This window comes from Bacillus sp. OK048 (assembly GCF_900103525.1).
GTDB lineage: Bacteria > Bacillota > Bacilli > Bacillales > Cytobacillaceae > Neobacillus.
The window spans coordinates 1-57,671 of sequence record NZ_FNHN01000005.1; the positions used below are offsets into that span (position 1 = coordinate 1).

Here is a 57,671-nt window from a genome sequence, read left to right on the forward strand (position 1 = left end):
GTGAATATGAAACGAATTATCACGTTAATGGGTAAGTAATAGCCCATTATTTTACCTTTAAAAATCCAAAACACGAAAAAAGATTAGGGAATGTTCAAAAACATCCCTAATCTTTTTAATTTTTATTGCGGTAAATTTAGATTGCCTATATTTTCAGCAGTCTCCAGCATTGCTGGCTTTTTTTATTTGCTATAGGTTAGATGAATAGTAGAAGGCTGAGTGCCATTACCGCCATACCAGCAATAAGTCCATAGATGGATAGGTGGGTTTCATCATATCTTTTTGCTGCAGGCAATAATTCATCAAGGGATATAAACACCATAATCCCTGCAACTGCCGCAAAGATAACTCCGAACATAATATCATTCAAAAAAGGCATTAGGAAAAGATAGGCGACAAGGGCACCAACCGGTTCAGCTAAGCCTGATAAGAATGATAGTTTAAAAGCCTTTTTCTTATCGCCGGTTGCAAAATAGACGGGTACGGAAACGGCAATACCTTCTGGGATGTTATGAATGGCAACCGCAACAGCGATGGCAATCCCTAGTGCAGGGTCTTGTAATGCAGAAGTAAAGGTTGCAATTCCCTCTGGAAAGTTATGGATACCAATAGCTAGTGCCGTAAATGTCCCCATTTTTAAAAGGTCGGGCTTTTTCCCATCGATCGTAGTTGGCTGCTGTTTCATATCCTCAACTGTTTTCAATTCATGCGGGTTTGATTGCTTCGGGATAAATTTGTCGATCGCAGCAATTAGGAGCATACCACCGAAAAAACCACCAACCGTTAACCAATTTCCAGGAACCACACCCATGGCATCCACAAGCGCTACCTTTGCTTTTACAAAAATCTCGACCATCGAAACATATATCATTACTCCAGCTGAAAAACCGAGGGTAACAGATAAAAATTTTGTATTCGTATGTGATGTGAAAAATGCGAGCAGACTTCCTATGCCCGTCGCAAGGCCAGCAAATAAAGTCAGACCAAATGCTAGTAGCAGATTCTCCGTCATGTTCTCTTCTCCCTTTGTTAACATAGTTGAAAGTTTAGAATAGTATTATATATGTGTGAACACAGAAATGTTTCCTTTGAGAAACATTTTACACCTACTGAAACAAAAAAACAGTAAAAATATTTGGTAAGTAAGAAAAAGCGTGAACACTCTTGAATGTTATTCAAGGACGTTCACGCTTAACCGATTTATTTAAGGCTGTTTTCTGCTAAAACACAGCACAATCATTAATTTTTGTTATAAAAAGCAACAAAGTCTAAGAAACGAGCCTAATATAATTAGTACCTAGGGCCGAAGCCGCCACCATACCCGCCTCCGTAACCACCCATTCCAGGACCATATCCTGGTCCGGCCATGCCGTATCCAGGTCCATATCCGGAATAACCACTAGGGTATCCATAACCATAACCATGCCCATACCCGCCATACCCAGGATTGTAGCCGCCAAGACTTGAGCCTAAATAGCCTAATCCGAGACCAAGCAGCCCTGCTCCAACATTTCCTAAATTAAAGCCACTGTGTTGCCCACCTCCGGGATGCCCACCACCATGATGTCCACCACCATGATGCCCGCCGCCGTGTTGCCCGCCGCCGTGTTGCCCGCCGCCATGATGCCCACCGCCATGATGCCCACCGCCATGATGTCCACCGCCGTGTTGCCCACCGCCGTGTTGCCCACCACCGTGTTGTCCACCACCATACTGTCCACCAAATCTAAAATCACCGGGCATTCCAAATGGTTGATACATTTGGCATCTCGCTCCTCTATCTATAAATTTTTATCATATTACCCTCATATCCTATGTACATCTGGGTATTCCTCTTGGACTAAAGCCCAGCTTACTAAATCAGATTACTTTTGGCGGACTACTGTCCACCTGGGGTGGAAAGTGTCCACGAGCGGTGCCTGTCACCATTAATTGTCACCATCAAAAATACGTCTTAAGTCTTAGTTTTCTTTACTCTTGTGGTCTATGGAAAGCAGGAGTTTTATGGTGTATTGTTGAAGTAATGAGAGATGTTAACTATGAACTTAAGAATAGTGTCTTGGTGAAACATTTCCATTGTTCATTCGTATGAATATAAAGGATTTTTAGTCAGGAGTCGATTAGGATGAACCGATTTTTATCGTTTCTTGTTCAAAGTTTTGTGACTGTTCCATCCGCAACAGTGGCCTTGTTCGTAAGCTATTTTGGTTTCCATCAAACGCTTTGGCTTTCGTCCGCTATTGCTTTAGGTGGCGGGGTCATCGTCTACAATATTACCGCCGCCATTATGACTTCTCGTTTTTTGAAGAAACATCAGCTTACGAGAAAAGAATACAGATATATAAAGAAGAATTTAAATGAGTCCAAGCAAAAAATTAAACGTTTAAACAAATCGTTATTTACGGTTCGTGATCTTCCGACATTGAAGCAGAGACTGGACGTGCTCCGTATTACAAGGAAAATTCAAAACATGACACAAACTGAACCAAGGCGCTTTTATAAAGCAGAAAAGTTTTATTTTTCTCATTTAGATTCAGTAGTAGAGTTAACAGATAAATACCGATTTTTATCGCAACAACCTAAAAAAAGTCACGAGATTGATGTTTCATTATATGAGACCCGTCAAACGTTAACAGACCTAACAAAGGCATTAGAAGAGGATCTCTATGATGTCATTTCTGACGATGTCGATTCCTTGAACTTTGAAATTGATGTGGCGAAACATTCCATTAAAAAACTAAATGATACTAAATATATAGACGAACGCAGGAGGCCAAAATGAGCGAAAACAACTTACCACAGTTGAATAAATCGGGGAATTTATTAGACGATATTCTAGCCAACCCTTTTGGTGATAACGCGGTTGCTCAACAAGCACAGCCATCACCACAGCTTCAAGAAGCAAAACCGACTAAGCTGATTGATGTCATTCCAGAAGAAAACCGGGCAAAGGCATATCAGCTTGCAGAACAAATTGATCCGAGGAACCACCAAGCGATGATTACGTACGGTACCCAAGCACAAGGGAAGCTTTTGAGCTTTTCTCATACCATGCTCGAGCATGTTCAGAAAAATGATATTGGTGAGGTTGGAGAAATAATCAGTGATTTAATGAAGAGACTTGATGAGGTTAATCCTGAAGAGTTAAAGGATGGGAAGCCATCCTTTTTCGGACGTATTTTTGGAAAAATCTCTAACTCACTGCAAGAAGTACTATCAAAGTATCAAAAGACCGGTGCACAGATTGACCGTATCAGTGTGAAACTCGATCGCAGCAAGAACGTGCTTTTATCCGACATTAAATTATTGGAACAACTTTATGAAACAAATAAAGAATACTTCCATGCATTAAATGTTTATATCGCAGCGGGCGAAATTAAGCTGGAAGAGCTTCATCAAAAAACGATACCAGAAATGAAAAGGGCAGCAGAGACAACAAATGATCAAATGAAATTCCAAGAAGTAAACGATATGATCCAGTTTGCCGATCGCCTGGATAAACGTCTATATGATTTGAAATTGAGTCGTGAAATTACCATTCAAAGTGCACCACAAATCCGATTGATTCAAAATACGAACCAAGCACTTGTGGAAAAAATACAATCGTCGATCATGACAGCTATTCCACTTTGGAAAAATCAAGTTGCAATTGCCTTAACCTTAATTCGTCAGCGCCATGCGGTAGAAGCGCAGAAAAAAGTTTCGCAGACTACAAATGAGCTGTTATTGAAAAATGCTGAAATGCTAAAAACGAATACGATTGAGACGGCAAAAGAAAATGAACGTGGTCTTGTTGACATTGAGACACTCAAGAAAACACAGGAAAATTTAATCACGACTCTTGAAGAAACAATGCGGATTCAAGAAGAAGGGCGCCACAAACGCCGCATAGCGGAACAAGAACTAGCAAATATGGAAAATGATTTGCGAATAAAACTATTAGAAATAAAGGGAAAATAGAAAAGAGTCAAGTTCCATTGCCAACGGAACTTGACTCTTTTTTAGTTATTAACCGGCACTGCATTATAGTATTCTTCTAGAGTAATACCATTACTCATGATTTCAAGCGCAATCTCTTTCCCTACATAACGAAGGTGCCAAGGCTCGTATTGATAACCGGTTATGATTTCTTTACCGCGTGGATATCGAATGATAAACCCATATTCAGCTGCATGAGTTTCAAGCCAAATCGCTTCTGGTGTACCTCCAAAGCAGTCTTCAGCAGCACACTTTCCATTTCCACCGGTAACATCAATAGAAAGACCTGTTTCATGCTCACTCGTACCAGGCAATGCACTATATGTTCTTGCCTTTTCATAACCATCTTTGTTGACATAATAGTTAAATAATGTTGTTTGGGTTGCATGTGACCGATAAGCAGACACACCTAAAAGAGAAATCTCTTGTTCTTTGGCACCTGCAAACAATTGATTAATTGCTGTTGCGGCTTCTGCACGCATTTTACGCTTTTCATTTGTAGCATGTGAAACAAATGGAATATCGGCAAAAACAAGATCTTGTGGATTATAACTTTCCGGCAATTTATTTTGTTTATTAACCAGTACAGGAATACTTTCTGGATTGGTAATAACATGGATACTATCATCATTATTTTTTGCTGGAGGTGCCTCTGGTGAATGGTTTGCTGGAGGTGTTTCCGCATTTTGTTGTACAGGTTTCGAGTTGTTTATAGGTTTATTCACATCAGCTGGTTCTCGCTTTTGGACAGATAGATTGGGTTCACTTGAATTATTATTTGTATCTGATAGTTCCCCAGAAGCACCCAGAGAAGGTTCCGTATTGGTTTTGGCAAACAATATTTTTTCGGAGCAACCTGAAAGTAGTAGAGCCATCACGGTTATACCACCGATTAGAAAAAGACTTTTTTTCACAACATAACACCCTTGCTTTTTAAAATAGTATAAAGGATAAACTTTTGAAAAATGAGTTCTACTAAAAGTAAAAGTCAATATAATACATTATGTAACATCATTCGAGATTCAACAACGTATTTTTTTAGAAATAGGCAAGCCAGTCTACTTAAAAACAAGGGGAGGTTAACAAAATTAGGACCTAAGACTCTTTATTATCAGAAAGTTGTATCATATAGTTAATTTAACTCATAAATCGTACGAAACGGCAAAGCTATTGAAAAATGGTGACGCAAAACTAAAGGGGCTAATGTTTTTTTAACGATGCCAGCCAGTTACCGAACACGATCCTCGGCGATTTATGTAAATCATTTGAGGGGGTTTTCTGTGATGTTAAAAAGTGTGTTATTAAAAGGAAAATATTATTATCATCTATTTCAGTATCGTCATATCGAAATGATGCAGCATGATTGTTTATGTGAGGAACTTAAATGTGAATTAAAGGTAAAATCTTTATATCATAACAGTAAAGCAATTGAGCTTGGTGCAAGAATATAAACGAAAAGCTTTGGGTAATCCCAGGCTTTTTTTAGTTGCAAAATTTATCATTTGTGGATAACATTGTGTAAAATGTGAATAACTGAATAACTATTGTGCATAACTATATCCTAATTGGGGATAAGTTTTTCTTTTGTTGTGGAAAACTGGTGCGCAATAAAGAATGTGCTGGATTCTTGTGGATAAGTAATGCGCAAAAAAGCACCTGCCCAACTGGGTGCCTGTCACCGCTCGTGGACACTGTCCACCCCAGGTGGACACTCCTAATGAAAAAAGGTTTCAAACGAATTAATCGTTTGAAACCTTTTTCTTTTTTATTGTTTTTCAAATTGTTGGTTAATGTAGGCGTACTTTTCTGCCTGGCCTTGGTCGCTAAGTAGTTCTAGTGTGTTATCTACTAGTTTAGCAACATTCAGCCCTCTCACTGCCAAGTCTGCCCGGAGACCGACATTTCCATTTTCGGAAATCGGACTGTACACCCAAACGAAAGATTCATATGTTTCATTCATTGCCATAATGACCACTTCGGAGGTGCCATTTTTATCGAAATCGTACTCCGTATGGTAGAGGGAAAAGTTTTCTTTCAAAACACCCTGATCATCAAAGGGTGAAGCTTCTGAATCAATAATCAAATCAAAGGAGGATTCAACATTTTGGTTGTTCGTTAATTTTATGCTTTTTCCACCGGTTGGATTTGCTTGTCCAAACGATAACTGCTGTTGTTGTCCATCAATAGAAAATACATAAGGGTTCTCTGCATCCCATACTTTAAAAGACTCCAAAGAAGGTTCTTGTTTTTTGGCTTCCTTTTTCGCTGTTGCGGAGGCTGCACTAGATTTTGAATCAGCTGCATTTTCCTTTTGACCACCTAAAAAGTCAGACCCTAGATATAATCCGACGCTTCCAGCCACAAGAACAATCAGTACTATAATGGAAAGATGAATCCCATACCTTTTAAAAAACTTAACGATTGGACTTGCTGTTTCATGTTGGACCTCTTTAATTAATTTTCTAAAACTGACCGTTGAGATTTGTTGAAGTTCTTTTTTAGCCGTTTTATTTTTCCAAATCGATCTTGGATGGGATTTCAAATATTTCTTCAAGGCTCGATGGTAGTGATGATCGAGCTGAAGATTTTTGGTCGTCCACTTAATAAATGATAACACCAGGTCATCGTCACCATGTTTACTTATATAAGCAAAAAGTTGCGGATAATGAAAACTGCCATCCTCATTATTAAAGGCTGCCAATAAATGGTGGAAATACTTTTCAGATAAGTTATTGCGTAAAACATTTTTTAACACGTTCCGAAGCTCTTCACGGCTAGCTAGTGACAACGGCTGAAGAAATAATTCTACCGAAACGACTGGACTGTTAAATAGTTCATGAAGGACCCTCATAATCTTGTACTTACGAATCACCAGTTTATCCGGAATCTCTTTCACATTGAGTTTTCCTGTTGATACGTATGCAAATGTATCTATATCCTTAAGCGTCAGATTCTTGAAATCCAATGCTTTCAATAAGGTAATTTCCGTGGATACCATCATCATCTCTTTTATTTTTGAAAAATCAACATCCTGGTTGGCTATCCTAAATTCCTTAACAGCACTTGCTGCTTGAAAAATATCAGAGGAATCACTGATAGCTTGGGAAGTCTTTTTCATGATAAGTGACTGAAAACCTCTATTTTTAACTAAAAATGGCACTTTAAGTAGAAGTTGATTAATCTCGCCTAAAATATCCTCGACACGAGTAAGGTTGAATTTTTTAGTAAGATAAAGATCTAAAATTTGTGTGTAATCTGGACGCAGTGTAATAAACTCCATTAATGGATCGTACGTATCAATACTTCCTTCTACTAACTCCATTAACGTATGAAAGATAGGTTCACTTTTATAATAGTCTAATGTATTGAGAATAAATTCCAGCCCTTTATCATGAAGGGAAATCTGGTTGAATTCCAACACCGCTTTAACAAAATCAATCGCAGTTTCAAGCTCTACCGCTGCTTTTTCTTCTTTTAAAATTTGCAGAAATAGCTGTTCTAAATTATCCTTTACCGCATTTTCCACTTTTAAAAAGGTCAAAAGGCTATAAAGGAAACTAAGTTTATGTTGCTGATAAAAATTTGCAGACCCGTTCAGCGTCTGGTAAATGGCTGTTAACTGATAATAATTCGTTACTTGCAGCTGATATTCTTCCGATAAGCCGAATAACGCCTTTTCAGCAAACTCAAAGAATTCATCCAGTTTGTTGCCAACTAACAGCTGCTCCCAGGCAAAGTTCAAGTATTCATGCTGACCTACCAGGTCAACACCTGAAAATTTCTGATTTGCAAAATCGAATATGTATTGTTTTTCCATAGAGCGGTCATGGTAATTCAAGGTTCCAGGTTCAAAAAACATGACATGTACGTATTTTTTTCCTTCAGGCTCACTTGTAAAAGTCATCGCCCCTAATTTCCTGCGATAGCTAAACGGTAAATAATGAAAAATCAATTCTAGTAATGTACTAGCCATTTTCTTGTAGCGATGCAGCTCTGCATTAAGAGAAATATAGACCTTTTTCTTCCCGGCAATCGAGGACATGACCGCAAAAAGCAGCTGCTTAAAGAGAGATTCTGTTATACCTAACTCTAAAAGAAGCTCATTCTTGTTTGCCAAAATGTCGATTCCATCCCAGCCTAGTTCAGTCACTTCTGGCAGGACATGACCCATGCTGACATCATAGGAGGTTTTAAAGCTGTTTATCTGAAACAGTCTTGCCGGGGTCTTTATCCACTCGTCTTTCCAGCTTTCAGGAATAATATAGTTGTCCATAAAAAATGTACTCCGCTGACCGGTGAAGTCAGCGGGGACATATACAGCCTGACCAATAATTAAATCTCCCGTTTCCGGCTGGATCAAGGTTAGCGCTTCCGGATAAAGGGCGGGATCCTTTTCACCACGCTCTGTCATCATTTTCGGTGATTGATACGAACAAATTGGATGTAAATATTTTTTTACAAAGGCTTGATCCAGATCTTCGGATATGGCAATGGTGTCATAGCCATCACCTGAATGAAAAATACCGCCGCGTTCCCGGGTATAAACCTGCTGTCCAATCTTCATTCCACTCACTGCTCATGTCTCCCTTCAATAAAACCAAGCTTGTATAGCAGCCAAATGAACGGTTCATCGACGCGGACCGGACTAATGATTCCATTTACCTGTCGATCAACCGGATTGCTTCCCAGTGCAGAAACAGCAAAAAAGGCAGTGTCTTTAAAATAAACATCTAATGCATTAATAAACGCAATATCGACCTTCTCAAGAAAGCGTCGAATTTCACCATTAATATTTTCAAATTCATTTAGGTTCAGATGAGCGCGATGGGTCACGTTATGAAAGACATTGCTATTGCTGCGAATGTAATCACCATTTTCTTGTGCCAATGACCCCAATAGATCACTTTTGGTTAACACAACGGCTGTTGGAATTTTTGTTTTACTATTCTCCTGGTGAGCAATAAAGTCACCAAACAAAGAAATAACAACCTCACGAGGTTCATCAGCTTGGCCGACAATTTCGCCCGGTTTTTCACCCATAAGATGGATTAATTTTTCTCGAATGGTCCGGATTTGCATCGGGTCAACCAAAAAGAGGATCCCCGATGAGTTCTTGATGTGGGAGGCATGGAGCTTAATATAATCCTTATCTGTCATTCCTTCACCTGCCACATCGAAAAACACAAGTGTTAAGGGTGCTTGGTCTTCGTCTTTAAAAACAAATTGAAAAATAAATGGCTCCTGCCGTCTCGTCTTTTGGGTCGAGTCAAGGAGATTGCCATTTTCAAACAGCGGAATTTCATACTCTTGGCGAAAACGTCTGCTAATTCCATTATCGAGAGGAATACAGGCGGCATCAAAGTTGTTGGCTGTTTTACGCTGCAGGGTATGGATTAACGATGTCATATAAACAGACTTACCTACAGAAGTGGCACCAACAATCGAAACAATATTGCTTGGATGCTTTCCAGCTGTCACCGGCAGGTCGTTATGGCATTCTGGGCATAGTCGATTCCTGGTCACGACGGAATACTTATCGGAAACACCCATTAACACGCGGTCAGAGTAAAGCTTATTTTCATCGGGTATCATCGAAGGATGGATAATGGCTTCGAGCTCATCGATGGGTGCCAGGCCAAACTTTTCCCGATAGTGATTCAAAGCTTCATCTTCCTGAAGCGCTAAGGCTTCGTCATCATCGCGGTGATGGGCGGCGCGGAACACAACATCCTCATGATGAAATTTTGAGAAGCAGTAAGGACAAACGATATCATAAAATGGTAATCTTTCAGGCTTTGATTCTTTTTTTTCGAACATACGCTTAAGTAATCCAAACATGTGATGACCCCCTTAATCGGGAATAAGCTCGTATATTTCAGCTGACTTTTTCCCGTGGCTAAAAAAGATTCGAATAAATTCGTTTTGAGCAATTTCCATTTCTACTAACTGTGTCTTTCCAGCGGGAAAGTCCTGAATAAACGGAAAATAGGTTCCGTCTTCCTTTGAGATTGGCACAGATTCTCTTTTCCGTACATAGCACAATAGCTCTTTATCGAGCGGAAGCTCGGTCATAATCGACATCTTTACCTTTTTCTTGTTTTGGAAAAGCTTCTTTTTATAAGAAATAGAATAATAGATTTTTGCTTTTTCTCCCGTTATAAATATCAGGTTTTCATCGTTCTCCTGCTTGAAAAGATGCAGTTTGCCTTCGAGCTTTTGACAAGGAAAAATTCGAAAACAGATTTTGCCGATCGAGTCCAATTTGGACAAATAACCTTGATTTGCTTTATATTCCTCGCGGGTGTACAGCTTTATATGATGCTCATCAAGCTCCTCGATCGAACCAAGACGATCGGCAGCAGCTTTATAAATGTAGACAAAGTCAATTTCATTTGGCCAAAACCATGTCAAATGAAGCTCAGAATCTCTTATCGTGCTTTTGAGATTTTTTATTTCAAGGTCAGGGGAAGGAATAGGTTCCCAATTCACCAGTTATCACCCCTTCATCTAAGGATGTTTTTCGCATGCTTTTTGTTAACATTTTGGCGCCAAGCTTAAAAGCTCTTTTTTACAGTGTCTTTATTAGCATAGCTCCTAGTGGAAAAAGCAGGTCTTCCTGTCGCGGTCATGGGCCCAGAATATTTCTCCTTAATCGGAATCACCATGGTTCCCAAACCAGTAAATGCTGTTAACAGTACGGCAGCAATGAACCGATAGGTCAGCGGTGAGACCCCGCCTTGCTGGCCTATTTCTAAAACAAGCCCAGCCAAAATCCCCGAAAGGAGGCCGGTAATCACATAGCTTTTTGCTAGATAGCGATTATCAAAGATCATGCCTAGCATTAAGCCAAAAAGTCCCCCAACTAAGGTTAGTAGGATCACGCGAAGTACCGCTAAGTAAGTACTGTCAGCAAACACTCCATGCCTTTCTGTAACGAGTAAGCGGTCTTGATTTTCTAAGTAAATTTTCTCAAAAACCTTTGACAATTCACTAGCATTGTTGACGTTATGAAAAGACCCGCCAGTACCTGCGGCAATTTGTTTTAAAAGCTGTGCGCCGCTGCGATCGATTTCACTCATTCCCACCGTATTAATAACGATTCCTTTTCCCAAATAGGGTTCAATCACCGATTCAAGGTTAAGCTCGCTATAACCATCCGAAAATAAGATCACCATCGGAGTGCGGCCAGGCTGCTGATTGTCCTCAATATGACGTATGGCTGTATCTAAAGCTTCCGCAATATCGGTTTGTCCAGTAGCTTTTAGTTGGTCAATTTTCTCAATGGCGTCTGTTTTTTCCTTACCATCACCAATGGGGAACATTTCCTTTGTAATAAACGCCTCATCATTAAAAGAAATAATCGCGGCACGATGGGTGGCCTTCATGGTGGAAATTAGCTCTTTTGCCGCTTGTAGACTTTCCTTCTTTGGATCACTCTCGTTCATACTATCAGAGATATCAACGACCATGACAAGATCGTCAGGCGATTGGATTTTTGAAAAATTAATCGAATATAGGAATTGAAATACTAGTCCGGCAATAAACAGCATCACGAGTGTTGCGGGTACAAGAACTTTCCATGACTGACCAGAATATTCGAGCCGCCAGCTTTTCCCATTGATCACGGGTGAAATGATTTCAGCTAGCAGACAGAAAAGACCAGTGATGAGGGCTAACTGACCAAAATAGACACCCATTAACAGGATGTTCGGCCAAACACCATAATAGGAAGACAGTAACCATTCACCGACAACTGCGCCAATAATACCAGCCAAGATGCTAAAGATAAAAAATAGAAAACTAAATTTACGGATGGGCATGGTTCTCCCCCTTTAAGCTTGATGAATCAGCATGTAAGTGATAGCCGTTACGTAAATAAGCTTGGTAATACCTTTCACCATTTCGGTAATACAGTAAGTCCATTGATTGGAAGCCGCCCATGAGTACCAGCTTTTCCATTCCGCTGCTTTTCTTTTCGTGGGCACAGCCGACTTTATAATGACTTGCCTCGTTTTCCTTCTCAAGGGCATAGGTCATAAACGTACTATAAAAATCACCAACAAAATAATTTTCCTCATGACGGTGCTCTTGCGAATAGTTATAAACCTGTATATGTACGGCTGCATTTTCTTGTAAGTTTAGATATAGGTGTCTAAATAATTCATCTTTTGAAAGGATGTCCTTGTTTTCATAGACACTGTTCACATTCGCTCTTTGTAACAATTCATCCTCAAAGCTGTGTTGAAACTCTTCCTGACTTAATACTTCACGACGGCAAACTTCAAGCAATCTTTCAAGAAAGCCATTGGCGCCGCTATCTAACAAAGAGAGCAGATTTCCGAAAAAACGCTCCTCGGAGAAAAAGTTAGGTCCGCGTTTTTCTTTTAATCTATTTACGATCTCATGAACAATACTTTTATAGTATTCAGGAATGTTTTTTCCTAAATACTCATCCTCATCATAAAGACTTTCAGCAGCAGTTTGTTTTAAATAGGAATGGACCTGATCGATATCGTCGATTTTCCTTCGTAAGGAATGGTGTTTTTCCTCAAGTGCTTGCTGGTAGTGCGTTAGTATCACAAGTTTTATCTGAAGCTTTAGAATCTGATATTTTGTTCCATAAACAGTTTCGAAAAAATAGTTTTGATAGCTTTGGAGATTTTTTTTATCAGAGAATGGTAGGAACGACCTCTTAAAATCGCAGGTATCAACCTGTTGCTGGTAGAGCTGCTCTAAGGTGGCTTCCGCTGCCATTAGTTGTTTTTTCGTTTCACGGGCAATTTTTTCTGCTTCCAAACGTACACTTTGCTCGGACCAATCAGAAGTCCATACATAAGCACAATAAATGCCATATTGATCATTATTAATGATTTTTTCATCCAAGAGTCTTTGGATATGCGCTTTTAGTTTTAATTGCTTCAGTTCATGACTCAGCGGCTCTTCAATATTTGTAAAAAAGAATTTCCTTGTACCACCGTCATAGAGAAAGTCCTCCGCTTGTTTGACCGTCATTTTTCTTACTTCTTGAAAGGAGGTGGTCATCCCCAATAATCCGTTCATATCCTCAAGCTTCTGATAAGGCGGAAGGAGGGTGGTGAAGTGCTTTTCAAAAGCAGCCTCATTCAGCTCGAACAAGTCGAGAATTTTTTGTAAAGGCTGCACACTCGTTGTTTTAAGCATCTCAATCATTTCTGCACAAAAAAGACTAGCTGCGTTAAGGGTAATGGCTTTGGTTGGTACGTTTACTTTTGCAAATCCAGCAGAGGCATAAACCGGCTTGCCATGATTTCCCTTAATTGCAAGCCGAAAAGCAGCATGATTGTAGCTATCCATTTTTTCATGATAATCTTTTATCAATTTGCGGTTTTTTAAAAGATTTAAATGGCTAATCATTTCATAGTTTTGTTGAATGGCTTCACTCGAAATCAGCCCAGTTTCATTTTTGTCACTTAATAAAAAAACTAGATCAAAAAGTGGAGCAGAAGAGTGACTAACTGGAATTCTTAATAAATCGTCTGTTAGCTGCAATTCCTGATGGAAGCTATAATGATCGTGTTGCAAGCTATCAAGTTCTTTTAAAAAACTAATCCCATTTGCTGCCGCGAGGGCATAATTATCTTCATCCTGCTTTTCTTTTATCAGCCCATACAAATCTACTTCAATGCTCTTAAATGATTCGTGAAGAATGCTTTTTAACAATAATGTCATTTCTTGGATGAGGATATTGGCGGGATCATCAATAGCTGTAATCACACATAGGTTCAACCTCTCTAAGGAGGAGTAAGACTTACCGTTTTCTGCCACTTTAGAAGAAAGACTACGGATCGTCCTATTGATTTCAATTAATTTCGAATCATCCTCATAAAGCGATTCAAAAATCTTTTTGCGTTTCTCGACTGTGTCAAAGCTTTGGCCGGGAAGTTGGGCAGAAAAGACGTTATCTTTGTTGATGGTCTCAGTTTGATACACATGAAAATAAACAACACCAGCGCTATTGTGCCATTTTTCATCATTTATCGTCATGATCGACTTTAGAGCATCAAGAACCTTGTCTCCCAAGAATAAAAAGACTACAGGGTAATGGACACTACGCTGTTCAAGGTCTTCAAGTGTCATCTTTTCAAGGTGATTGGAAAATTCTATCGCAAAAGATTGCAATCGGTCTCTCAAGCTGTCTCCCCCCGTCTAGACAATATTCTTTCTTTTTACAACCGGCCACTAGCCTTTGAATGCCAGTGGCCAAGGATGGTTACGACTTAAGCTGTTTCAACATATTTGAAACTTTGATCATCATTTCTTTATAGAATTCGTACAGCTCTTCGCCGTTTGCTAAGTCTTTATAATCATAGTCCAATGCTTCTTTTTCTTTCTGATAGGTGGCGGCCATTTCTTCAAGGGCGGCAACTAGTTCTGACGTATTCTCAAGATGGATCAGTTCATTGCTGCGGCGCTCGGATTTTTTCATGAGCTGATCCAACTGTTTTGGAGTTAGTTCTGTAAAGGACTTGAACAACTCGTAATCGACAAAATGAGTTGTTTTCATTAGATTCACAAATGGCTCCCAGGCATCTTCCTCAAGTTCTTTATCGTAGATGTAAAGGGCACCTTTTTTACGAATTGTTTTTGTGTAAAGTGCTTCAATAAACTGATTTTGCGCCTCTTCTTTGTCTTTTTGTGAATCAATATAGTGCTGCAGTTCATTCACTTTCTCCTGAACAGAACTAAACTTTTTAACTTCCTCTTTTATTCTCTCAATCAACTTTGGAGAGCGGATAAAGTTTTCAATCGCCATCTCCAAGGTTGTGCTGCCAAAAATATCGCTAGCACCATCAGACACCATGCTTCCTGCAAGCATATCCTGTAACTCTCCAAGAACCCGTTTTACGCTGCCAAGAGTAGCTTTGTTCAGCGATTTTGGATCAAGTCCATGACGAGCAAATAGGTCCGTTAGTGAAGCCGGCTTTGTAAATTTACATTGATATCTGGCGCTTGTATTTTGGTCGGCATCTTTTTCGATTATGCATCCATAGTTTTTCGCCTTTTCAAATAGTTCTCGAACGCTGTTGTTATAGGTGCTGACACGTTCATTGAAATGGGTATCTCCCCACGATTTTTCAGGAATAGGTGAAGGGAGGTAGGCCCAGTTTTCTTTTTCCGTTTGCACAAGGTGCCTGCCTATGCCTTCTTTTTCGAGAATGGTTCTTTCATAGGAATTTTCATAGACCTGCAGTGGTGCATATGCGTACAAAGGAACACCATTCTTCGTATTCAACCAGAAAATCCGATTTTTCAATTCGCTTTCCTTAATGGTGAAGCGAGATTGACTTAAGGCGTGTTTTTCGAAATTTTTAATGCCGTTAAAAATATTCGGCGCTTGCGCTGGAACGGAAACAAATCCCCATTGCGGAAAATGAAGCTGACCGTTGCTATTGGCAAGATGGAACACTGGAAGGGCATCACGATCAAGTCTTGCCGCAATCCTTTGTTCAATAATCTGATCAATGGGCTGATCCTCACCGTATTTCAAACGTAAGAAATCTTCCATTGATTTCGTTATCATTTCACCAAACTGGTCTGTTAAAAATTCGGAAACGGTTCCTACGACATCAATGTCACTTTCCTTTACCCAATGGACAGATTTTTCAAGCAGCATTTCGGACCATTGCTGCACCAAAATTTCGCCGTCCTTTGAATCAAACATTCTTTGAATCTCACGGGCAACATCTGGAACGCTCACTAAATGCCAATAATAAGTGACATCATTCTCACGTTTCACTTCCTCACCATTGATGAGGATATCGGCATTACTTTGGAAAATAGCTTTTAGTTTTTCGAGAATTTCTTTATAAACCTGATAAATTTTCGAATTTTGATTGTTTAACAGTGGATATAAATCGTCGTAGAATTCAATCATCTCTTCAATTCTTGCTTTTTCAGCACGGGCATCGAATTCATTCAGTTTTGCATCAATATAGGCATTCTTTTTACGATCCTTGGAGATAAAGGCACTTCTTGCGTCTTCAAGTTTGTTATCAGCATAATCCTGTTCGGACTGGATGGCCCGCGGCAGTCTGTCTAATCGGTCACGAAGACCTTCGCTGTAAGCCTGTAACGTTTTTAATAAGCAAAAACCATCATTGGAATAGATTAATCGTGAAGCATAAATCGGTCCTTTTTTCGGGTGAAGGAACAAGCGCTCCACTTGACGTCGAAACTCCTCGACGATTTCACCTGGAAGCTGCTTTTTACATTTACGGTACTGTTCCTTTGCCTTTAATAAAAATTCCCTGTCTAATTCTTCATCGAGATTGATAACCGATTGCTTAATGACATTGTTGTAAGAGAAGCGGTCACTATTCTCAAATCCTGATAACGGTTCTGGTACACGGTCATTAAAACGACGATGGACAGAATCTGGATCAATTTGCAGCTTTTCAGCAAATTGCTCAACATCAGTTTGATCTGGAGCTAATTCAAACATATTGTTCATTTTTTCAAAAAGCTTATAGCCGACATAGGTGGTCATTTCCTCGACGGGAATTTCTGCTGTTGCTGCCCCAATCACATTGTATTGATAGTTGACGGCATACGGCTTTGGCATGACGGCAATATTGGTACGGATATTGCTGATATAATCATGGATGGCAAACTCATCGCCCTTTTTATTTTCATTGACCATGAAGTTGGTAATGTTTTCAGCGGTAACATTCATGCAGTAATCATAGGCATTATCGAGCCACTTACCCTCGAGGTTTTTTCCTGAAATTAAGTGGCAAAGATTAAATGGCGGCATTGGTGAGTTAACCATGAGCATGCTGCCATATTGCATTTTGAAGCGTTCATTACGCTCATCAACATTCATCCAGTAATCAAGTTCTTTTAAGGCAGCGTAGCCATTTTTTTCAATATAATCAACGGTATGAGAACTTAAGCCGCGCTTTGATAAATTCACATCTGGGGTGAATAAATAACCAAGCATGCTTACTTTATCCACTCCGCTTGAACCGTATTGGCGTTCAATAATACCACGTGTGATATAGGAAATATCAAGGAAACAGCCGCTTCCTGTACCACCTGACAATCCAGTTAAGATAAATACATACAGCCTTTTTCCCGAACCTTCCATCACCGAATCGATTTTCTTTTGGATCGTTTGCACAACTTGATTGATTTTGGTGAAAAGGAGCAAACGCCCGGCCTGGCGGACACCTGAAGCACCGCTGATTCCATCGGTAATTAATAGCTCTGGAGATAACCATTCCTTTATGTAAGGCTCAATCGTACTGCGATTTTGGAGCAGGCTGCCGATTTCAGGATTGGAGAGCAGCACAAATTCCTTGTTTGGATCTAAGCCAATGCCTTTATAGTTTTTATTGCGGTCATATTCATTGGTTTCAAACGCTAAAAATTCAATGTTATTTGGCTTTTCTCGTTTTTTCTTCGTTAATGGGTCCTGCGGGAGCTTGAAGCGGCGATTCACCTGATACTTTAGGCGAAGGAGGGCATCAATCCCCGTACCTCCTAAGCCAATCACAAGCATCGGGTTGTCGATGGTATCGACACGGATTTTCTCAGAAATAATTCCTCCTCCGAGGGAAACATCTAACTGCTGGATATGCTCTCTTACCGTTGCTTTCATATTTACTTTCCTCCCATGGTGGTTTTTAACTGATGTACTCAATATAGATCGATTTATTGACTTTCTTTAAAAGAATCCTTAGCCTGTCATTGCGCTTTACGAGCTGCCCTTTTCTGGCGTCAATGGCGCGGCCGCTTTTTTCGATGGTGCAGTCGGACTGATTTACAATTAGCAGCATATCCGCTTTGTCAGGCTTGAACAGGATTTGGTCCGTCTCCGAGAATTCCGGTGCTACTGAAAGCAATTGGTGAAGCTTAATTTTTCCTTGGAAATCTTTAAGCTTCTTAAACTGCGGCGTCGTCCGTTCCCCGGTATCTTCATCTTTAATTTCAACCACCATTTGTCCGCTAAAGCCGCGTTTTGGTTTCTTAGCGAAAAAGAATGCGAGTAATCCGATTAATAACAAGGCGCCGATTCCAGCATATAACCAAGGGAAAGACTTTTCTTCTTGTATCGGGCTGACCTTAGCGGCTGTAGGTGTAGCACCCTTTTGAACGTTGATTTTTTCAACGGCGGTTTCCCGGAAAAAACTATTATCCTCGGCCTTGACCAACACTTCATACTGGTTGGAATCACCCAGTTTGAAGTCACCGGTAAAGCCTTGTTCATCGGAGGTAAGTGGAATTTCCTCTGTTTGGCCGTTAGTTAAATCCTTGATTAGGAGCGTAGCCTTCATGGTACTATAAAGAGCTTTATCTGCTATTTTTGCACCGTTGTCCTCAAAGAAGGAGGCGATTTTTACAATATCTCCTGCCGTAAAGCCATTTGAAACAAGCGGTGCTAACTTGAGCTGTAAGTCATAGTTAAAAATGAGATTGATATCGATTTTGTCCTGGGGAACTCCTTTTACCTTAAGAGTCCAATCACCCTGAACCGGATTGATGAGCTTTACCATTGAGTAGGACTTAGATGTAGAGAGAAGAATGTTGTCTGAAGGTATCGGTTGTTCGGTGCCGGAAGGATCGATTAATTTTACTTTGACCGGCTGGCTTGAAATCAATGAAATATTTGCTTCAATGACATTTTCATTCGGGACATGGATGGTTATATCCTGAAACTCGCCATTTGCAGTGAGTTGATTGATGGGAACAATTTTTAACTTTAAATGGTTAGCGAAGATTTGACTCAAGATGCCAGGAAGGTCATCGGCAGTAGTTGTTTCGAAAAATTGGCCATTTGTACTCGTCGCAACATTTTGTAAAACCTGTTTATTTAGCTTTCCGTCGGCATTTAAGCCGATTGTATAGATAGGGTAGCCCTTTTTCTTAGCAGCCTCGACTGCTACAGCCAAATCATCATCGGCTTGTTGGACCGTTTTGCTTTTACTCTTATTCAAGTCATTGTTGCCGTCAGCAAGTAAGACAATCAACGGAAAGTAATCGTCCTCATGCCCCAAATCGAGAAGCTTTACCGCTTCATTGACACCAACAGATATATTGGTATAGGGATACTTAGCAAGGGAGTCGATAAAGCTTTTTAAGTCTTTTTTGCTTTGCTCCGAGCGTATATCAACGAGCGCACTTTCACGCATCACTTCATCTGCATAGGCAACAACACCAATTTTATCTCCTTTTACTGAGGACATATCGACAAACATTTTCATCGCTTCATTACTAATAAGATGGGGGTCACTATCAAGCATGGACTTACTTACATCGACGACGAGTAACGCTTCAATCCGGGATGAGGCGTTTAGGGGTCCGGCAGCCTGAACACTTGCGTATTGAAAAGCGAGAAAGATTACGTACAAGACTACAAAACTACTAATCCACTTTTTAAACATATGTGCAACCTCCAATGCAGTATCGAAAAATCACATAGTATAGCCTCAAGAAAAAAGACGTTTCTTTTTGAGGTGAAGTTTCCTTTTTGTGAAAAATTTTACAATTATATTACTATTTTACCACCGCCGATGGTGATTCCAAAGGAATAATTTGATAGAAATATTAAAATCCTCCTATTATAGTGAAAATTAATGTATTTTCTGGTAATTTAAGGAGGACATATGTAGAAAATTGCAAAATAAATCTACTGGAATAAGAGGTGTGCGGGTGAATGTATAGCATCCTATTTACTAGCTTATTAGTCCTTATCTTAATCTGGAAAGCTTATAAAATATTCAAGAATAAAAAGTACTGCAGCAGCTACGAAGATCTTGATGATGATTTACGAATCATGCTCAATGAAGGTGATCATATTGACTAAACATGCCGTTCAATTACCGAAGAAGAAAAGAACAAAATACGTTTTTCAAAAGGTAAAAATGTGTAAGAAATGTCAACGTTACACGGTGTTAAAGGATGAAAATTGTCCGGAATGCGGCACCATCTATTCGGGTGTCGAAAGCTTGGCAAGATCAATATTTAAAAATCGTTTGTTTTCTGAGGCCATTACGATTTTAACTGTCGTTTGTCTTGGCATCATTTTTGCTCCTACGGTACGTATGCTTTATTATTCACTGATTGCGGGTGTATTGTTTACGCTAGGATATGTTAGTTTGACACTTATTTTTATTAAAAGTGAGTACAGAATCCAGCTCCAAAAGCTCCTCAAAGAGGATATTGAAAAAATAAAAGCCGGAATCCAGTTGGATAGTATTCGAGCGAAAGAAGATGTTAGAGCCGACAACGTTGCTGCGAGCTATGATAAGCTTCGAGAGATTTGCGATTTTATCGATACTGATCAATTGAAAATACGCAGTGTCATGGCTTTGAATGAGATTGCGCTTCGTAAAGACATGGAGCTTGAACTCGAGACGCTTATTCCTTCCGCTTATGACAAGGGTTTTTTGAAATATGCCTTAGAAGTCGTAAAAATAAACCGTTCGCTGATCACGAAAAAATCAATCGCTTACTTTGTGGAGCATCGGACTGAAATTGTTCGTGATTATGGTATCGATTCCCTCATAACAGTGGCAGGATCCGCTTTGAGAATGAAGCTTTACATCCTTGAATTCTCTGACTTTATCCAAGAGTTCATCGACTATTTTCCAAAGGATCGCATCTTGCGGCTGTGCAATATCTTGCACGCTAATCCTGAAGAGAATTGGGGCAGCCTCGCCGAAAAAACAAAACATTTAGTCCGATTAAAATACAACTATGACCCTGACTTTAAACACTTTGTATAGAAGGGATTGGCGCCCATGTTTAAACTGACGGTCTATAAAAAGGTCAACCTATCTAGGAATCTTCGGTTATTTATTTTTATCATTTGCTTACTAGCTGTCGGCGGCAAAATCGTTTTCGCTCATGAAAAAATCGATGATTACCGTGAAGCAATGAAGTTATTTGAATCAGGGGAATTAATCGCAGCAGAAAAACAATTTCAACTAGCCCGGAAAAATCCTTTTGTATTGGACCACAATCAGGAAATGGATCAAATACTTTCCATTTTGACTCCTATTAAAGAGGAAATGGAGGAGATTGACGAACAGGGGCAAGATTACTTTGAGGAAAATCAACTTGCGGAGCTCGTTCAGACTTACGAAAGATGGCAGGAAAATGCGAAAAATTGGTTAGCGGGCACAGCTATTCAACAGGACATGTATGGCGAGATGCTAGTGAAAACGGAGATGGAGAAGGATTTTCATGACTATTTTTCCAAAAGTAAAACATCGCTTGCAGCCAGTTTAAAAGATCCCGCTGATGAAGAGTCGGTTTATCAGGATTTCATGCTGATTCCTGCAGACTATTATGGTGGAGACAGCGCCAAGGTGAATGAAGTTGAGGCTCTATTTATTCAATACTATTCTTTAAAGATGCAGCCATTATTCAGCAATGAAAATACCTCTTCTATTGTTGAGGAAGGGAGTAGACAATTAAAAATGCTCTCGACGTTTTCAATGGATACCGAATGGCTGAAGAATTCTTTAGACAGCAACCTGCTTCGGGTCCTAACAAAGGCTATGAACAAAGAGGATTACGCTGCTTTTGCAGAGCAGGCAACTAGTGTTAAGAAATTACCTTCTGTCATGGCGGAATCAAAGGTAATTGCTTTTATTGAAACATCTCAAAATAATCTACTGACAAAAGCGAAAAATCTACGCGATAATAATAAATTTGAAGAAGCCCTTTCCATTTATCAGGGCCTTATGTCTTTAGAAGATACAAGTATGCAGATTGCAGATGCTGAGTGGGAATGGGATAAATTTGAACCGATCCGTGTATTAAAGAGGCAATATCCAGGTAAAGAATTTCCGCAGACCATTAATAGCAGGAATATATTTGGTGCAGAAAGTGTTGTTGCAGCCATATCGAATGAGGGCATCCTCTACATTGGCAAGCTGGAAGGGCAAGAGCCAATGGCTATTAGTGAAACGAAGTTGGTCAACGCCCCAGTCATTGAAAAGCTTGTTTTTCAAAATGATATGAGTGAATATCCTGTCATTTTAATTGAGGCAAAATCGCAGCAAAGGGCTCATCGCTACTTAGCCTTTGAAATCAGAAACAATTTTAGCGAGAATATCCTTGATATTGAAGCAAATGATTTGGCCATTGAAGCACCAGGACAGTTATTACTAGATAATCCTGTTGGCAAAGGTGAGGCTGAATTTGCGTACTATGAGCGGGGAATAGATGGAGTCTATCGATTTATTAAAATTAAAGTCGACTATATTGATATTAGTGTAAAAGAAATCCTTAACTATCAAGGAATGAAGGTCCGTTTTAATGGATATGTCCAACGATTGAATAATAACCAGGTTGTTCTACTATCAGAGAAATACAATTATGATCGTAGTCAGTATGAACGAAGTTATCTAGTAGTACGGGGTGTGACTGTACCTGGTACGAATACTTTCCGTTCCCTGATAGGTACATTTACTACCTATGAGACAATTTTAGATGAGTATGGACAGAGTATTGAAGTTCCGGTTTTTACCGTGGAAAAAGTGGAATAAACGTAAAAAGAAGACCATGGTCTTCTTTTTACTTCTCTTTAGAAATTGGAATGAAATGATTAAAGATCCCAATGCAGGTGACTTGACCTAAGCCAATTTCAGAAAAATCGGTTTTATAGACTGAAAAAACAAAGTAATCCGACTCCGTTGTTCCCATATCAAAAACCTTTTCCCCTGCTAATGAAAGAATCCCTTTTTCCACTATATTTGAAGACTGGCCCATCGCTTCATGATTGATCCATTTTATGTATGCCGAACGCTTAGGGTTTGTTACTGATAACACAAAAACAATCACGATCAATAGAATAATAGAAATGATCCGCTTCATTTTTTAACCCCGTTTCTAAAAATTGTTAATTTTTACATAAATTAAGTATAAATGGGAAGGGATGGGATTGTAAATATAAATTGGTGATATTACAACGGTAAATCCAAGTGCTGAAAATGTAAATGTTTTTTCTGTTGAAATCCGAATAAATACTCCCGTATATTAATTTTCGTTCGTGTTTAACCGCATACATTTCTCGCTTAAAAGTAAGAAAGACAATGAATTCGGCAAAAATATTTAAAAGTTTACAAAAAACTACTATTAATCTTTGAGATAAATTAGTAGAATAGTCATGCAATGCAAAATCTTTTGTCGAAGGGTGGATTGAGTGTGAAGAGAAAGATTAAAAGAAACATAAAAAAACGTGTTTTAAACAGTTTTCTCGCAGTTGGACTCGCACTAACAACAGTTCCATTGAATGCATTCCCAAGTATCGTAAGTGCAGAGGGTACAAATACTGCAACTCTACGTATTTTGGAAACTACTGATCTACATAGTAATGTTTTGCCGTATGATTATTTTAAGGATGCACCAGTACCAAATTATGGTTTAGCAAAAACGGCTTCTTTAATACATCAAGCACGAGCAGAAGTGGATAACTCTATGCTGTTTGATGCTGGAGATACGATTCAAGGAAACCCATTAGCTAGTTATGTAGCTAAGGTTAACAAGCTTGGACCAAATGATACACATCCTATTTTTAAAGCTATGAATTATTTAAATTATGATGCTGCTATAGTTGGGAATCATGAATTTAACTATGGTTTAGACTATTTGCAAGATGTGATGCAAGAAGCAGAATTTCCAATTGTTAACGCGAATGTATACCATGATGATAAAGATGGTAACCCAGCCAACGATCAAAACTACTTTACTCCATACGAAATTCTTGATAAAGAAATCATTGACAATAACGGTAATAAGTCAACGATTAAAGTTGGGGTAATTGGTTTTGTGCCGCCACAAATCATGCGTTGGGATAAGGATAACCTTACTGGTAAAGTTATTACGAAAAATATTGTAGAGCAGGCAAACAAGTTTATTCCAGAAATGAAAGCAAAAGGTGCAGATGTAATTGTTGCGGTTGCACACTCTGGATGTGATATTGCAGAAGAAGGTCAAGAAGAGGCTGAAAATGCTGTTTACGATTTAACAAAAGTCGCTGGCATCGATGCCATGCTATTTGGTCATGCTCACTTAAACTTCCCTGGGGACCAATCTTTCAATGGGAAGCCAGGAATTGATAATGTAAAAGGTACAATTAATGGTACACAAGCGGTTGAAGCTGGATACTGGGGTAACAATCTTGGTGTACTTGATTTGGCTTTAGTACAAGGTACGGATGGAAAATGGACAGTTGATAAAACAAACTCAAAATCGGTTAACCGCCCAGTAGGTGCTTCCACACAACCTGATGAAGAAATTGTTAAAGCTGTAGCTGCTGAACATCAAGCCACACTTGATTATGTACGCGGAAAAATTGGTACTACTGCAATTCCGATGCACAGTTTCTTTACACGAGTAATGGATGATGCATCTTCACAAATCGTCAACAATGCTCAAATGGACTATGTGAAAAATTGGATTAACACAAATGCTCCAGAGTTAAAGGGCATTCCAGTACTTTCTGCAGCAGCGCCATTTAAAGGCGGACGTGGTGGTGTAGCCGATTACACGAATATCAAAAAAGGTGACGTAACCATCAAAAGTGCAGCTGATTTGTACTTGTTTGATAATACCTTAAAGGCTATTGAGGTAAATGGAGATCAAGTTAAGCGCTGGATCGAAAAATCAGCTGAACAATTCAAAACGATTGATCCTGCTAAAACTGAGCCTCAAGAATTACTGGATTACGATTTCCGCCCTTACAATTACGATGTAATGGATGGGGTTAAATATGAAATTGATGTAACAAAGCCAGCGGGACAAAGGGTTACTAAATTAACATTATTAGATGGAACACCAATCAATCCTGCTCAAAAGTATATCGTTGCGACCAATAATTATCGTGCTGGCGGCAGCGGGGGATTAGCAGAATTAAAGGATGCTAGGGTGATAGTTGATTCACCATTCGAAAATCGTCAAATCCTTATGGACTACATCAGTGCACAAGGTAAAATTGCACCTGCTCCAGATAACAACTGGAAAATTGCTCGTGTTGGCGGTAATGCAAAGATCGTTTTCAATAGTGCGCCTGAAGCACTTGATTACCTAGGCACTACACCAAATGTTAAAGCACTTGGTGCATCTACGACTAAAGAAGGTTATCAATTATTTGAATTAGATCAAAACGTCCATGTTCAATTACTGGGAATTAATGATTTCCACGGACAACTTGACTACTCTACTAAAGTAAACGGACAACCTGCAGGTGGAATTGCATACTTATCAGGTTATTTGAAAGACAGAGAATTACAAAATAATGCTGAAACGATCATGCTTCATGCAGGTGATGCTGTTGGTGCCAGCCGTCCGGTATCTGCACTTTTACAAGACGAGCCTACCATTCGTTTTATGAATGAAATTGGCTTTGATCTTGGAACAGTTGGTAACCACGAGTTCGATGAAGGTGTTAAAGAAATGAAGCGCCTTATCAAAGGTGGATCACATCCGGCAACTGTTGAAAAATATGGTAAGTTTGAAGGAGCAAATTTCCCATACGTTGTTGCAAACGTTGTGGATGAAAAGACAAATGAATTAATTTTACCTCCTTATGCTATAAAAGAAGTTGATGGAGTGAAAATTGGATTTATCGGTGTTATTACAACTGAAACACCTAGTATTGTTACGGCAAGTGGTGTAGCAGGTGTTAAATTTACAGATGAAGTGGAAGCAATCAACAAATATGCAAAAGAACTTAAAGAAAAAGGAATTAAATCAATTGTTGTGTTAGCTCATAATCCAGGAACTTCTGCAATGGATGGCTCTAATCCTACCGGAGAAGTTGTTGAGTTTGCGAATCAAGTAGATGATGAAGTTGACGTTATTTTTGGTGCGCATGACCATAAATATTTGAATTCAACAGTTGATGGTAAGTTACTTGTTCAATCCTATTCTTATGGTACTGCCTTCTCTGATATTGATTTAACCATCAATCCTGAAACACAAGACATTATTGCGAAATCAGCACAGATCGTTACAACTTTCCAAACACCTGAATTCCTAGATGAAGGTGTCCAAGCTGAACTTGATGCTTACATGGCTGATATTGCTCCTATTATTAATGAAGAAGTTGGAGATGCGGCTATTGAGTTAACACGTACAGCAAATGAAGCTGGTGAATCAGCACTTGGTAACTTAATCGCAGATGCAATGCGTGATGGCACAAAGGCAGATTTTGCTTTCATGAATTCAGGCGGTATCCGTGATAACCTAAATAAAGGTCCAATTACATGGGGTGAATTATTTGCAATCCAGCCATTCGGTAATGACATTGTGACATTGAAGTTAACCGGAGAGCAAATTAGAACTTTGTTAAATCAGCAATTTGCAGCGGATAGAAATCGGATCATGGCGATCTCTGGCTTAAAATACACTTGGTCAGTTGAAAAACCACTAGGTGAAAAAGTTTTAGATATTTTCTTACCAAATGGATCAAAAATTGATCCTAAGGCCGAATATACGATTGCGGTCAATAACTTTATGGCAGATGGTGGAGATGGCTACACCATTCTAAAACAAGGTAAAGAACGTAAAGTTTGGTTAACGGATTTAGATACTTTTGTGAACTATGTTAAGGCACAGACAAAACCGATTACAGCAGCAATTGAAGGCAGAATTTTAATAGCGAAAGAATCAACTGTCGACAATCCAACAACAAATCCGACAGATCCAACAAAACCAACAGATCCAACGAAGCCAACAACGAAACCAACAACAGGGGAGAAACTACCTAATACCGCAACAAATATGTATAACTACTTATTATTTGGTATTCTCGTTGTCGGGCTTGGTATTACACTTATTGTGAGAAGACGAAAATTCGAGAATTAATAGTCAAACAAAGCACCTTATTCCTTAGGAGTAAGGTTGTTTTGTTTAATAATGGTTAATCTCAAAACAGCCATTAGTGTTTTTCAACTTATAATTTGTTATTATGTGCAGTAAGAAGATTATTGGAAAGGCACGAAGAATATGTTTGAAAGGGGAGGTTAATATGCATAAGGTAAGAAAGGCCATTATTCCAGCAGCTGGGCTTGGTACTCGTTTTCTACCAGCTACGAAAGCAATGCCTAAAGAAATGTTGCCCATTGTTGACAAGCCAACGATTCAATACATAGTGGAGGAAGCGATTGAATCTGGGATAGAAGATATCATTATCGTAACAGGGAAAGGGAAACGAGCGATAGAGGATCATTTTGATTATGCATATGAACTTGAACAAACTTTGCTAAACAAAGGAAAGTTGGAGCTCTTAAAAAAAGTCCAAGAACCATCGAAAATGGTTGATATACACTATATTAGACAAAAGGAACCAAAAGGGCTCGGACATGCTGTATGGTGTGCCCGGAATTTTATTGGAAATGAACCATTTGCCGTTTTACTAGGGGATGATATTGTTCAAGCAGAAACTCCTTGTTTAAAACAACTAATGAATGAGTACGATCGAACGCACTCTTCCGTTATCGGAGTTAAAAAAGTACCAGAGAATGAGACCAACCGTTATGGAATTATTGATCCGATTCATCAAGATGGGCGTTCCTATCAGGTTAAAAATTTTGTGGAAAAGCCTAAATTAGGAACAGCCCCATCCAATTTGGCTATTATCGGCAGATATATTTTTACCCCTGAGATTTTTATGTTTTTGGAAAGGCAAGAAATCGGGGCAGGTGGTGAGATACAGCTGACAGATGCCATTCAGAATTTAAATCATATTCAACGTGTTTTTGCCTATGAGTTTGAAGGTGAAAGATATGATGTAGGAGAAAAACTGGGCTTTATTGAAACGACAATTGAATTTGCACTTCAAAAGGAAGAATTGAGGGAAGATTTAATAAAGTTTATGGCGAAAAAGCTTGAAACTTTATAAGTATTGTTAAAATATAGGGGAAAAGCTGACTAGAGATGCAAGTCAGCTTTTCTTAGTTATCTTTAAAGGATTAATATTCATATTTCTCCCTAGTATAAAAGGGAAAAATCTATTAATAATTAAACAAGTGGGAATTAAAATTAAAATTGCACATAGGGTTGCTGCAATACCAAATAGATTTAAATTTGGTATCTCAATATTTAGCCTTGCTCTTATTAAATTATTGTAGAAATTAAAACCTAGAGGAATGTGCAAGGACATAAGTATAAGTGAATTTTTCCCAAGGAAGTTTAGCAAAGATATAAACGATAGAAATTGGGAAATTAAAATGACAAATGATATACCTAATATAGCCCAAATAATCGCATCGAATATTGAAAACAAACTTGATGGGAGGCTTAAAAGATTCCAAAAGCTATAATAAACTTCTTGAAAAAGGATAAGTGCAAGAAAGAGTGTAGAATTTAAAATAATAATAAATGACCTTGTCTTATTTTTCTTAAAGAAATTGATCCCTTTAATATAGTGTCCAAAACCAAAATATATCAAATAGTAAAGTGATTGATCCAAACTCCAAGGTAAAATAGTCCCGCCAGCAAAAACCTTCAATAATATGCTTGAGGTAAACCCTATTAGGATGACAGATAGCAATCGAATATGTATGTTTTTTGAAAATCTAGCCAATAGGTAAAAAAGAATTTCAATGGTAAATAAAGAGGTTAAAAACCAAATTGGATCATCATAGGATATACTATTTCGTTTGGAAATAATCATTTGTTCAAGAAAAACTCTTAGGGCAATAGGTTGATCAAAAAAGAACCTTAGAAGGAAAACAGAAATAATTGAAAAAGAAATATAAGGAATGATTAACGATTTAAACTTTGAGATAGCAATTTCTTTTAAGTTTTTATATCTGTTTTCAGAAAAAAAGTATCCTGAGAAAAAGAAGAATAGGGGCATATGGAATGCATAGATAATACTTCTAGCTGTTGGATCGATAGGAGTATGACCAACAATTACTAATATTATACCTATCCCTTTACAAGTATCGATCCATTTTATTCTCTTAGAAGACATATTCTCACTCTCTCGGCTGGATTATCAAATTTACTATAGTATTATTCTTTTTTAAATTTAAAATGCATATCCATAAAAGAGAGGGAAAATTATTATTTCTAAACACAAAAACAGCCGGTATGTATATACCAGCTGTTTTTGAAGTTTCTTATAACTTTGTACTTAAAAGGTAATCATTTGCCCGCTCTAAATCTTCTATTGAGTCTATCTCGAACCAATCGTCTGAATTCACTTTTGTAATTTTTAAATGAATGTTATTTATATTTTCTTGTACAATGTTATCCCAATATAAATTCTTATAGTCTCTACTTTCAATTGCTTCTTCTAACTTTTCCTTGATGTAAAGTCCATCTGTTTGTGTCCAATAAGAGACACCGGCAATAATATAATCTGTACCATCCTCAATGACAATATCATGAATTCTGTCAGTTTCATCGAATTTAAGAATCCATTCTTGTTCAAAATTATGTTTTATTCCTGCGAAATAGGTAGAGTGTTCCAAATCAGTTTTAATAAAATTATTGACCATAAACACATCTGCTTCTGTAACAAATGCGTCTTGTAAATAATCTCTTACAAGATACATTGTATAAATATTATTAAACAAATTATATTTATCATTATGAATAAGCGTGACACCAAATCGTTCCTTTAGATATTCAAACTTCTCATGCAAATACCCAGTAACAACAATGATTTCATGAATTCCTTTTTCTTTTAAAAATCTAATTTGTCTTTCAATCATCGGTTCCCCAGCTACTTTAACTAAGGATTTAGGTGTGTCATTTGTCAACGGTCTTAATCTTGTTCCCATACCAGCAGCTAATATTATTGCTTTCAATTTATTCACCCTCCTGTGTCAATCCAAGTTGATTGATTATCTTTCACTAAATGTTAAGCATCGTTAGGAGACAGTTTAATGTATTCGTCTTTTCCGATAACCCCAATTGCGCGATCCAATTTTTCAAGCTCCAATGCTTTTGGAACAGAAATCCAATAGGCAAGAACAATGGCGATAATACCACCAGATAGCTTACCAACCATTACGGGAAGGATCATATTTGGTTGAAAGTTTGCAGTAAAAGCTAAATGATCACCAATTAGAAACGCGGATGTTACAGAAAATGAAATACAAATGACTTTATCTTTTGGTCGCATGTGCTTGATTAGGTTAAACATAGCTAATATATTTGCCGCACCAGCTAGTAATCCTGCGCTGCCTTCAGAACTTAAACCAACTTTATTTCCAATAATCTCGAGAGGTTTAGATAAATATTTTCGAATCAGGTATACCATCGGGAATGCCCCTGCCAGCATAATCCCTATATATCCTGCAACTTCTAAAGCTCGGAACTGATCCTCTGTATCGGCAATAATTGGGTCAAATCCCCATGAACCAAATAGTGTACTGAAGATTCCTGTAAAATACTCCACAATGGAAAATACTAATACTAATTTAATTCCAATATCCATAAATCGTCCAAACCACATAAATCCTTTAATCATTTTATCAGGAATAAAACGAAGGCCTAGTGCGATTAGAATAACCACAATGATAAGCGGTGTTAAGTTTAAAAACAGAGTTCCAAAATCTGGTGCGAAGGTATGTGTCGAAGCTGCATTTGTTGAAACCTCACCTCTAACTTGTGTACTAGTTAATTTCATTATCATACTGCTGATAAATACCCCAAGTGGGATACTTAAAATACCAGACATAACTCCAAGTGCCATATATTTGTGATCTCTTTTATCAAGCATAGTTAAACCTACAGGGATACTAAAAACGATTGTTGCTCCTGCCATAAAGCCGATAATCATTGCCATGATCCAACTATCTTTCGATTGTGCCAGCGCATCTGCCAATTGATATCCACCCATATCCCCCGCGATAAAAGTGGTTGCAGCAATTGATGGGTCTGCACCAATAAAACTAAAAACCGGTCCAAAGACTTTGCTAATAAATAGAGACAAATAAGGGACTGAAGCCATGATCCCTGCTACAGGAACAAATATTGGACCTATGGAATATAAACCTTGCATGAATTCCTTTCCAAGTCCTTTTTCATCATTCCGAATCGCTGCGAAAGCACCAATAACTGCACACGCCATAATAATATAAATTACAATATTGCCGATAATCCCCATAACTCCACCGCACATTCAATAAATTTTTTTATATATTTTGAAGAAATGAATTTGATTCATTTTTCATGTAATTGGATAAATTTTCTTTTCCTCTGTTGTATCGGTCAAGGGAATAGTCAGCCAGGTACGGATCTCCCAACGCGACCTTTGCAGCACTCCACATGCTCCAAAACATGTCCTGCATAATTTTGTGAATTTCTATTTTCCTTCGTTCTTCCGTTGTAGGATTCGTTCCAAAGTATTTTTTGAAGAATAATTCTTCTTCATCCTCAGAATAAGCGCATTCTAGGGAAACTGCTGCTACGTCCCAAAGATAATCATAATTGCCACTGTACTCCCAATCAATTAAATAAAGTTTGTTTTCACCACTTTTAATGAAGTTTTCAGGAAGGGCATCAAGGTGCCCAGGAACATTCACCATACCGAGATTTGCTAACTGATCTTCTAAGGGCATAAATAATTCCTTCAGCTCTAGATAATCATCGAAAAGCTTGCCATTGGCTTCCAAAAGTACATTTTCGTAGTATAAGGTTCCTTCAAAGGGATCAAAATCTTCATTGAATGTATCACTGCTGGTATGTAGTGTTTTTAGTACACCTGCTATCAGCTCCATATTGTCTTCTCTTTTTGCTGTTGTGGGATTTAACGTCTCAGCATTTTCGATAAACTCAGTTATCTTTAGTCCTGTAAACTCATTAAAATAAATGGATCTGCTATCTAGACCAATTTTGTATGCAAGTGAAGAATTAATTTTTTCATTAAGTCTATCGATCGTTTTTTCTGTCCCAAATCCGGGTACTCTTGCAACAAAATCCTTTTCATTTATTCGTACCTTATAGTTGTTGTTGGTTAAACCGCCCAGTTTCTCTATATGGCTAATCGACTGTGGGTCGATTTCTAAAATATTGGAAAGTAAATCTTTAACAAATTGCTTCTTAATTTCCATTTCTTTTCGCTTAAGCTTTGGATAAACTAAATATGTTAGGTTATTATAATGTTCGGTTGTATCAATTTCACTCCAAATTAAATCATCAATTTTTTCATAGCCGATGTTGTGTTTATTAATAATATTTAGGAGTGCATATTCGTAATAAAGATAAGGGTTTTTGTTATATTTGAAGTCCTCAATCATTTCTCTGTACGCTACTAATGATATTTTTGAAACTCCGATGAATTCACCATCAATCTTGTTCAACTGATGGATATCCTTGGAGATACGATGAATGTAATTGTCCCGGATTTCAACTAAAGCCTCATCACCAGAACCAGATTCACTGGTAATTAACATGCAATTTTTATTAGGATGTTTAAGCAGATAAGAAATAGCTCTTTCTTCGAAGACCATATCTCCTTCAATTAATAAAAAATCACCATCAATATGCTTTGAAGCCAGTGCTAGGGAATGCATTGTCCCAGTCCATTTATATTTATCACAATAAACCAAAGTTACATTTCTCTTTTTAGCTAGTTGCTCGTAATACTCTTTTTTATAACCAGTTGTAATAATAATTTTGTCAATGCCATTACCATTTAAAGTAGTAATCATTCTTTCGATAATCGTACTGTCTTCTAATTCAAGGAAGCCAACAGGCGTTTCAAATACTTTTCGTTCACCTGCGGCTAAAATAACTGCCTGTTTAATTTGTGTCAACTTGTCCAGCCTCCTTTTTTCCATTATCTTTTTCGATTAACATAGGGTAAATATAGTTAATCAAGTTTTTATAATGCCATTTGGTATCTATTTCTGTCCAAACTAAATCAATTAACTTTGAATAGCCAATGCTAAAAGTCCTTGCGACGTCCAATAGAGTGTATTCGTAATTAAAATATGGATTTTTATTATGCCTATATTCTTCAAGCATTTTTTCATAGATATCGATGGAAATTTTGGAAATTCCAATAAGTTCCCCATCAATTTTATTGAATTGATGCCGGTCCTTTGACATTTTAAAGATATAACCATCTCTAATTTCAACAAATACTTCGTCTTCTGATCCGCTTTCATTCGTGATTAACAAACAATTTCGGTTTTTGTTTTTTACTAACTCTAGTAGTGCTTTTCTTTCAAAAACAATATCACTTTCGAGTAGTAGAAAGTCATCTTCGATGTAATTCTGTGCTAAAGCCAAAGAAGCCATAGTACCTGTCCAGCGGTAGTCCTCATTTTTCACTAAAGTCAGTCGAGAATATTTTTTTGTTAAATTCTCATAATAGTGACTTTCATATCCAGTAATAATGATGATGTCCTTAATACCGCATTCATGCAGTAACTTAATTGTTCTTTCGACAATGGTCCCTTGTCCAAGTTTTAAAAAACCAATGGGCTGTTTAAAACCCGTACGTTCACCGGCCGCTAAAATTACGGCTTGCGTAATCTTAGTAAGTTTTTTTGTTGGGAAGACAATCTTCCTATTAAGGCTGCCTTTAATATAGTCCTCTAAAATTACGACCCCTTTTTCACTAACTACATATTGTTGGGAATTCGATAATTTTTTAATTGTGAGATAACCTTTATTAACAAGCTGTTTAATTATTGAATTCACAGTACCAACAGAAACTTCTACCTTCGTGGCAACCTCACGTTGGCTGAGGGTACAGTCTTTATTTAGAATTTCTAAAATCCTAAACTCTTTTTCAATCAAACAATCAACACCTTTAGCATAGAGATAGACTTATTTTTAAATTTCACCGTTCAAGTTTTGAACACATAGAAATTGTATAATATTGAGAGAATTTGTCAAGATTTTTCAGATGGATTTTTACTAATAGTACAAACTTTTATCCTACCATTTTCCGCTTTCTAGGAAAAATATTAGTATTCAAGCCTTATTTTTTACTGTTATTTCCCTGTTATTAAGAAAAGTAAGGTTGGAGAATATAGAAATTATGTCGAAATTTAGATTGTTTACGAGAATATTGTTTGATATTATTTATTTGAGGTTAATAAATTTCTAGATTGGTAGGAGAGGTGGATATTATAAAAATACGAGTAACCAAATATTTACTGATTGCTTCCTTTTTTACACTTTTTACACTTTTTATACTATTTAATAGTAATATGGTAATTGCTAATGCGGAGTCTATTCTACCTAAAGGCTACATTGATACCCCTGCAAACGGTTCAATTGTAACAGGAGAAATTCCTGTAAATGGTTGGTTTCTAGATGCCAATGGTGTATCAAAGTTAGAAATATTGGTGGATGGTAAAAGCATGGGAGAAGCACAGTATAGTGTGTCACGTCCTGATGTGTTTAAGGCATTTCCAGAATATCAAAATGCAAATTCTGGATATCAATTCACCTTAAATGTGAAGAATTTAACCAATGGAAACCATAAACTAACTGTTAGAGAAACAGGGCTAAACGGAGCTGTGAATGAACTTGACAGCACAGTGATCAATGTTCAAAACCTTCAAGCAAAAGGCTATATGGATACCCCCGCGAACGGTTCAGTTCTAAAAGGAGAAATTCATGTAAATGGCTGGTTTTTAGATGGTAGTGGTGTCTCAAAGATAGAAATATTGGTAGATGGAAAAAAAGTAGGAGAAGCGCAGTATGGTAATTACCGATACGATGTAGGTAAAGCTTTTCCGGAATACAAAAATGCAAATGCAGGATACCAATTTACGTTAAATGCAAGAAGTTTAGCCAACGGTCAGCATAGATTAACGGTCAGAGAGATTGGAAATAATGGTAATACCACTGAACTTGAAAGTTTACTGGTAAATGTCCAAAACGAACCTGTAAGAGGATCGATTGATACACCTAGTAACGGTTCAGTAGTTAAAGGTGAAATTCCAGTCAATGGCTGGTTTTTAGATGCCAATGGCGTATCAAAGGTAGAAGTAATGGTGGATGGCAAAAGTATGGGAGAAGCGCAGTATGGCATATCTCGTCCAGATGTTTTCAAAGCGTATCCTGATTACAAAAATGAAAACGCAGGATACCAATTTACGTTAAATACAGGAAGTTTAACCAATGGACAGCACAGACTTACGGTTAGAGAAATTGGAAATAATGGAATTACGAATGAACTTGAAAGCCAGCTGATAACTGTTCAAAATGAACCTGTAAGAGGATCAATTGACACACCTAGTAATGGTGCTGCAGTAAAAGGAGAAATTCCAGTCAATGGCTGGTTTTTAGACATCAGTGGTGTTTCAAAGATTGAGATATTGGTAGATGGGAATATCATGGGAGAAGCGCAGTATGGTATTTCTCGCCCAGATGTTTTCAAAGCATATCCTCAATATAAAAATTCTAATGCAGGATATCAATTTAGCTTAAATACGAAATCTCTGACCAATGGGCAGCACAGCTTAACTGTTAGGGAAACAGGGAAAAACGGTATGACTAAAGAGCTTGATCGCTTAACGGTGGATGTTCAAAACATACCAACAGTTGGTTATATTGATTCTCCATTGAGCGGAATTCAATCTAATGGGGAGATTACTGTAAGCGGTTGGTATTTAGATGTTAGCGGTGTTTCCAAGATTGAGGTATTTGTGGATGGAATGTATGTGGGGCAGGCGCAGTATGGTCTTTCTCGTCCTGACGTCCAACAGGTCTTTCCTGAATTCGGAAATGGAAACTCGGGCTATCGATTTACGCTTAACACCGCACAGTACTCTCAAGGAGAACATACTGTAACGGTAAAGGAAACGGGAAATAATGGATCAACTTCTTCGTTAACTACAAGCTTTTTTAATGGAAATCCTTATCTGTATGTTGATTTGAGAAAGCCATCTAATATAACTGCAAATGACATCATTAATTTCTTTAATGTGAAACGTCCTGATAGTCCTTTAAAGAACTATGCACAAAGTTTTATTGATGCTCAGAGTAAGTATGGTGTAAATGCTCAATATCTTGTTGCACATGCGATTTGGGAAACTGGTTGGGATGGATCTAATTTAAGGAATTTTAAATTTAACCTCTATGGTTATGGTGCTTATGATCCTTGTCCGTTTACATGCGGATATTACTTCCCTACAGGCGGGGACAGTATTAATTTTGTATCCTATACAGTTCGCAAAGATTATTTAACTGAGTCTGGAGCATATTATAACGGAGCCAATTTGGTTGGAATGAATGTAAGATATGCCACAGATCAAAATTGGAAAAATGGTATTGCGAATTTAATGCAATCCATTAAGCCATTTGATGCAGGATACTATAATCAAAGAGGACCACTTCCAGTATCACCTGTGATAGCTCCTTCATTTGGTCGAAATATCCCTGCTGGCCAACCGTACCCAACGGATGTTATCATTAACTACCCAGCGGGTAAGACAGCTACCGTTACAACAAATGGTTTATCTTTTAGATCTATACCTTATACCTTACAATCAACGTTTATCTCTAGTTTAAGCTTTGGTACGAATATCGAGGTACTTGGATACAATACAGATGTTCGTTATGTACCTGGAGATATCAGCAAATATCCATATGATCAGCGTTGGTATCGAGTTAAGGTTAATGGTCAAGAAGGATGGGTATATGGTGGAGGAATTACCTTTAATAACTAAAGCTGATTCTTTCTAAACGATAGAAATTAAAACAAGGGATAGCTCAACAAAATGAGCTATCCCTTTTTAAGTTATTGTAATTTCTATCTGTTTTTAATAGTAGAAGAATAGTATTATAAAAGAATATCTTATTAAAAATAAGATTAACAGCCTAGTAAGAAAGGAGAAAAAATGAAATACTATAAAAATATTTTTGCGATTTTATTGTTTGGAATTTCGTTGCTATTGTATATTCAAATTCCACAATATGCATCGGCACAAACAACTGAAATGGCTAAAGGATATTTGGACAATCCGGTTTCTGGCGCAACACTTATCGGGACCAAAGAGGTGTCTGGTTGGTTTTTAGATGGGAGTGGAGTAGCAAGTATTGAAGTGCTTGTGGACGGTACCGTGGTAGGTCAGGCAACGTATGGCGACGCAAGAACTGATGTCCAAAGTGCTTTTCCGGAATTTAACAATGGGAATGCAGGCTTTCATTATGCTCTTGACACAACGAAATTTAGTGATGGCCAACATACACTTTCAATCAGAGAAACGGGAATGAATGGTCGTGTCACGACATTACCTGGAAGTACGATAACAATCTCAAATGCAAACACCAAAGGATATGTGGACAATCCGGTCTCTGGCGCAACACTTATCGGGACAAAAATGGTGTCAGGCTGGTTTCTTGATGGAAGTGGAGTAGCAAGGATAGAAGTATTGTTGGACAACAAAGTGGTAGGCCAGGCAACTTATGGTGACGCAAGACCGGATGTTCGAAATGCTTATCCGGAATTTAACAATGGGAATGCAGGTTTTCATTTTGCACTCGACACAACGAAATTTAGTGATGGCCAGTACACGGTTTCGATTAGAGAAACGTCAACAAACGGCCGGATCACAACACTACCTGGTAGTACAATAAATATTTCCAATGACATCACCAGGGGTTATCTTGACAATCCGGTTTCTGGCACTACACTTATCGGGACAAAAATGGTGTCAGGCTGGTTTCTTGATGGAAGCGTAGTAGCAGAGATAGAAGTATTAGTGGACAATAAAGTGGTAGGCCAGGCAACTTATGGTGACGCAAGACCAGATGTTCGAAATGCTTATCCGGAATTTAACAATGGGAATGCAGGCTTTCATTTTGCACTCGACACAACCCAATTTAATGATGGCCAGCATACGGTTTCAATTAGAGAAACGTCAAAAAATGGCCGGATCACGACAATACCAGCTAGTACAGTAACTATTACCAATGACATCACTAGAGGATATATTGACAATCCGGTTCCTGACGCAACCCTAATCGGGACCAAAACGGTGTCTGGTTGGTTCTTAGATGGAATTGGAGTAGCGAAGATAGAAGTATTGGTGGACGGTTCCTTGGTGGGTGAGGCCACCTATGGGAATGAGAGAACGGATGTTCATAAAGCTTTTCCAGAATTCAACAATGGGAATGCGGGCTTTCATTATGAGCTAGACACAACGAAATTTAGTGATGGTCAGCATACGGTTACCATCCGAGAAACTGCAGCAAACGGCCGTGTCACGACATTGCCTGCTGTTTCTGTATCTTTTGCCAATGTCAAAGCCTATGTAGACAATCCGATTGTTGGCGCAACACTTACTGGGACGAAAAATATCTCAGGTTGGTTTTTGGATGCAAGCGGAGTAGCAAAGATCGAAGTATTGATGGATGGTACCTTGGTAGGTGAAGCAACTTATGGGGCAGCAAGGACAGATGTCGAACAGGCTTTTCCAGACTTTAATAATGGAAATGCAGGCTTTCATTATGCACTTGACACAACCCAATTTCAAGATGGCCAACATACGGTTACCATCCGGGAAACTGCAACAAATGGTCGTGTCACGACATTACCTGAAATTCCAGTAACAGTCGCCAATGTCAAAGGATATATGGACAATCCTATACCAGGCACTATCCTTAGAGGAACAAAAACGATCTCAGGCTGGTTTTTGGATACAAGCGGAGTAACGAAGATAGAAGTATTAGTGGATGGATCGGTTGTAGGCGAGGCAACATATGGCGCCTCGAGATCGGATGTTCAACATGCTTTTCCTGACTTCAATAATGGAAATGCAGGCTTTCATTATGAGCTCGACACAACCCAATTTCCAGATGGCCAGCACACAATTACCATCCGGGCAACAGGTACGAATGGTCGTGTTACGACATTGCCTGTTAGTCATGTAAAGTTCCGACAATCGTTGAAAGTGTTTTTAGACCCTGGACACGGCGGAAGTGACCCTGGTGCAATTTGGGGAAGTTATCATGAAGCTGACTTGAATTTGGCTGTTGCTAAAAAAGTACAAGCATTATTACTAAATCAAGGCTATGAAGTTTATATGTCTCGACAGAGTGATACATACTTAGGATTAATAGACCGCCCTCAAATGGCGAATAATTTAGCCACAGATATTTATGTTAGTATTCACACAAACTCAACTGGATTAGGCGCAGCAACTGCTTCTGGTATTGAGTCTTACTACTATAAATATTACCCAAATTATCCTTCTAAAATTAATGAGGCTATGCATAATAATCCTGAAAGAGTCCTAAAAAGTGTAGTACTAACAAACATGATTCAAGAAAATATGGTTAGTTACACAGGTGCAAATAATCGTGGAACGGATGGAGAAACATTTGCAGTTATTCGTGAAGCTGCGATGCCAGCAACTTTATTAGAAATGGGTTTTATTAATAACGCAAATGAACGTCAAAAACTCTTTACAGATTCCTATCAAAACCAGTTGGCACAAGCAATTGCAGACGGAATTCATGAGTACTTTAGAATTTATTAATTGAATTTACTTAAATGAATTAATTTCGATAGTAGTAATCAAGAGTCGATTTCTAGTACAAGACTGTTGACAAATCCGAAAAACCTGGATTTGTGAACAGTCTTTTTTTATGATTAAAGTAGTTACAGGGAAAAAGCGATTTTAGAGATCACCGCACAAGCCCAAATGGAAATTTGTCGAATAAGGACCATTTGTGTAGAATTTAGGTTATAATATTTCAGTATGACTTCGGATTATCCTATGTGTCAGTAATTGTCCAAAGGAAGGTACTTTAACATGAATATAAATTTTAATGTATTAGACCGCCAATATAAAAGATATCAAACAGAATATGAACAGAAAGTGCTGAAAGTCTTAAGAAAAGGCTGGTATGTTCTTGGTGAAGAGCTCGAGGCTTTTGAACAAGAATTTGCGAAGTATATTGGGACGAAGTTCTGTGTAGGACTGGCCAATGGACTTGATGCATTAGTAATCGCATTCAGAGCACTGGGTATTGGAAATGGCGATGAGGTAATTGTTCAAGCCAATGCCTATATAGCTTGTGTTATGGGGATTACCATTAATGGGGCGACCCCTGTATTTGTGGAACCCGATGAGTACTACAATATTGATGCTTCAAAAATACAAGAGAAAATTACTGATAAGACAAAAGCAATATTAGTTGTTCACTTATATGGCCAAACCTCAAACATGGAAGAAATTAAAAGGATTGCAAACGATAATCATTTAAAAGTGGTTGAAGATTGCGCCCAATCCCACGGTTCAATTTACAAAGACAAAAAATCAGGAGCATTTGGAGACGTTGCCTGCTTTAGCTTTTATCCAAGCAAGAATTTAGGCGCCTTCGGTGATGGTGGGGCAATTGTCACCAATGATGAAAATATAGCACAAAAAGTAAAGGTTTTACGCAACTATGGCAGCCAAAAGCGCTACCATAATGAAGTGGTTGGATATAATTCCCGCTTAGATGAGCTTCAAGCAGCCTTATTAAGGGTAAAACTTAGTCATTTAGATGAACTTAATCAAGAAAGGGTAGTCATTGCAAAGCGTTATTTTGAATTAATTAAAAACAAGGAAATCGTGCTGCCGAAAGTTAGGGAATATGTGTCATCAGTCTGGCATTTATTTGTTATCTATACGAAGGACCGGGAAAAACTGCAGAACTATTTAAATCAGCTTAAAATTGGGACGGTAATTCACTACCCGATTCCGCCTCATCTATCAGAAGCTTATACATATCTAGGATTTAAAGAAGGAGATTTTCCAATTACCGAAGACTATTCAAATAATATATTGAGTTTGCCACTATACAATGGAATGACGGAAGAGGAACAAAAATTTGTGATTAAGGCGCTTAACGAATATAAATAAGGATGAAAATGAATGATAAAATTAAGAAAGCTTGAGTTAAAAGATGCCAAAGGAATGTTGGAATGGATGCATGACGAGGAATTAATGAAAAACTTTCGCTTTAATGGAACTCATATGAAACAGGACCAAGCAGAATCCTTCATTGTACATGCACAAAATGATGAAGTAAATAAACATTATGCTGTTGTTGCAGATGATAACGAATATTTAGGAACGATAAGTTTAAAAAGTATCGATGCTGTTAGTAAAAATGGAGAATATTCTATTGCAATGCGCAAAAAGGCAATCGGTACTGGAGCAGCAATTGAAGCAACTAGGCAAATTCTTGAGGTCGCTTTTCATGAATTAGGTCTTGAAAAAGTCTATTTGAACGTTCTAGCTGAAAATAAAAGGGCCATCCGCTTTTATGAGAAGCTTGGATTCATTAAAGAGGGAGAGTTTAAAAAGCATGTTTATTCACATGGCAGGCTTAATGATTTATGGTGGTACGCAATTTTTAATGGAGGCTGTCGTGAATGAAGAAATACGAGATACTAGAATTCCCGCAATTAGGGGATGAGAGAGGACAATTAGTCGTTGTTGAAGAGTTAAAGGAAATCCCTTTTGAAATGAAGCGGATTTTTTATATATACGGTACCAAAGGGGATGTTGCCAGAGGACAGCATGCAAATCGCCGTTCTCAGTTTGTCCTAATTAATCTTATGGGTTCATGTAAAGTCATGGTTGATGATGGACAAATGAATGAAGTGATTGTGTTAAATAAGCCCCATACAGGAGTTTATTTGAACAGTATGGTTTGGAAGGAAATGTTTGATTTTTCAAGTGAATCCATTCTTTTAGTATTAGCCAGCGAGCTTTATGATAGGTCAGAGTATATAAATGATTATGATAAATTTGTTCAGGAAGTTACACAGAGTGAGGAAAGGTGAAAGAATAATGCCGACATTATCCATTATCATCCCGGTTTATTATAATGAGCAAAACATCCCTTTCTTATTTGATAAATTAAGAGAAAAGATTCTTACTAATCCAAATTATGATTATGAGCTTATCTTTGTTGATGACGGTTCAGGTGATAGCTCATACGAGGAATTAAAAAAGCTTAGAAATCAAAACTCTAAGGTAAAGTTAATTAAGTTATCACGTAATTTTGGTTCACATACGGCGATTTTAGCAGGGTTAACATATGCTTCAGGAGATTGTGCAACTGTGATAGCTGCCGATTTACAGGATCCTCCAGAAATTATTAATCGCATGTTTGAGAAATGGACTGAAGGAAATCAAGTGGTTCTGGCTGTCAGGGAAGACCGGGAAGAATCTTTCACACAGAAATTGTTTTCTAATACTTACTATAAGCTTATGAGACGCTATGCATTAGTGAATATGCCTGAAGGTGGATTTGATTGTTTTTTAATTGACCGGCAAGTTGTTGATATCTTAAAAAATATCCAAGAAAAGAATACTACAATTATGGGTTTAATTCTTTGGGCAGGGTTTAAGACTGAAAAAATTTATTATATTCGAAAAGAACGAGAAATCGGCAAATCCCGCTGGACATTAGCAAAAAAGGTAAAGTTATTCATCGATTCCTTCCTTGCCTTCTCATATGTACCTATACGTTTTATGTCTTTAATAGGTGTGATTGTGTCTTTACTGTCTTTTTTGTTTGGAGGCTATCTGATTATTAATAAGATAGTTAATGGAGTAGATGTTCAAGGCTGGACATCATTGATGGTTGTTTTCCTATTTGTTGCAGGGATTCAAATGATTATGATGGGGATTATAGGAGAATACTTATGGAGAAATATGGACGAATCAAGGAGGCGCCCTGTTTTTATTATCGAGGAGAAGGTGGGCTTCAATCATGAAATTTAAACTGTCCATTGAGAAGTATGGGCAGTTTATTAAGTTTTGTATAGTTGGAGCGGTTAATACCACGATCTCATTAGTGGTCTATGGTTTACTTTTAAAACTAAATGTTCATTATTTAACTGCTAGTACGATTGCATATCTTGCAGGAATACTAAATGGTTATATTTTTAGCTCATCCTTTGTATTCAAGGCAAAGTTTCGTTTCATTCAGGGGTTGAAGTTCATAGGGGTATATTTATCATCTTTACTGATTAATTTGTTTCTCCTGTATTTTTTAGTCGATATCTTCCAATTTAATGAGTTTGTAGGACAAATTTGTGTAACCGGTTTTAATGTTATTTATAATTACTTATTAAATAAATTCTGGACATTTAGTAAGTAAGTTTAAGTAATGGAACAGAGGTGATGTGAATGGAGAAAAGGTGTTTTTTGAAGGATCGCTATTTTTGGATCCTATTCGTTTTAATGACAATCGTTTCCGGTGTGGTATTTTATGATTTTATCCTAAATAAGCGCTTGTTTATTTTTTACGATATTGGCGGGGATACCAGGCAATCCTATTGGCCAATGTATCATTATATTGTTGAACAAATTAGAGAAGGTACATTTAATACCTGGTCTTTTCAAATGGGTTTAGGAACAAGTACTTTTACACTTTATTCTTTTTTATTTGATCCTTTCATTATTCTGTTTCTGTTTTTTCCTGCTAAGTATTTACCGTATTGTCTGCTCATTGGTGCAATCATAAAAATTTACATATCAGGTATTTTAATTTATTTCTATTTTAATTTACTTGCAATAAAAAGATATCCTGCAGTTATTGCCTCATTGGTATGGGCATTCAGCGGGTATATGATGCTATGGGGGCAGCACTATTGGTTTGCAACGATGATTGTTTTGTTTACATTTATCATGCTGGCCTTAGAAATGTGGATAAGAGGGAAGAATAAATTACTCTTTCCGATTAGCATAGCGTTGATGGGGATTAACTCACCTTATTTTTTATTTATGATAAGTATATTTATTTTTTTCTATTTAGTCTTTCATTATTTTTTTTCAGAAGATTCCTTTACAATAAAGTCTTTTATGTTACATCTAAGCCGATTTTTTGGAGCTTACTTTCTTGGCCTTGGAGCCAGTGCAATGGTCTTCTTACCGGTAAGTTATTTAATTTTAAGCAGTCCTCGGACGAGCGGGTCATTTTATAATGGGAGTATACTTCAGTTAGGGAACTACTTAGAGTATATATCAATATTTTTAAGGTATTTTTCTAATAACACGTTAGGGGTTGGCTTGAGCTACTTTGGTACAATAAATTATTATGAAGGGCCAATGCTTAGCAGCAGTTTGCTTTTTATTATTGCGCTGCCTCAAATGTTATTTGTAAAAACAAAGCTAAAAATTAAAATTGGATTCCTTTTGATACTTGCTATTTCTATAGGACTCCTGATCTTTCCATTTTTTTCGGCATTATTTAGTGCTTTTTCTTCCTATAATTATCGATGGAATTTTCTATTAGTCTTTTTGAATGTTGTTACCATTGGGTATATGCTTCACTTTTTTTCAAACCAGAGAAGGTTCTCATATCTTGGTCTAGGAATCAGTGCAATTGTTGTGATTACTGGTTGGTATTATAGCTATAAAATCTTAATTTTTCAAAATATGATACCTGTTTCCTATTTGGAAGACCATTATATGAAGAAAATGGCCATAATGATAGGAACATTCCTTTTCATATATGCAATCATTTTTATTGCCTTGCGAAAAAATATCCGTTTGCAATTGTTTTTAATTATGTCCATGGTTTCATTAGAATTGATTGCGATTAATTACCCAACAGTTAACCAACGACTGACCGTTCCTGTTGACGTGCAAGCGAAAAGAGAAGGATATTTTGATTACTCAAACGAGGCAATAAACTACATTAAGTCGCATGATAAAACTTTATTTCGAATCGATAAGAATTTTGATTCCTATTCCTATAATGATTCCTTGATTCAAAATTTTTATGGAATAAAGTCATATAATTCTCTAAATCATCCCAGCTATATAAACTTCTTAAGGGAGTTAGATACAGGGAATACTAGCTATCAATTAGCTGGCGGCTTTAACCAGAGACCAATTCTTCGTGATTTAACCGGTGTTAAATATGTATTGGCAAAAAATGAACAAGTCCCGAGTGAATACATAAAGCTAAAAACCTTCGGTGATATTCATGTATATGAAAATCCCAATGTACTACCATTAGGATTCACCTATGATTCTTTTATTAATGAAGAAGAGTTCAGAAAGCTAATGCCCTTTGAGAAAGACCAAGTATTTTTAAAAGCGGCGGTTGTTGATAAAACAAAACAGGTAAAAGTTCGTTCGGAATTAACCACAAGCAGCGGTTCTCCAATTAATATTAATGACTTTACAATGCTGAATGCCGAAATGAAAAATCTTACAAATAATCAAGATTTTGAGCTTATTACTTCTTCAGGTGACCCAGGGATGAGTATCCGCTTACCGGACAACACTCACAGCTGGAAAATTGAATTTGAAATTGAAGCACCAAGCAAAACAAATGCTCAAATTTTTCTAAGCACAGAGGCGGATATCTTTAATCCAGAGGACTCCTATATGTTTGAAGTATCGGATACTCCGATAAAGGTTGCATACGAATTAAATAATATGAACTTAAACGGCATCCGCCTAGATCCGGGAATGGTACCAGGGAAGTATTTCATCAAGAATTTAAAAATTACTCAAGTGGAAAAAAGCGAAAAACAAGACACTGGTGTGAGTGAAAAAGTAGAAATACAAGAGTTTTCAAATACTAAAATTAGTGGAACAGTTGATGTGGATAAGAAAAAGCTTTTATTTTTCTCTATTCCTTTCGATCAAGGATGGAAAATGAAGATTGATGGCAAAAAGGTAGATACAATGCGAGTAAATATGGGGTTTACTGGGACATTTATTCCTAAAGGTCAACATACTGTTGAACTTGAATTCCATCAGCCTTATTTAAAAATTGGGTTATTTATCTCCGTTATTTGCTGGTCAGTCCTATTATGGAAACTGAGGAACTCGAGGAATAAATCGATTCTTAAAATGGATAGGTAAGTAAAATGTTTATGTTAATATATAAAAAGTATCCTAAGTGTATTTATCAATTAATAATTAGAATAAAAACTGATAAAAGGAGGAACCGTTTATGAAGATATTAGTTATTGTACCGGCTTTTAATGAAGAAGAAGGTTTGGTAAAAGTTGCAGAGCAATTCCATGGGATCAATGATGTTGATGTTCTAATAATAAACGATTGTTCAAAGGATGCAACCTCAGAAGTAGGAAGAAAGCTTGGCTTTAATGTGATTGATTTACCGTGTAATCTAGGTATTGGCGGAGCTGTTCAAACAGGCTATAAATATGCTTATGATAATGGGTATGATATAGCGATTCAAGTTGATGGGGACGGACAGCACAATCCTGCCTATATAAAGGATCTTATTAAGCCAATCAAAGAGGGACGCGCAGATTTAGTCATCGGCTCACGGTACCTAAAAAAGGAAGGGTTTCAATCCACGTTTTTACGTAGAGTGGGGATCAATTATTTTAGTAACTTAATTTACCTGCTCCAGAAAAAGAGAATTACTGACCCAACTTCTGGATTCAGAGCATGCAACCGTCGTGTCATTGAACTATTCAGCGCCCGCTACCCTAACGATTATCCGGAACCGGAATCGATTGTTTACTTGTTAAGAAACAACTACAAAACCGAAGAAGTTCCCGTAGTTATGAATGAACGATTCGGGGGAGAATCGAGTATTAACTCATTTAAATCGATTTACTATATGATTAAGGTCACATTAGCCATTGTGATTGATAATATGCGAAAAATTGGTTTGACATAAGCCGGAATACATTTCATTTTGGGGAGGTTTTTATGATCACAGTGCAATTACAAATTATTCTGTTGATTACTTCGATCATCACCTTTATGGTGATAATTAATTTAATTCGAAAATACAATCTTGAATTAAAATATTCACTGCTGTGGCTATTTTTTTGTGTAGTTAATGTTTTGCTCGCTGCCTTTTCAAATATAGCCATCATGATTGCAGAGCTTTTAAGCATTAAGGAACCAGTTAACGCTATTTTCCTATTGTCATTTATTTTTCAATTTTTTCTTATCTTTAGTCTCACATTAACGATTTCTAGAATTTCCAATAAGTTCACTCAGCTTGTTCAGGAGGTAGGATTGTTAAAAAAAGAAGTAGAACAAATAAAGAACACTCAATTAGGAGAGAGGTAACTGCCCATGTTCAAATATGTGTTAATATTAACGAATATTGTTTGTCTGGTATTAGGCCAAACAGCCTGGAAATATGGATTAGAGAATATTAAACTTAGTGGCAGCCTAGTTGAAAAGTTTTTTCAAATTGTCTTCTCTCCCTTAATATTACTTGGTTTTGCTCTTTACATTTTTGCTACAGTTATTTGGATGTACTTGCTGTCAAAATTGCCACTAAGCTTCTTGTACCCATTACAAAGTATAGCGTATGTCCTAGCTCTGTTTATTGCCCTGTATCTATTTAAGGAGCAAATTCCTATGACTAGATGGATTGGTGTGACAGTTATCATGTTTGGAGTCTATTTAGTTGCAAGATAATCTAAGTATAGGACAGGCTAAAGGAGAGCTTTATTAATGTTAAACTATGGATTTATAAATAAACTCTATACGGAGCTAAAAAATTACTGGCTAGTGTGGACGATTGCTTTTATTGTATTCTTTCTATTTTCTTTATACATCTATGAAAATAGGAGTACGTTTATTGACCCTAGAGAGATTGAACATACTGTAGTGGATCAGAAAAAGAGCGAAATGACCATAGGTGAAATAACCGGTAATATGGAAATAACACAGTCATTTGTTGCTGAGCAAGATCAATTTATGCGCATTAAAATACCATTTGGCACCTATAATCGACAGTTGGAAGGAAATTTCGCGTTTGAATTAATAGATGTTGATAGCGAAGAAGTAATTTTAAAAAGAGATTTACCTCTTAATGAGTTGCAAGATGGTTTGGATTATAATATTGACTTTCCTATCGTCCGAAATGCTAAGGGAAAAGAGTTTCGTTTTACCATTACCGGGCAAGGATTAAATCCAGGGAATACTGCAACTATTTGGAGGAGTTCAAAAGATGATTACATGCAGGGAAATCTTATAATCAATGGCCGTGATATGCAAAGTGACTTGCGTTTTAAAGTCATGGATGTGGAAACAAAACCATTGTTAAGTAAAACGAAATTTGTCATGTTTGGGATTAGTATTCTGATAGTTTTTATACTGTCAGTGGTTGTCCTAAGGGTTTTTAAAGATAAGATCCATAAGGCTTTTCTAATTACTGCAATCCCAATAGGCTTGGCAATGGTCGTGATTATCCCCCCGTTTGATCAACTTGATGAATTAGAGCATTATTACCGTGCATTTGAAGTTTCTGAAGGGAAATTTATTAATCAAAAAACAGAACATGGACTAGGTAATTTTATACCTGCTAGTCTAATTGAAACCGTTTATGATGTACGATACATTCATCAAACTGGTTATAAGTATAGTATTGTAAAAGAAGCATTTCAAAATAATCTTAATTCAGAGGATAGACAGTTTTTACGAAACTATGCCTCGTCCTACCCACCATTAATTTATGTTCCACAAGCACTAGGGATGATGGTGGGAAGGGTCATTTTTGACTCCCCATTAATGATGATGTTTTTGGGAAGATTGCTAAATTTTATAGCATATGTTGCAATCGTATATGCTGCTTTGAAAATTGTTCCTGTAAAGAAAAATCTATTTTATCTCTTTGCAATGCTCCCTATGTCCATCATTCATGCTGCCTCATTATCTGCTGATGGAATAACCAACGCGATGGCATTATTTTTTGTGGCCTATATTTTATATCTTGCATATGGAAGGGTCGAACATATAGCCAATAGGCATTTAATTATTATGATAGGAATAGGTCTTTTTGTAACACTATCCAAAATTGTTTACATCCCAATGCTGCTGGTATTTTTGCTTATCCCATTAAGAAAGTTTAAGAACAAAAAGGATTATCTGAAGAAATTCTTGATAGTTTTTGTGGGATGCTTGATTCCATTTATTATTTGGAACTTAATGAATCTATCTAATATGTCAGTCCCAGATATGAGGGGTAACCCCGGGGTGTCTCCAGGGGACCAAGTAAAGTTTGTATTACTTCATCCGATGTATTATATTAAAACTCTTTTTGTGACACTGTTCAGTCTAGGTTCATCTCAATTGGTCTCGATGATTGGAAAGGTCGCAACAAACTATCAATACCCTGCACCCTCGATTGTCATTTATACATTTTTGTTTCTTATGCTGTTATTTGGCATCATAAATGATGAAAATGACCTAAAAATGAAGGGTAGAAGAATAGACAGGGGTATTTTAATATTTATACTATTGACTGTCATGCTGCTAATATATACTGCCATGTATGTGGGCTATAACACTGTTGGTAATCCAATTATTTACGGTATACAAGGAAGATACTTTGTCCCGATTGCGATTCTCTTTTTCCTTAGTATTTCAAATTACCAAATAATAAACAAAAATAACGATATAAACCTACTTATTCAGACTATTATTCATTGCTGTATGTACGCCTTGTTATTTTCGTATCTTGTCACCATAAATGGATGATGAAACCGTAATTTTGATACAAAAAAGGGTCCTCCAAATTTAAATTGGTGGCCCCTTTTTAAACTACTATTAACTTTGGTTAATTACTACTTGAATTTGTATTATTCAAAACTACCTCTTGTGTTAGTCCTAATTGCTCGCGTAATTGATCAGATAGGATTTGTCTAGTTTGATCCTCTACCATATAATACCAAACATTATTAATCATTTTCCCTGATCCTTCAATTTCCAGCTTTTCTATCGTTTCGGCAGCTGGCTTATAGGATGACTGCATCCCAATGATTTCTGTTAATGTTAGGTTTGTTTTGATATTATTTTCTAGTGCATCCAAGATATCTTTATAGTTTGTAAGGGTTGAAAGTGATTTTCCTTTATCGATAATCTTAGATATTACTTCACGTTGACGTTCACCGCGACCTATATCACCGCGTGGGTCTTCATGTCTCATTCGAGAATATGCAAGTGCTTTTATTCCATTTAAGTGCTGCGGACCTTCCTTAAGGGTTACCCCATCTAATTCAAACGCATATTGGTTATCCACATCAATTCCATCTACAGCATCAACAATATCCTTAAAACCCTCCATGTTGATTTCAACATAATAATCAATTGGGATATTTAAAAAGTTTTCAACTGAAGCAATACTCATCTCGATCCCGCCAAATGCATAAGCATGGTTAATTTTATCGGTGGTTGTTTTCTTCGGATTTTTAGTATTAATTAATTTGGTACGAGTATCCCTTGGTATACTTACTATTTTAGTAGTTTTCGTTTCGGGATTAACGGTAAGAACTAACATCGAATCTGTACGTCCATGATCGCCTTCTCGTTCATCAATACCTACCATTAAAATTGAAATGGGATCCTTTTTTTCAAATTCAACTTTTTCTTCCCGTTTATCGGAAATTTCCCTTGAAATAGGTTTATTCATTTTATTTACAGCGTTTGCTACATCGTTATATGCATTATAAAAATACAATCCACCGCCAACTAGTATGATAAAAAATGTGAAAAGGCTATAGCGGAGCCATTTACTTTTCTTCTTTGTTTTCTTTTTCCGATCTAATCTAGTAGAATTCATATTTTTATCCCTTCTTTACAGGTATTGTTCGTTTAATAGGACACTCATAATCCAAATTATAATATTGAACGGGTATTAGTTCAATGGAAATAAATAATTTTCATTAAAAAAGTACAAATAGCGACAGGATGATGATATAATTTAGATTTGTTACGACTATACTGTTGTTTTTTGTCGTTTATTTACTATTAACGAATGATTGGATGCCCTTTGTAAAAACTATTCAAAAATGGGTTGCGTGTGTGTTCTGTAATAATAGACGTAAAAAAGTGAAACTCGTTACACGCGTTTTATGTCTAACTTTATATAGTCGGTTGAAAGTAGGTGTATATTATGGCTAATGCAAAAGTTGCCATTAGTATTGTGACATACAATAGTCAACATATCTTTAAGGTACTTAAAAACCTCAAAGAAGAATTTGGCCAGGATGACCAATTCCGCTTTGTTATTTTTGATAATAATTCTAATGAGGATTATAGAAATCAGCTAAAAGAATATCAGGATTTTGCTGATATTACCTTCTATCACGAAAACAATGGCTTTGGATTTGGCCATAACCATAATTTATTAAAAGCTAACGAGCAATATTTCTTAGTTTTTAATCCAGATGTTATTTTAGTTAGGGAAGATTTGCTGAAAATGTTAGAAATAATGGATAGGGATAAATCCATCGCTCTTTTAGTGCCAAAGATTTTAAATTCAGATGGTACGCCGCAGCATTTAATGCGTGACCGTGTATCCGTTTTTGATTATTTCTTAAGGTTTGTTCCATTTCAGTTTGTAAAAAGTATGTTTGCTAAACGGCTTGCTTCCTATGAACTAAGAGATATACCTAATGATCGGGAAGTCGATATTCGAATTGGTTCAGGTTGTTTTATGCTATTACGGGGAGACGACTTTAAAGAAGTAGGTGGTTTTGACGACCGCTACTTTATGTACTTTGAAGATTATGATTTGTGTGTAGAACTAAAAAAACGTAATAAAAGGATTGTTTATACTCCTTTTTCACAAGTGGTCCATTATTATGAGCGCGGTGCCCATAAGAATTCAAAGTTATTTAAGATTTTTATGAATTCGATGTACAAATATTTTAGTAAATGGGGATGGAGATTGTTTTAAACCAACTTTTCATTTGTATTAAATGGAAAAAGCATTTTTCATAAAAGTTCCAATTATTATTGATAATAAAGAGAAACCCAAAATGTGAGGTAGTAGGAGAGGGTCACATTCATGAATAAGTTTGAAAAAGTGCTATTAACGTTGTTTTTTGTTGAGATATTTGTAGGTGGAGGTGGGAGGCTAATCGATTTTGGATTTGTGTCGATTCGTCAGGTACTATTTCTTCTCCTGCTACTAACCTTTGCTATTCGAATTGTAAAGGAAAAGGCTATTTTTAATAAGGAAATAAATACATTTTTTCGCTTTAATCCAGTAACTGTTGGAGTTTATTTATTAATTGCCTGGTTTTTAGTCAGCATGCTTGTTGGATATATCAATGGTCACCCGCTAGGTGCTATAATTACTGACTTTTTTAGGGTCTCGTTCTTTGCTCTTTATTTTCCATTAGCGTATTATATTTCGAACGACCGCTTTTCTTTGAAGCGAATCATAACACTATTGAAATATAGTGCATTGGCAGTAGCCATCTTTACCATTACCGTATCTTTACTTGGTAAAACTGTATTTGCGGCTAATTTCAAACCGTTTTATGATTTTATGAACTGGATGATGAATGATGACCTATTCTTTAGACCAAGTAATAGTGTCTTCTACAAAAGCCATTTCTTCGTTTTAGTAGGTCTTATAATTTCTCTAAATGATCTGTTGAATAGAAAGTATAAAAAGTTGGATGTTTTCCTAGTTATTTTAGGTTCGATCTCAGTCCTTTGGTCTGAAACTAGAGGTTTTTTACTTGCCTTTATGCTCAGTATCTTAGTGATCATGGTTCTGGATGTAAAAGTGATTGTGGATTCGATTAAAGGCATATCTCAAAAAATACAAGGATTAGTTCAATCGAAACAATTTCTTCGGAAGTTTGCGATTTGTATAGTGGTGATTGTGGCAGTACCAATTTTGTATGAAAACATGACATTGGAACGTTTTGAGGTAGTTACGATTGAAGAAGTACCAGCTGATAGCGGGCTGACGATTGATGAGTTTGGTAACGCTAAAACCACAAAACCTGAAGTGAATGATGTTAGCGTTAATGCACGGATGGAGTTTATTACTGCATCTAAGGAAATACTGCTCAACCCTGCAAACTTAATCCTTGGAACGGGTTATGGGACAGAAATTGCAGGTAGAATCACCGGTATCGAAATGAGTTTTCTTGATATTTTATTGGAGCAGGGATTAATTGGATTAGCCATTTGGGGTTATTTATTTTTAATTATTTATTATAACTATTATGTGGCCTATAAGAAAGGGCAGCATATAACAACTATGGATATTTCGTTAATGGCAGCGTTTATGGGCGTATTGTTATTGACCAACATTAATCCTTTTATAAACAATCCAATTGGGATTAGCTTTTTCTTACTAGTACTCATTGTTTCTCAAAAGAAGAAAGACTTAAGGACAAAAGAGGAATTCCAATGAAAATGACGATGGTTGTAGTCTTTTATAGGCAAAAGCCTGAAGAAAGTAAAACGGTGCAAACCTTAAAACATACACTGCTAGTAAATAAGGATTGCCTCAATGAAATTGAAATGATTTTTTACGATAATAGCCCGGAAAGCCAAGCTATTTCCCCTTCTGACTATGAGGGGATACATATATCCTATGTACATGACCCGAGAAATTTAGGAATAGCTCCAGCCTATAATCATGCCTGGACTGTGGCTAAAGAAAATGGCAGTAAATGGCTGTTACTTCTTGATCATGATACAGAACTAACGGAAGATTATTTTAAACAGGTCTTAAATCTCCCAGAATTAGATAGAGATGTAGCAGCAGTGGTGCCAAAGATAGTTAGTGAAAATACGATGATTTCTCCTGTATTCAGTCACTCTCTACGTCCATTGCAAGGCGAGCGGCCAACTGCAGGACTTCAAAAGCAACCGGTTATGGCGATCAATTCTGGGTCATTAATCTCTGTTCCTTTTTTAAACGAAATAAATGGCTTTAATGAAAGCTTTCCTCTTGATTATCTCGATCATTGGCTATTCTTTGAAATATATAATCATGAACGAATGGTCTGGTTAGTAGATGTTTCCTTGGAGCATGAGTTGTCGGTTATGGATTATAGCAGGGTTTCACTGAAACGCTATCAAAGTATTTTGGATTCTGAAATGAATTTTTATAAAAAGTACAAAAGAGACATCTATTCATCCTATCGAGTCCAATTGGTTAAGCGGTTATTAAAACAAGTGGTAACCGTAAAAAACAAGAAAATTGCAATGTATACATTTAAACGGCTTTTATCGAAGTAAGGAGATTTTTTATGAAAAAATCTGTGTGTGTCGCAACCTATAATGGCGCAGAGTTTATTGTTAGACAACTGGATTCCGTTCTTAAGCAGTTTGATCATGGTGATGAAGTGATTGTCATTGATGACTGTTCAAAGGACAACACTATCGAAATAATTAAGGAAGCATATGGCAACAGGGTTCAGGTCCATGTCAATGAGAAAAATCTTGGTGCAATTAAAAGTTTTGAAAGGGCGATATCTTTTGCAACAGGAGATATCCTATTTCTATGCGATCAGGATGACATTTGGGAGGACAACAAGGTTGCTACCGTTATGAAGGCATTTGAGGAGCAAAGAGCTGATCTTGTTATTCATGATGCTATCGTGGTCAACGGAAATCTTACTGTAATGAATCCATCCTGGAATGATTATAACCATAACAACATAAATCAGGGGATAGTTGGGAATATTTTTAAAAACGCCTTTACTGGTGCATTTATGGCATTTAAAAAAGACCTAATCCCAGCTATCCTGCCATTTCCAGCTGAAATTGAAATGCATGATCAATGGATTGCTCTTGTCTGTATGAAAAAAAAGAAGAAAATTGTTTTTATTCAAGAACCGTTGATGAAATATGTACGCCATGGCGGGAATGTCACAGGAATAAAAAAACGCCCGCTATCTGCACAGTTAAAAGGAAGACTTAAAATGATTAAAGCGATAGCAGGTTACAAACGTTAAATTTTTGTAACATTTACTATTCCTGTTTGTTCATACGGTACCCATTATTTATAATGAAGATGATTTTTGTAGAAATAAAATTTTAGGGAGTTGGCTTAAGTGAAAGGTATAATTCTAGCGGGTGGCAGTGGTACGAGGCTTTACCCATTAACAAAAGTAGTTTCAAAACAATTATTACCTGTTTATGATAAACCAATGATTTATTATCCGCTTTCCGTTTTAATGCTAGCGGGTATTAAGGATATTCTTATCATTTCAACACCAGAGGATACTGCTCGTTTTGAGCAAAGCTTAGGGGACGGAACTGACTTAGGAATGAACTTTACATATAAAATTCAACCGCATCCAGGTGGCTTAGCTCAAGCCTTTATTTTAGGCGAAGAGTTCATTGGAGATGACAATGTAGCTCTTGTGCTCGGGGATAATATCTTTTATGGACATGGTTTAACTGATTTATTGAAAAATGCGGCGGCACGTGAAACGGGAGCAACGGTTTTTGGTTATTATGTAAACGACCCAGAGCGTTTTGGTGTTGTAGAGTTTGATGAAAGTGGAAAGGCGGTCTCCATTGAGGAAAAGCCTGAAGTACCTAAATCAAATTATGCTGTTACAGGTCTTTATTTTTACGATAATCGTGTGGTTGATATTGCAAAAAGTATTTCTCCTTCACCACGTGGTGAGCTAGAGATTACCGATATTAATAAAGCATATCTAGAGATGGGTGAACTTAGCGTTGAACTTCTAGGACGTGGTTATGCATGGTTAGATACTGGTACGCATGCCTCTCTTCTAGAAGCTTCTCAATTTATTGAAACGGTTGAAAAGAGACAATCCTTAAAAATTGCCTGTCTTGAAGAGATAGCTTATAAAATGGGGTATATCTCAAAAGAGAAACTGCTAGAGCTTGCTGAGCCATTAAAGAAAAACCAATATGGTCAATACCTAATAAAAATTGCAAATCAAGGAAAGTAATCGATAAGGTGAGGTACGAGCATGAATATTATTGAAACAAAAATACCAGATTTAAAAATTTTAGAGCCAAAAGTATTCGGTGATCACCGTGGTTATTTTATGGAGAGCTATAATAAAGATTTATTTGAGTCATTAGGATTACATTATGATTTTGTTCAGGATAATCAATCCTTATCTGCAGCTGTTGGAACACTCCGAGGCTTACATTTTCAATTGAATCCAAAAGCACAAACAAAGGTTGTGCGCTGTGTAACTGGTGCGATTTATGATGTTGCTGTAGATATTCGTCAAGGGTCCCCTACTTATGGACAATGGGTTGGAGTTATTTTAAGTGAGTATAATAAGCGTCAGCTTTTGGTACCAAAGGGCTTTGCACACGGTTTTTGTACAATCGTACCAGACACCACTGTTGCCTATAAAGTAGATGAATACTACTCACCCGAGCATGATGGTGGAATTCTATGGAATGATCCGGAATTGGGAATTGATTGGCCGACAAATAATCCAGTCCTTTCAGAAAAAGATACAAAGCACCCAGTATTAAGTGCTGCAACACATCTAAATTTTGTGTACGAGAAATAGGAGGTAATACAACTATGAAATTATTAGTTACTGGCGGAGCGGGCTTTATTGGCAGCAATTTTGTCCGGTATATGGTAAATAAATACCCTGAGTACAAAATCGTTAACCTTGATTTGTTAACGTATGCTGGAAACCTTGAAAACCTCAAGGATATTGAGAATGCTTCGAACTATAAATTTGTTCGTGGAGACATTGCAGACCATGAATTTATAAATGGCCTTTTTCAAGAAGAGAAGTTTGATTATGTGTTGAACTTTGCAGCCGAATCACATGTAGACCGTAGTATCACGGATCCAGGAATCTTTGTTCAGACAAATATCCAAGGAACCTTGGCATTGCTTGAGGCAGCAAAGACTTTTGGAGTTACAAAATACCTTCAAGTATCAACAGATGAAGTCTATGGTACTTTAGGTGAGACTGGTTTATTCACGGAAGAGACTCCATTAGCAGCAAACAGCCCATACAGTGCAAGTAAGGCTGGTGCAGACCTGCTTGTTCGTGCTTACCATGAAACCTTTGGTTTACCTGTTAACATTACACGCTGTTCCAATAACTATGGGCCGTTCCATTTCCCTGAAAAGCTTATTCCATTGATGATTATCAATGCATTAAATGATAAGGAACTTCCGATTTATGGGGACGGATTAAACATCCGTGACTGGCTCCATGTTGAGGACCATTGTCAAGCGATTGATCTCGTCCTTCACAAAGGACGTAATGGAGAAGTATACAACGTCGGTGGTAACAATGAACGAACAAATATTGAAATTGTAAAAACGATTCTAAAACATCTTAATAAGCCAGAATCATTAATGAAGTTTGTTACAGATCGCCCTGGGCATGACCGCCGCTATGCCATTGATGCAACGAAGCTTCGTACAGAGCTTGGATGGTCTCCAAAATATAATTTTGATACGGGAATCGAACAAACCATTAACTGGTATTTAAATAACCGTGAGTGGTGGGAAAATATTATTTCTGGCGAATATCAGGAATATGTAAAATCACAGTATGGCGACAGATTAGAGGTAGAATAATGAAGGTTGTTGTTACAGGTGCCGCAGGCCAATTAGGGCAGGATGTTATGCGGGAATTAGTAAGAAAGAATCATCAAGCCTATGGAACAGACCGACAGCAATTAGATATTACCAATGAAGCGGATGTTATCGCCTATATTAGTGAAGTGAAGCCAGACGTGATTCTACACTGTGCAGCCTATACCAACGTCGATGGTGCAGAGGCAAATGAAGAGATCGCCTATCAAATCAATGCATCAGGTACTGAATATTTAGCAAGAGCCGCCAAGCTTAATGGTGCGAAATTGCTACTTGTAAGTACTGATTATGTCTTTGATGGGACTGCGAATGAACCCTACGAGGTTGATGAGCCGACTAAGCCTCTCGGAGCTTATGGAAGAACGAAATTAGCTGGGGAACAGCTTCTTCAAAAGCATTTAGAGCAATTCTTCATTGTACGAACTGCTTGGGTATTT

Annotated in this window: 45 protein-coding genes and 1 riboswitch (1 of these 46 running past the window's edge); of the genes, 28 read left to right on the forward strand and 17 right to left on the reverse strand. The window is 37.3% G+C overall.

Going from position 1 to position 57,671, the window contains the following annotated elements; genetic code table 11:
- Nucleotides 1–196 precede the first annotated feature (196 nt).
- The gene (gene zupT / locus BLR86_RS10525; protein ID WP_090761110.1) at nt 197–1,012 is read right to left on the reverse strand and encodes a zinc transporter ZupT; all 816 of its coding nucleotides are present in this window, start codon (nt 1,010–1,012) and stop codon (nt 197–199) included.
- Between the two features lie 278 nt (nt 1,013–1,290).
- Complete coding sequence (locus tag BLR86_RS26020; protein WP_090761112.1) at nt 1,291–1,761, reverse strand: hypothetical protein; 471 nt, start codon at nt 1,759–1,761, stop codon at nt 1,291–1,293.
- Between the two features lie 364 nt (nt 1,762–2,125).
- Here BLR86_RS26020 and BLR86_RS10535 point away from each other — a divergent pair, with 364 nt between their 5' ends.
- Nucleotides 2,126–2,782: a 5-bromo-4-chloroindolyl phosphate hydrolysis family protein gene (locus BLR86_RS10535; protein ID WP_090761114.1), complete on the forward strand. Its 657-nt coding sequence runs from the start codon at nt 2,126–2,128 to the stop codon at nt 2,780–2,782.
- Nucleotides 2,779–3,960, forward strand: a complete 1,182-nt coding sequence (locus BLR86_RS10540; RefSeq protein WP_090761116.1) for a toxic anion resistance protein — start codon at nt 2,779–2,781, stop codon at nt 3,958–3,960. The genes BLR86_RS10535 and BLR86_RS10540 overlap by 4 nt, the downstream gene beginning before the upstream one ends.
- Nucleotides 3,961–4,001: 41 nt before the next feature.
- Here the strand turns inward: BLR86_RS10540 and BLR86_RS10545 are convergent, their stop codons facing one another.
- Entirely contained in the window at nt 4,002–4,892 is an 891-nt protein-coding gene (locus BLR86_RS10545; protein WP_254782300.1) for a D-alanyl-D-alanine carboxypeptidase family protein, read from the reverse strand.
- Between the two features lie 236 nt (nt 4,893–5,128).
- A riboswitch (cyclic di-GMP riboswitch) is annotated at nt 5,129–5,214 on the forward strand.
- Nucleotides 5,215–5,261: 47 nt separating this feature from the next.
- Between BLR86_RS10545 and BLR86_RS26025 the strand changes: the two genes are divergently transcribed.
- The gene (locus BLR86_RS26025) at nt 5,262–5,429 is read left to right on the forward strand and encodes a hypothetical protein (RefSeq protein ID WP_175492853.1); all 168 of its coding nucleotides are present in this window, start codon (nt 5,262–5,264) and stop codon (nt 5,427–5,429) included.
- A gap of 314 nt (nt 5,430–5,743) precedes the next feature.
- On the opposite strand, the gene BLR86_RS10550 is transcribed toward BLR86_RS26025, so the two are convergent.
- The 7 genes from BLR86_RS10550 to BLR86_RS10580 all read right to left on the reverse strand — a co-directional run bounded on the left by BLR86_RS10550 (nt 5,744) and on the right by BLR86_RS10580 (nt 19,400).
- Nucleotides 5,744–8,542 carry a GAP1-N2 domain-containing protein gene (locus BLR86_RS10550; RefSeq protein ID WP_254782311.1) on the reverse strand — a complete coding sequence of 933 codons (2,799 nt, stop codon included), beginning with the start codon at nt 8,540–8,542 and terminating at the stop codon, nt 5,744–5,746.
- 5 nt (nt 8,543–8,547) lie between these two features.
- Nucleotides 8,548–9,816, reverse strand: coding sequence for a TRAFAC clade GTPase domain-containing protein (locus BLR86_RS10555; RefSeq protein WP_090761120.1), 1,269 nt, complete (start codon nt 9,814–9,816; stop codon nt 8,548–8,550).
- A gap of 12 nt (nt 9,817–9,828) precedes the next feature.
- Nucleotides 9,829–10,467: a hypothetical protein gene (locus BLR86_RS10560; RefSeq protein WP_090761122.1), complete on the reverse strand. Its 639-nt coding sequence runs from the start codon at nt 10,465–10,467 to the stop codon at nt 9,829–9,831.
- 65 nt (nt 10,468–10,532) lie between these two features.
- A complete protein-coding gene (locus tag BLR86_RS10565) occupies nt 10,533–11,798 on the reverse strand; it encodes a vWA domain-containing protein (RefSeq protein WP_090761124.1) in 1,266 nt (421 codons plus the stop codon).
- On the reverse strand, nt 11,785–14,148 hold the full coding sequence (locus BLR86_RS10570) for a tubulin-like doman-containing protein (protein ID WP_090761126.1): 2,364 nt from the start codon (nt 14,146–14,148) through the stop codon (nt 11,785–11,787). The genes BLR86_RS10565 and BLR86_RS10570 overlap by 14 nt, the downstream gene beginning before the upstream one ends.
- 79 nt (nt 14,149–14,227) lie before the next feature.
- A complete protein-coding gene (locus BLR86_RS10575) occupies nt 14,228–17,617 on the reverse strand; it encodes a tubulin-like doman-containing protein (RefSeq protein WP_090761128.1) in 3,390 nt (1,129 codons plus the stop codon).
- 25 nt (nt 17,618–17,642) lie between these two features.
- On the reverse strand, nt 17,643–19,400 hold the full coding sequence (locus BLR86_RS10580) for a vWA domain-containing protein (RefSeq protein ID WP_090761130.1): 1,758 nt from the start codon (nt 19,398–19,400) through the stop codon (nt 17,643–17,645).
- Nucleotides 19,401–19,672: 272 nt separating this feature from the next.
- Between BLR86_RS10580 and BLR86_RS26030 the strand changes: the two genes are divergently transcribed.
- Genes BLR86_RS26030 through BLR86_RS10590 form a run of 3 tightly spaced genes read left to right on the forward strand, consistent with a single transcriptional unit; the run spans nt 19,673 to nt 22,514 of the window.
- Complete coding sequence (locus BLR86_RS26030; RefSeq protein WP_175492854.1) at nt 19,673–19,822, forward strand: hypothetical protein; 150 nt, start codon at nt 19,673–19,675, stop codon at nt 19,820–19,822.
- Nucleotides 19,800–20,744 (forward strand): hypothetical protein, encoded by a 945-nt coding sequence (locus BLR86_RS10585; RefSeq protein ID WP_217642378.1) that lies wholly within the window; start codon nt 19,800–19,802, stop codon nt 20,742–20,744. Before BLR86_RS26030 ends, BLR86_RS10585 begins: the two co-directional genes overlap by 23 nt.
- A gap of 15 nt (nt 20,745–20,759) precedes the next feature.
- A complete protein-coding gene (locus BLR86_RS10590) occupies nt 20,760–22,514 on the forward strand; it encodes a hypothetical protein (RefSeq protein ID WP_090761134.1) in 1,755 nt (584 codons plus the stop codon).
- Between the two features lie 28 nt (nt 22,515–22,542).
- Here BLR86_RS10590 and BLR86_RS10595 read toward each other — a convergent pair whose 3' ends face one another.
- On the reverse strand, nt 22,543–22,842 hold the full coding sequence (locus BLR86_RS10595; RefSeq protein WP_090761136.1) for a DUF4359 domain-containing protein: 300 nt from the start codon (nt 22,840–22,842) through the stop codon (nt 22,543–22,545).
- A gap of 330 nt (nt 22,843–23,172) precedes the next feature.
- On the opposite strand from BLR86_RS10595, the gene BLR86_RS10600 reads away from it, so the two are divergent.
- Together BLR86_RS10600 and galU are read left to right on the forward strand one after the other, a co-directional pair.
- Nucleotides 23,173–26,835, forward strand: coding sequence for a bifunctional 2',3'-cyclic-nucleotide 2'-phosphodiesterase/3'-nucleotidase (locus BLR86_RS10600; protein ID WP_254782301.1), 3,663 nt, complete (start codon nt 23,173–23,175; stop codon nt 26,833–26,835).
- A 163-nt stretch (nt 26,836–26,998) separates the two neighbouring features.
- Nucleotides 26,999–27,871 carry a UTP--glucose-1-phosphate uridylyltransferase GalU gene (gene galU / locus BLR86_RS10605; RefSeq protein ID WP_090761140.1) on the forward strand — a complete coding sequence of 291 codons (873 nt, stop codon included), beginning with the start codon at nt 26,999–27,001 and terminating at the stop codon, nt 27,869–27,871.
- Between the two features lie 42 nt (nt 27,872–27,913).
- On the opposite strand, the gene BLR86_RS10610 is transcribed toward galU, so the two are convergent.
- From BLR86_RS10610 to BLR86_RS10630, 5 genes are all read right to left on the reverse strand, one after another.
- Entirely contained in the window at nt 27,914–28,948 is a 1,035-nt protein-coding gene (locus tag BLR86_RS10610; RefSeq protein WP_090761142.1) for an acyltransferase family protein, read from the reverse strand.
- A gap of 148 nt (nt 28,949–29,096) precedes the next feature.
- Nucleotides 29,097–29,789: a sugar phosphate nucleotidyltransferase gene (locus BLR86_RS10615; RefSeq protein ID WP_090761144.1), complete on the reverse strand. Its 693-nt coding sequence runs from the start codon at nt 29,787–29,789 to the stop codon at nt 29,097–29,099.
- Between the two features lie 53 nt (nt 29,790–29,842).
- Nucleotides 29,843–31,093, reverse strand: a complete 1,251-nt coding sequence (gene eutH / locus BLR86_RS10620) for an ethanolamine utilization protein EutH (RefSeq protein WP_090761146.1) — start codon at nt 31,091–31,093, stop codon at nt 29,843–29,845.
- Nucleotides 31,094–31,121: 28 nt separating this feature from the next.
- Nucleotides 31,122–32,744 (reverse strand): NTP transferase domain-containing protein, encoded by a 1,623-nt coding sequence (locus BLR86_RS10625; protein WP_175492855.1) that lies wholly within the window; start codon nt 32,742–32,744, stop codon nt 31,122–31,124.
- On the reverse strand, nt 32,731–33,735 hold the full coding sequence (locus tag BLR86_RS10630; RefSeq protein ID WP_090761150.1) for a winged helix-turn-helix transcriptional regulator: 1,005 nt from the start codon (nt 33,733–33,735) through the stop codon (nt 32,731–32,733). The genes BLR86_RS10625 and BLR86_RS10630 overlap by 14 nt, the downstream gene beginning before the upstream one ends.
- Before the next feature lie 326 nt (nt 33,736–34,061).
- Here BLR86_RS10630 and BLR86_RS10635 point away from each other — a divergent pair, with 326 nt between their 5' ends.
- The 12 genes from BLR86_RS10635 to BLR86_RS10690 all read left to right on the forward strand — a co-directional run bounded on the left by BLR86_RS10635 (nt 34,062) and on the right by BLR86_RS10690 (nt 49,394).
- The gene (locus tag BLR86_RS10635) at nt 34,062–36,620 is read left to right on the forward strand and encodes an Ig-like domain-containing protein (protein WP_090761152.1); all 2,559 of its coding nucleotides are present in this window, start codon (nt 34,062–34,064) and stop codon (nt 36,618–36,620) included.
- Between the two features lie 171 nt (nt 36,621–36,791).
- Complete coding sequence (locus BLR86_RS10640; RefSeq protein ID WP_090761154.1) at nt 36,792–39,434, forward strand: N-acetylmuramoyl-L-alanine amidase; 2,643 nt, start codon at nt 36,792–36,794, stop codon at nt 39,432–39,434.
- A 276-nt stretch (nt 39,435–39,710) separates the two neighbouring features.
- Nucleotides 39,711–40,805, forward strand: coding sequence for a DegT/DnrJ/EryC1/StrS family aminotransferase (locus BLR86_RS10645; protein ID WP_090761156.1), 1,095 nt, complete (start codon nt 39,711–39,713; stop codon nt 40,803–40,805).
- A 12-nt stretch (nt 40,806–40,817) separates the two neighbouring features.
- Nucleotides 40,818–41,324, forward strand: a complete 507-nt coding sequence (locus BLR86_RS10650) for a GNAT family N-acetyltransferase (protein WP_090761158.1) — start codon at nt 40,818–40,820, stop codon at nt 41,322–41,324.
- Nucleotides 41,321–41,734 carry a sugar 3,4-ketoisomerase gene (locus tag BLR86_RS10655; protein WP_090761160.1) on the forward strand — a complete coding sequence of 138 codons (414 nt, stop codon included), beginning with the start codon at nt 41,321–41,323 and terminating at the stop codon, nt 41,732–41,734. Before BLR86_RS10650 ends, BLR86_RS10655 begins: the two co-directional genes overlap by 4 nt.
- On the forward strand, nt 41,721–42,680 hold the full coding sequence (locus tag BLR86_RS10660; RefSeq protein ID WP_254782302.1) for a glycosyltransferase family 2 protein: 960 nt from the start codon (nt 41,721–41,723) through the stop codon (nt 42,678–42,680). Before BLR86_RS10655 ends, BLR86_RS10660 begins: the two co-directional genes overlap by 14 nt.
- Nucleotides 42,670–43,059, forward strand: coding sequence for a GtrA family protein (locus BLR86_RS10665; protein WP_090761163.1), 390 nt, complete (start codon nt 42,670–42,672; stop codon nt 43,057–43,059). The genes BLR86_RS10660 and BLR86_RS10665 overlap by 11 nt, the downstream gene beginning before the upstream one ends.
- A 29-nt stretch (nt 43,060–43,088) precedes the next feature.
- Nucleotides 43,089–45,782, forward strand: a complete 2,694-nt coding sequence (locus BLR86_RS10670) for a YfhO family protein (RefSeq protein ID WP_090761165.1) — start codon at nt 43,089–43,091, stop codon at nt 45,780–45,782.
- 91 nt (nt 45,783–45,873) lie between these two features.
- On the forward strand, nt 45,874–46,572 hold the full coding sequence (locus BLR86_RS10675) for a glycosyltransferase family 2 protein (protein WP_090761167.1): 699 nt from the start codon (nt 45,874–45,876) through the stop codon (nt 46,570–46,572).
- 32 nt (nt 46,573–46,604) lie between these two features.
- Nucleotides 46,605–46,973, forward strand: coding sequence for a DUF2304 domain-containing protein (locus tag BLR86_RS10680; protein WP_090761169.1), 369 nt, complete (start codon nt 46,605–46,607; stop codon nt 46,971–46,973).
- A 6-nt stretch (nt 46,974–46,979) separates the two neighbouring features.
- Nucleotides 46,980–47,330, forward strand: a complete 351-nt coding sequence (locus BLR86_RS10685) for an EamA family transporter (RefSeq protein ID WP_090761171.1) — start codon at nt 46,980–46,982, stop codon at nt 47,328–47,330.
- Nucleotides 47,331–47,366: 36 nt separating this feature from the next.
- Nucleotides 47,367–49,394: a DUF2142 domain-containing protein gene (locus BLR86_RS10690; RefSeq protein ID WP_090761173.1), complete on the forward strand. Its 2,028-nt coding sequence runs from the start codon at nt 47,367–47,369 to the stop codon at nt 49,392–49,394.
- 79 nt (nt 49,395–49,473) lie between these two features.
- On the opposite strand, the gene BLR86_RS10695 is transcribed toward BLR86_RS10690, so the two are convergent.
- The gene (locus tag BLR86_RS10695; RefSeq protein WP_090761174.1) at nt 49,474–50,475 is read right to left on the reverse strand and encodes an LCP family glycopolymer transferase; all 1,002 of its coding nucleotides are present in this window, start codon (nt 50,473–50,475) and stop codon (nt 49,474–49,476) included.
- A gap of 333 nt (nt 50,476–50,808) precedes the next feature.
- Here BLR86_RS10695 and BLR86_RS10700 point away from each other — a divergent pair, with 333 nt between their 5' ends.
- The 8 genes from BLR86_RS10700 to rfbD form a co-directional block, all read left to right on the forward strand.
- Nucleotides 50,809–51,594 carry a glycosyltransferase family 2 protein gene (locus tag BLR86_RS10700; protein WP_090761176.1) on the forward strand — a complete coding sequence of 262 codons (786 nt, stop codon included), beginning with the start codon at nt 50,809–50,811 and terminating at the stop codon, nt 51,592–51,594.
- Nucleotides 51,595–51,705: 111 nt separating this feature from the next.
- Nucleotides 51,706–53,073, forward strand: coding sequence for a hypothetical protein (locus BLR86_RS10705; protein ID WP_090761178.1), 1,368 nt, complete (start codon nt 51,706–51,708; stop codon nt 53,071–53,073).
- Entirely contained in the window at nt 53,070–53,906 is an 837-nt protein-coding gene (locus BLR86_RS10710; protein ID WP_090761180.1) for a glycosyltransferase, read from the forward strand. The genes BLR86_RS10705 and BLR86_RS10710 overlap by 4 nt, the downstream gene beginning before the upstream one ends.
- A gap of 11 nt (nt 53,907–53,917) precedes the next feature.
- The gene (locus BLR86_RS10715) at nt 53,918–54,625 is read left to right on the forward strand and encodes a glycosyltransferase family 2 protein (RefSeq protein ID WP_090761182.1); all 708 of its coding nucleotides are present in this window, start codon (nt 53,918–53,920) and stop codon (nt 54,623–54,625) included.
- 99 nt (nt 54,626–54,724) lie between these two features.
- Nucleotides 54,725–55,597 carry a glucose-1-phosphate thymidylyltransferase RfbA gene (rfbA, locus tag BLR86_RS10720; RefSeq protein ID WP_090761184.1) on the forward strand — a complete coding sequence of 291 codons (873 nt, stop codon included), beginning with the start codon at nt 54,725–54,727 and terminating at the stop codon, nt 55,595–55,597.
- Nucleotides 55,598–55,618: 21 nt separating this feature from the next.
- A complete protein-coding gene (gene rfbC / locus BLR86_RS10725) occupies nt 55,619–56,179 on the forward strand; it encodes a dTDP-4-dehydrorhamnose 3,5-epimerase (protein ID WP_090761186.1) in 561 nt (186 codons plus the stop codon).
- A 14-nt stretch (nt 56,180–56,193) separates the two neighbouring features.
- The gene (rfbB, locus tag BLR86_RS10730; RefSeq protein ID WP_090761187.1) at nt 56,194–57,216 is read left to right on the forward strand and encodes a dTDP-glucose 4,6-dehydratase; all 1,023 of its coding nucleotides are present in this window, start codon (nt 56,194–56,196) and stop codon (nt 57,214–57,216) included.
- Nucleotides 57,216–57,671, forward strand: the 5' portion of a protein-coding gene (rfbD, locus tag BLR86_RS10735) for a dTDP-4-dehydrorhamnose reductase (protein ID WP_090761189.1). 396 nt of this gene lie beyond the right edge of the window; the window shows 456 of its 852 coding nt (coding positions 1–456); the start codon lies at nt 57,216–57,218; its stop codon lies off the right edge, out of view. Before rfbB ends, rfbD begins: the two co-directional genes overlap by 1 nt.

Coding starts and splice junctions, on each gene's coding strand:
- zupT (WP_090761110.1), bottom strand. CDS start 1,012: ATGACGGAGAATCTGCTACTAGCATTTGGTCTGACTTTATTTGCTGGC.
- BLR86_RS26020 (WP_090761112.1), bottom strand. CDS start 1,761: ATGTATCAACCATTTGGAATGCCCGGTGATTTTAGATTTGGTGGACAG.
- BLR86_RS10535 (WP_090761114.1), top strand. CDS start 2,126: ATGAACCGATTTTTATCGTTTCTTGTTCAAAGTTTTGTGACTGTTCCA.
- BLR86_RS10540 (WP_090761116.1), top strand. CDS start 2,779: ATGAGCGAAAACAACTTACCACAGTTGAATAAATCGGGGAATTTATTA.
- BLR86_RS26025 (WP_175492853.1), top strand. CDS start 5,262: ATGTTAAAAAGTGTGTTATTAAAAGGAAAATATTATTATCATCTATTT.
- BLR86_RS10550 (WP_254782311.1), bottom strand. CDS start 8,542: ATGAAGATTGGACAGCAGGTTTATACCCGGGAACGCGGCGGTATTTTT.
- BLR86_RS10555 (WP_090761120.1), bottom strand. CDS start 9,816: ATGTTTGGATTACTTAAGCGTATGTTCGAAAAAAAAGAATCAAAGCCT.
- BLR86_RS10565 (WP_090761124.1), bottom strand. CDS start 11,798: ATGCCCATCCGTAAATTTAGTTTTCTATTTTTTATCTTTAGCATCTTG.
- BLR86_RS10575 (WP_090761128.1), bottom strand. CDS start 17,617: ATGAAAGCAACGGTAAGAGAGCATATCCAGCAGTTAGATGTTTCCCTC.
- BLR86_RS10580 (WP_090761130.1), bottom strand. CDS start 19,400: ATGTTTAAAAAGTGGATTAGTAGTTTTGTAGTCTTGTACGTAATCTTT.
- BLR86_RS26030 (WP_175492854.1), top strand. CDS start 19,673: ATGTATAGCATCCTATTTACTAGCTTATTAGTCCTTATCTTAATCTGG.
- BLR86_RS10585 (WP_217642378.1), top strand. CDS start 19,800: ATGAAGGTGATCATATTGACTAAACATGCCGTTCAATTACCGAAGAAG.
- BLR86_RS10590 (WP_090761134.1), top strand. CDS start 20,760: ATGTTTAAACTGACGGTCTATAAAAAGGTCAACCTATCTAGGAATCTT.
- BLR86_RS10595 (WP_090761136.1), bottom strand. CDS start 22,842: ATGAAGCGGATCATTTCTATTATTCTATTGATCGTGATTGTTTTTGTG.
- galU (WP_090761140.1), top strand. CDS start 26,999: ATGCATAAGGTAAGAAAGGCCATTATTCCAGCAGCTGGGCTTGGTACT.
- BLR86_RS10610 (WP_090761142.1), bottom strand. CDS start 28,948: ATGTCTTCTAAGAGAATAAAATGGATCGATACTTGTAAAGGGATAGGT.
- eutH (WP_090761146.1), bottom strand. CDS start 31,093: ATGGGGATTATCGGCAATATTGTAATTTATATTATTATGGCGTGTGCA.
- BLR86_RS10640 (WP_090761154.1), top strand. CDS start 36,792: ATGAAATACTATAAAAATATTTTTGCGATTTTATTGTTTGGAATTTCG.
- BLR86_RS10645 (WP_090761156.1), top strand. CDS start 39,711: ATGAATATAAATTTTAATGTATTAGACCGCCAATATAAAAGATATCAA.
- BLR86_RS10650 (WP_090761158.1), top strand. CDS start 40,818: ATGATAAAATTAAGAAAGCTTGAGTTAAAAGATGCCAAAGGAATGTTG.
- BLR86_RS10655 (WP_090761160.1), top strand. CDS start 41,321: ATGAAGAAATACGAGATACTAGAATTCCCGCAATTAGGGGATGAGAGA.
- BLR86_RS10665 (WP_090761163.1), top strand. CDS start 42,670: ATGAAATTTAAACTGTCCATTGAGAAGTATGGGCAGTTTATTAAGTTT.
- BLR86_RS10670 (WP_090761165.1), top strand. CDS start 43,089: ATGGAGAAAAGGTGTTTTTTGAAGGATCGCTATTTTTGGATCCTATTC.
- BLR86_RS10675 (WP_090761167.1), top strand. CDS start 45,874: ATGAAGATATTAGTTATTGTACCGGCTTTTAATGAAGAAGAAGGTTTG.
- BLR86_RS10680 (WP_090761169.1), top strand. CDS start 46,605: ATGATCACAGTGCAATTACAAATTATTCTGTTGATTACTTCGATCATC.
- BLR86_RS10685 (WP_090761171.1), top strand. CDS start 46,980: ATGTTCAAATATGTGTTAATATTAACGAATATTGTTTGTCTGGTATTA.
- BLR86_RS10690 (WP_090761173.1), top strand. CDS start 47,367: ATGTTAAACTATGGATTTATAAATAAACTCTATACGGAGCTAAAAAAT.
- BLR86_RS10695 (WP_090761174.1), bottom strand. CDS start 50,475: ATGAATTCTACTAGATTAGATCGGAAAAAGAAAACAAAGAAGAAAAGT.
- BLR86_RS10700 (WP_090761176.1), top strand. CDS start 50,809: ATGGCTAATGCAAAAGTTGCCATTAGTATTGTGACATACAATAGTCAA.
- BLR86_RS10705 (WP_090761178.1), top strand. CDS start 51,706: ATGAATAAGTTTGAAAAAGTGCTATTAACGTTGTTTTTTGTTGAGATA.
- BLR86_RS10710 (WP_090761180.1), top strand. CDS start 53,070: ATGAAAATGACGATGGTTGTAGTCTTTTATAGGCAAAAGCCTGAAGAA.
- BLR86_RS10715 (WP_090761182.1), top strand. CDS start 53,918: ATGAAAAAATCTGTGTGTGTCGCAACCTATAATGGCGCAGAGTTTATT.
- rfbC (WP_090761186.1), top strand. CDS start 55,619: ATGAATATTATTGAAACAAAAATACCAGATTTAAAAATTTTAGAGCCA.
- rfbB (WP_090761187.1), top strand. CDS start 56,194: ATGAAATTATTAGTTACTGGCGGAGCGGGCTTTATTGGCAGCAATTTT.